Genomic DNA, 44,406 nt, shown 5'->3' on the forward strand with positions numbered 1-44,406 from the left:
TATGGAGGGGTAAGCGACGAGTGTAATAGACAGCGTGGCAGAGTAATCCACCACCGACAGTCAGGGTTTTTTTTTTTTTAAAGACAAAAGCCGGAAAAAGACTCCCGGAGATGTCTCGTGGGCCGGGGGATTTTTAAAAGACAAAAACCCCCCCCCCGCCGATGCCGCCGCGATCGAGGCGGCGATGCGCGAGACGGGCACGCTCCATTTACGCGCCCGCACCGCCACCGAACTTTCCGGCGGCGAGCGCGCGCGCGTGCTGCTCGCCCGCGCGCTGGCGGTGGGGGCGAACGCGCTGATCGTGGACGAACCGCTCGCCTCGCTCGATCCCGGCCATCAGCTCGAAGTGATGGCGCTGCTCGCCGCGCGGGCAAAGGCGGGGGCGCTGGTGGTGGTTATCCTCCACGACCTCGCCATCGCCGCGCGTTTCTGCGATCGCCTCCTGCTGCTCGACGGCGGCCGGCTGGTGGCGGACGGCGCGCCCGATGCCGTGCTGACCGACACGGCGCTGGCCCGCGTCTATGGCATCATCGCGCATCGCGGCACGGTGGCGGGCGCGCCGTTGATCGTGCCGCTGCATCGCAGCCATTGACGCCGCCCCGGCGCCCGCACTAACGGGGCCGCTGCGACAGGTTCCCCGGCGACGGGGATGAAAAGGGAACGGGAAAACCCCGGCTGCCCCTGCAACTGTAAGCGGCGAGCCGACGCGCCACATGCCATTGGGGTTTCGATCCTGAGAAGGCGGCGCGGAGGAGTTCCGACAGGGCATTGCCTTGCCGGGGTTCCTCACCGGCATTGACCCGCGAGCCAGGAGACCTGCCTGACGCAGTCGTCCTTCGTCCGGCCAGGGTGCGCCGAGCGGACGGGTAAGACCCCGAGCGACGACATCGCCGACCCGCGTTCCGCGCGGGGGTGAGGTCGTGCGCCTTTCCCCTGTCGCGGCGTGCGGGCCTTCGACTGTCACAGGGGGTTCCATTGATCAAATACGCATTGCCGCTCGTTCTGCTCGCCGCCACGCCGGCGTTCGCCGCCGCCGATCTTGCGGAGGGCGCGCCTGCGCCCGACGCCGCCGCCACGCCCGAGTCGGACGCCATCGTCGTCACCGCCGCCCGCGCGCCGATCGACCGTGATCGCATCGCCTCCTCCATCACCGTGCTGGACAAGGCGGCGATCGACCGCAACCAGGATATCGGCGTGTCGGAGCTGCTCCTCCGCACGCCCGGCATCAGCCTGTCGCGCAACGGCGGCTACGGCACCAACACCTCGCTGCGCATCCGCGGCGCCGAGGCGGACCAGACCGTCGTGGTGATCGACGGGGTGAAGCTGAACGATCCGTCGTCGCCCGGCGGCGGCTACAACTTCGCCAACCTGCTCACCGCCGACGCCACCCGGATCGAGGTGCTGCGCGGACCGCAGTCGATCCTGTGGGGCAGCCAGGCGATCGGCGGCGTCGTCAACATCGTGACGCCGCTGGCGGAACGCGCACTGGAGGGCAGCGTCGATCTGGAAACCGGCTCGCGCGAGACGGTGAGCGGTCGCGCCGCGCTGGGCGGCCGCACCGGGCCGCTGGCATGGCGGGTGGGCGCACAGGCGTTCACCACCGACGGCATCTCGGCGATCGCCCCGACCGCGAACGGCGGCGGGCGCGAGAAGGACGGCTATACCAACCAGACGGTACAGGGCCGCGCCGTGCTCGATCTGGCCAGCAACGTGAGCGCGGACGTGCGCGGCTATTACTCCCACGGCCGCACCGAGATCGATTCGACCACCGCCGATACCCGCGACTATTCGCTCAACCGCGAGTTCGTCGGCTATGCCGGGCTGAACGTCGACCTGTTCGACGGCAAGCTGCACAACCGCTTCGGCTATGGCTACACCGATACCGACCGCGATAATTACAGCCCAACCCGCGCCCGCCAGCTTACCTTCGACGCGGCCGGCCGCAACGAGCGGCTGGAATATCAGGGCAACCTCACGCTCGGCCAGCGGCTGAACGCGGTGTTCGGCGTGGAGAACGAGCGGTCGCGCTTCCGCTCCGTCTCGCCGCCCGCCGCGCTGACCGCGCGCGTGCCCGATCCGGCGCGCGGGCGCGCGGAGATCACCGGCGTGTACGGCCAGCTCAACGCCGAGATCGTGACCGGGCTGACGCTGACCGGCGGCATCCGCCACGACGACCACAGTCGCTTCGGCGGGCGCACGCTGTTCGCCGGCGGGGGCGCATGGGTGCTGCCCACCGGCACCGTGCTGCGCGCCAGCTATGCCGAGGGGTTCAAGGCGCCGACTTTGTATCAGCTGTCCTCCGAGTTCGGCAATCAGGCGCTGGCGCCGGAGGAAGCCAAGGGCTGGGAGGCCGGCGGCGAACAACGCTTCATGGATGGCGCGCTGGCCTTCGGCGCCACCTACTTCGAGCGGCGGACGATCAACCAGATCATCTACAACAGCTGTGCCGCCAACTCAGCCCTCCCGCTCTGTTTTCAGCCGGGATCGACCACCCGCCGCGCCGGCTACTACCAGAACGTCGCCCGCGCCTTCGCCCAGGGCATTGAGGCGACCGCCCAAGCGCAGGTGGGCAGCCGCTTGCTGATCGACGGCAACTACAGCTGGACGGAAGCGGAGGATCGCTCGGCCGGCGCGAACTTCGGCCGCTGGCTGCCGCGTCGCCCGCGCCACGCCGCCAATGCGTCGGCCACCTACACGCTGCCCGGCGGACCTTCGCTGGGGGTGGCGGCACGCTGGTCCGGCCACACGTTCGACAATGCCGCCAACAGCGTGCGCCTCGATGACTACACGCTGGTCGACGTGCGCGCCGAGCTGCCGCTGTCCGATGCGGTGCGGCTGTTCGCCCGCGTCGAGAATGTGTTCGACGAGCAGTACCAGACCGCCTTCCGCTACGGCACGCTCGGCCGCAGCGTCTATGCCGGCCTGCGCGGCCGCTTCTGATGGAGACCGGGATGACACACACCCTCACCACCCGCCGCGCCTCGACGCTGTGGATCATGCTGCTGACGCTGGCGAGCGCGGCGACGACGCTGGCGTTCGCCTGCGCCACCCCCTTCCCCGCACTCGCTGCACTCGCCGCCGCGCATATGCGGCGGGCGGACGGCGTGTGGCTGGCGCTGGCGGCGGGGGCCTGTTCGCAGGTGATCGGCTTCGGCCTGCTCGGCTATCCGCACGATCCCGCCACCGTCGCGCGCGGCGTGGCGATCGGGGTGGCGGCGGTGGCCGGCGCGCTGGCGGCCCATGCGGCGGTGGCACGCGCGCCCGCCTCCCCGGCACTGCGGCTGGCGGTCGGCTTCGGCGCGGCGTTCGTCGCGTTCAAGGCGGCGCTGCTGCTCGCGTCGCTAGCGGTGAGCGGCCTCGGCGGTGGGATGGAGGCGGGTATCCTCGCGCGGCAGATCGTTCGGAACGGCGCGATCCTGCTCGGGCTGCTGACGCTGTACCATGGCGTGATCGACCTCGGCGTGGCGGCCCCGCGCACCGCCCCGCGCCGGGTGGTCGCCTGATGCTCCGCCCCGTCGAGGAGGGCGCGGCGGTGGTCGCGTGCAGCACCTGCCGCGCCAGCGCCGGCGCCCGCGAGGATGACGAGGGGGTGCGCGGCGGTGCCCGCCTCGTCGCCGCGCTTCATGCCGTGAAGGCAAGCGACCCGATCTACGGAACGGTGGCCGTGCAGGAGATGCCGTGCCTGTTCGCCTGCACCGATTTCTGCACGGTGCACCTGCGCGCGCCGGGCAAGATCGGCTACGTGCTCGGCCGCTTCACCCCGGACGAGGATGCCGCCCGCGCGATCCTGGATCACGCCGTCCTCTATGCCGCCAGCGAGATCGGACAGGTGCCGTTCCGCCAGTGGCCGGCGGGGGTGAAGGGGCATTTCATCACCCGCACGCCACCCGCCGGCTTCGTCGTGGAATGAGCGCCTTCGCCTCCCCCGCCGCCTTTGCCGCCGCGCTCATCCGGCTTCGCGCGCCCGATGCGGCGGCGCGGGCGGCGGCGGCGGCGCGGCAGGATACGCTGACCAAACCCCCCGGCTCGCTGGGCCGGCTGGAGGAGGTGGCGATCTTCATGGCCGGCTGGCAGGGGCGCGATACCCCCCGGCTGGAACAGGCGCGGGTGGCGGTGTTCGCCGGCAATCACGGCGTGGCGGCACGCGGTGTCAGCGCCTTTCCTTCCGCCGTCACCGCCCAGATGGTGACGAACTACCGGCGCGGCGGCGCCGCGATCAACGCGCTGGCCGAGGCCGCCGGGCTGGAGCTGGCGGTGGTGCCGATCGACCTCGATCGCCCGACGCACGATTTCACCACCGGCCCGGCGATGGACGAGGCCGATTGCCTCGCCGCGCTGAACGCCGGGGCGGCGGTGGTCGTGCCGGGGCTGGATCTGCTCGCGCTCGGCGAGATGGGCATCGGCAATTCCACCGCCGCCGCAGCACTCTGCGCCGCCAGCCTGGGCGGGACGGCGGCGGACTGGGTCGGCCCCGGCACAGGCGTGCGCGGCGCGGCCCTGTCCACGAAAGCCGGCGTGATCGATACGGCGCTGGCGCTGCACTGGCCGGCCGCCACCGCCCCGTTCGAGATCCTGCGCCGGCTGGGCGGGCGCGAGATCGTGGCGATCGCCGGCGCGGTGGTCGCGGCGCGGCAGGCGGGCGTGCCGGTGCTGCTGGACGGTTTCATCTGCGGCGCCGCCATCGCGCCGATCGCCGCCTTCCACCCCGCGATCGTCGATCACTGCCTCGCCGCGCACTGCTCGGCCGAGCCGGGCCACGCCCGCCTGCTCGACCGGCTGGGCCTGCAACCCCTGCTGTCGCTGGACATGCGGCTGGGCGAGGGCAGCGGCGCGGCGGTGGCCGCCGGCCTCGTCCGCGCCAGCCTGACGGCGCACGCGCGGATGTCGACCTTCACCGACGCCGGGGTTTCGAGCAGGTGAGCGGGCCGGTCGTCGTGCACCTGATGCGTCACGGCGAACCGGCGATGACCGGCCGGCTGCTGGGCCGCACCGATGCACCCGCCACCGCCGTCGGCATCGAGGCATGCCGCCGGGCCGCCGCCGGGCTTATGGTGGAAGCGATCGTCTCGTCCGATCTCGTGCGCGCGGCAGCCTGCGCCGGGGCGATCGCGGCCCCGCTCGGCCTGTCGCCGCGTTATGATCCCCGCTGGCGCGAGCTCGATTTCGGCACGTGGGACGGGATGGCACCGGGTGGGATCGACCCGGACGCGCTCGCCCGGTTCCACGCCGACCCCGATGCCGCGCCGCCACCTGAAGGCGAACGCTGGTCCGCGCTGACGGCGCGGGTCGCCGATGCGCTGGCGGCGATCGACCGGCCGGCTCTGGTCGTCACCCACGCCGGCGCGATGCGCGCGGCGCTGGCGGCGACGTGCGGGTTCGACGTGCATCAGGCGTGGGCCTTCGCCCTGCCCTATGCCGCGTGCCTCTCGCTGACGCTGTGGCCGGGTACACCCCCGATGGCGCAGATCACCGGCCTCGCGTCACCCGGTTTCGCTGCATGAGGCGGCTGATCGTCGCGATCGGTTTCCTCACGCGCCTGCCCGTGCCGATCGTCGTGGCGGACGCGGACGACTTCGCCGGGGCGATCCGCTGCTATCCGCTGGTCGGGCTGCTCGTGGGTGCGGGCGTGGCGTCGGCGGGCTGGCTCGGGACGATGATCGATCCGTGGGCAGGCGCGCTGGCGGCACTGGCGGCATGGGTGGCGATCACCGGCGCGCTGCATCTCGATGGCCTGGCCGATCTGGCCGACGGGCTGGGCGCCGCGCATGGCGACCGCACGCGGCTGCTGGCGGTGATGGCCGATCCGCATGTCGGCAGTTTCGGCGTGGTGGCGCTGGTGCTGCAACTGCTCGCCAAGCTGGTGCTGCTCCACGCCGTCGCCCCGATCGGCTGGGTGCCGCTGATGCTGGTGCCGTTCGCCGCGCGCATCGGCCCGCTGGCCTGGGCGCGCTGGCTGCCGCCGTTGAAACCCGGCGGCCTCGGCGCGAGCGTGGCGGCAGCCGTACGCCGGCGCGACCTGACTGGCTGGGCGCTGCTGCTCGCCGCCGGGGCGGTCGCAGCGCCAGCGCTGCTGGCGACACCGCTGCTGATCGGCGCGATCGGCCTGTGGCTGCGGCGCCGGCTCGGCGGCATCACGGGCGACGCGCATGGCGCGGGGATCGAACTGGTGGAGACGGGGCTGTTGGTAGCGCTGGCCACCTCGGCCGCATAAGCCCCGTCGTCAGTTCGGGCGCGGCGTCCGGATCGGCAGCAACCGCCCGACGAGGGCATCGGTGCAGCCCGCATCGGTGAAGCGGCAACTGAGGGTGCCGTTCCCCACCGGCCTGCCGGCCCCGGGGCAACGCGAGCTCGACTTCACGAAGAAGCGCGTCCGTTTGCCGGTCAGCCGGGCAGCCCCCGTGCCGCACGGCTTGTAGAAATGACCGACTTCGTTTTTCAGGGCTGCCTCCCTGAAATAAGTCACTTCATAGTCGGAAGATGCAGCTGCCTGCCCGACGGCAGGAATACCAAGACACACCATGGTGAGAAGTATCGACCTCATCCGCATGAACGTCACTCCACAACGACTCGAGGAAATCATCAAGTCGGCCGATGATAACGCGACATCCGTCTCCTGGAACATGCTTCGGGTAATCTGATCCGGATTACGGTTTCCCTCCCCGGATTTTTGACAGGCCATGTCAGCACTGGACGAGGCTGACCCGGTCGTCCGAGGTTATGCCATCCAGCCCCACAGCGCCGCCAACCCCCACAACATCAAACACGCCCGCCGCTGCACCCACAACGCGCGGCGGATATCGCGCGGCCCGGCGTCGCTGCGGCCCGCCCCGATCCACGGCTTCGCCAGCGTCACGCCGTCATACACCAGCGGACCGGCCACCCGCAGGCCAAGCGTGCCGGCCATCGCCGCCTCGGTCCAGCCGGCGTTGGGGGAGGCGTGGTGGCGGGCGTCACGCCACATTATCCGCCAGCCGCCGCCGCCGGCCACGCACAGGATCACCCCGCCCAACCGCGCCGGCAGCAGGTTCACCGCGTCGTCCAGCCGCGCGGCGGCCCAGCCAAACGCGCGCCAGCGCGGCTCGCGGTGGCCGATCAGGCTGTCAGCGGTGTTGATGCCCTTGTACGCCCACAGCCCCGGCAGCCCGAGCAGCAGCAGCCAGAACAACGGTGCCACGATGCCGTCGCAGAAGCTCTCGGCGAGGCTTTCGATCGCGGCGCGCGATACGCCCGCCTCATCCAGCCCGGCGGTGTCCCGGCCCACGATCATGCCCACCGCCCGGCGCGCGGCGGGAAGGTCGCCCGCCTCCAGCGCCGCAGCCACGGGGCGGACGTGATCGTCGAGGCTGCGCTGCGCCAGCCCGGGGGCGGCGAGCAACGAGACGCCCAGCCAGCCGAAACCCGCAGGCAACAGCCGGCGAACGAACACCTCCGCCATCCATGCCACCGCCGCCCCCGCGCCTGCCACCAGCACGATCGTGGCGATCCCGGCCAGCCGGCGGCGGCGGTCGCTGGACGCGGGCCGGTTCCACGCCGCCTCGCACGCGCCGATCAGGCGAGCGAATCCGCCGACCGGGTGACCGATGCGCGCGTAGAGCCACGTCGGCCAGCCGAACGCCGCATCCAGCACCAGCGCGATCAGGGCGACGGGTTCAGCGATGGCCGAGCGCCTCGTTTAGCCGCGACAGCGCCGCCGCATCACCGGGCAGGCCGAAGCGCAGCCAGCGCGGGTTGTACTCGAACGGGCGGGTGAGGATGCCGACGCGGGCCAGCCGATCGAACAGCACCGCCGCCGCGTCGGTTTCGACCAGCCGGAACAGCGGGCAGCCCCCGAGCGGTGTCAGGGCGTGTGAGGCCAGCACCCGGTCCAGCGCGGCAGCGGCCCCGGCCACGCCTTCGCGCATCCCGTCGATCCACCAGCTATCCCGATAGGCGGCGGTGCCGACAGCGATAGCGGTGGCCGATACCGGCCAGCTCCCCAGCAACGCCCGCATCCGCGCCACCAGCGTCGGCGCACCGCACGCGAACCCCAGCCGCACCCCCGCCAGCCCGAAATATTTGCCGAACGAGCGGAACACCAGCACCGGATCGTCCGCCCGCAGGTGCGGCAGCAGGCTCGCCTCCGGCGTCGCCTCGATGAATGCCTCGTCCACCACCAGCACGCCGCCGCGCGTACCCAGCCGGCGGGCCAGCGCCAGCAATCGCTCGAGGGGCAGCAGCCGGCCATCGGGGTTGTTCGGGTTCGCCAGCAGCAGCGTGCCGCCCTGCCCCGCCGCCTCGTCGATAGCCTCGACGGAGATTGCCATCGCGCGCGCCAGTGCCTCGCCATGCGTGCGGTAGCCGGGGGCGATATAACGGAACGGTGCGGGCAGGCCGAGGTGGCCGAGCAGGCGCAGGCCGATCTCGGTGCCGGGCAGCACCGCCACCGACGCATCCGGCACGCCGAACGCCGCCGCCGCCGCCCGCTCCAGCCCGGCCAGCGCCGTCACCGAAGGCAGCGCGCGCAGATCGACCGGCGGGACTGCGCCGTCCCATGCGAACGGGTTGATCCCGGTGGACAGGTCCAGCCACGGGCGCGGCGCATCGGGGAAGGCGGTAGCCGCCTCGTCCAGCCGGCCGCCGTGAAATGTCAGGGAATGCAACGCGAAGGCCTCGACGGGGGATCGGTGCGCCTCCATCAGCAATCGCGACGCGACAGGCAAGGATTATGGCGATGGCCGGCACATTGGAACGACCCGATCGCATGCTGCTGGTGCTGGGCGGCGCACGATCGGGCAAGAGCCGTCATGCCCAGCACATCGCTGAGGGTTGCGGCGGCGCACTCGTGTTCATCGCCACCGCGCAGGCGTTCGACACCGAGATGGAGGATCGCATCGCCCGCCACCGCAGCGACCGCGATGCACGCTGGCGCACGGTGGAGGCGCCGCTCGATCTGGCCGGGGCGATCGCGGCGGCGGATGCGGAGGATACGGTGATGCTGGTCGACTGCCTGACGCTCTGGGCCTCAAACCTGCTGCTGGGCACGGCGGATGCCGAGGCGGCCACTGAGGCGCTGGTGGCGGCGATGGCCGCGTCGCGGGGGCGGATCATCCTCGTCAGCAACGAGGTGGGGCTGGGCATCGTGCCGGACAATGCGCTGGCCCGCCGGTTCCGCGACCTGGCCGGCACGATCAACCAGCGTGTCGCGGCGGCGGCCGATCGCGTCCACTTCATCGCCGCCGGCCTGCCGCTGATCCTGAAATAGGCGCGCGTCTCAGCCCGCCGGATCGATCCACGCCAGCGTCACGCCCTCGGCCACCTGCGCGCCCGCCGCCACGGTCAGCTCGGCGATCACGCCGTCGAACGGGGCGAGCAACGCCTGCTCCATCTTCATCGCCTCCAGCACCAGCAGCTTCTGCCCCCTGATCACCGTTTCACCCGCCGCGACATCGACGGAGACGATCCGCCCCGGCATCGGCGACAGGATCAGCCCGTCGCCCGCCGCCGCCCCGCCGCCGGCATGAGCCGCCACCGGCGCGCCGAAGGCCCATGCCTCGCCGTTCAGGAACAGCACGGTCCCGCCGTCCAGCCGCGCCACGACCGGGGCCGGCCCGCCGGGGACCAGCGCCACGACATGCACCGTGCCGGCGACCTCCACCGCAATCCGCCGTTCGGCCGGGGCATCTAGGCGAAAGCCCGTCAGCGCCGCCCACGGATCGGTCGGCGCGTTCGGCAACAGCGCGTGCGCCGCCGCCTGGAGGATGGCGTCGGACGGATCGGCGCCGGGCACCAGCCGCTCGGCGTGGCGCTCGATGAAGCCGGTATCGATCCGGCCGGCGACGAAATCGGGATCGGCGGCGGCGCGGGCGAGGAAGCCGGCGTTGGTCCTCACCGGCCATACCTGCACCGCCCCCGCCGCCTGCGCCAGCCGGCGCGCCGCCCCGGCGCGGGTGGGCGCGTGGACGATCAGCTTGGCGATCATCGGGTCGTAATGCGGCGTCACCGCGCCGCCCTCCTCCACGCCGCTGTCGATGCGGATGCCGGACGGGAAGCGCAGCCGGTGCAGCGGGCCAGTGGAGGGCAGGAAACCGCTCGCCGGGTTTTCGGCATAGAGCCGCGCCTCCATCGCCCAGCCGTCGATCGCCAGATCGCCCTGCGCGCACGGCAACGGCTCGCCGGATGCGACGCGCAACTGCCACTCGACCAGATCCTGCCCGGTGATCGCCTCGGTCACCGGATGCTCCACCTGCAACCGCGTGTTCATCTCCATGAACCAGATGCGGTCGGCGCGCAGGCCTTCGCTGGCGTCGGCGATGAACTCGATCGTGCCGGCGCCGACATAGTCCACCGCCCGCGCCGCCTTCACCGCCGCCGCGCAGATCGCGGCGCGGGTGGACGCGTCCATGCCGGGGGCGGGCGCTTCCTCGATCACCTTCTGGTGGCGGCGCTGGAGCGAACAGTCGCGCTCGAACAGGTGGACGACGTTGCCGTGGGTGTCGCCGAATACCTGCACCTCGATATGGCGCGGGCTGAGAATATATTTCTCGATCAGCACCCGGTCGTCGCCGAACGAGGCGGCCGCCTCTCGCCGGCACGAGCCGAGCGCCTCGGCGAAATCGGCCGCGCCTTCCACGCGGCGCATCCCCTTGCCGCCGCCGCCGGCCACCGCCTTGATGAGCACGGGATAGCCGATCGCATCGGCCTCCGCCTGCAACCGCTCCGGCGACTGGTCCTCGCCCAGATAGCCGGGAGTGACGGGCACGCCGGCCGCGATCATCCGTGCCTTGGCCGCATCCTTCAGCCCCATCGCACGGATCGCGGCGGGCGGCGCGCCGACCCACACCAGCCCGGCCCCCTGCACCGCCTCGGCGAACCCGGCATTCTCGGAGAGGAAGCCGTAGCCGGGGTGGATCGCCCGCGCGTCCGTCCGCCGCGCCGCCGCGAGGATCTTCTCCGCCACCAGATAGCTTTCGCCCGCCGGCGCCGGGCCGATACACACCGCCTCGTCCGCCTCCGTCACGAACGGCATCGCCGCGTCCACATCGGAATGCACCGCGATCGTACGGACGCCCAGCGCCTGCGCGGTGCGGTTGATGCGGCGGGCGATCTCGCCGCGATTGGCGATGAGGAGGGAGCGGATCATGGTGCTACTTCCAAAATTCGCGTAATATGTAGTGGTGATTTATGCCCGTAAGGGTCTAGAATTGCTCTGCTGGAAAAGCTCCAGACTGCCCAGTGTCCATAGGGCTTCCACTCGATCGACTTTGTCTTATCAATCGGGCCTTGGGGATATAAAGCCAGACAGTTCAATAGGGCATCATGTTTAAGATTCATGAGTTCAAACTCAGGACCGATCGAATATATCTTCCCAATTATCGCTCTATCAAAGTTCAAAATCGCGTCTTGCAATATACCTATCGAAGTACTCGCATTTATTGATCGCGCTTTTGATGACTTTCTATTGTCTTTGATGTATGCGGCGACTTCATCATAAGTTCTGCTGCATAATGTCGCGACTGCCGCTTGGCCGCACCCTTTTTCTCCCGGTTGAGCAATTGTACGCAAAACCACCCCCTCACATCCGGAACAGGCCGAACTGCGCGCGTTCCGGAATGGGCGCGTTCAGCGTGGCGGAGAGGGCGAGGCCCAGCACGTCGCGGGTCTGTGCCGGGTCGATGATACCGTCGTCCCACAGGCGGGCGGTGGCGAAATAGGGGTTTCCCTCCGCCTCGTAGCGCGCGCGCACGGGCGCCTTGAACGCCTCGGCCTCCTCCGGCGTCCACGTTTCGGCATCGCGGTGGACGGTCGCCAGGACGCTCGCCGCCTGCTCCCCGCCCATCACGCTGATCCGCGCGTTCGGCCAGCTGAACAGGAAGCGGGGGGAATAGGCCCGACCGCACATGCCATAATTGCCCGCGCCGAAGCTGCCGCCGACCAGCACCGTGATCTTGGGTACGCTCGCCGTCGCCACCGCCGTCACCAGCTTGGCGCCATGCTTGGCGATGCCTTCCGCCTCATATTTGCCGCCGACCATGAAGCCGGAGATGTTCTGGAGGAACAGCAAAGGCACGCGCCGCTGGCATGCCAGCTCGATGAAGTGCGCGCCCTTCTGCGCGCTTTCGGAAAACAGCACGCCGTTGTTGGCGAGGATCGCCACCGGCATCCCCCAGATCCGCGCGAAGCCGCAGACCAAAGTGGTGCCGTACAGCGCCTTGAACTCGTGGAACGAGGAGCCGTCGACGATCCGGGCGATCACCTCGTGCACGTCATAGGGCGCGCGCACGTCGGTGGGCACGATGCCGTACAGCCCGGCCGGGTCCAGCTTCGGCGGCACCGGCTCGGCGATTTCGATATCCAGTGCCTTGGGCCGGTTCAGCGTCGCGACGATATCGCGGACGATCAGCAGCGCATGTTCGTCGTTCTCGGCGACATGATCGACCACGCCGGACTTGCGCCCGTGCGTATCGGCCCCGCCCAGCTCCTCGGCGGAGATCACCTCGCCGGTGGCGGCCTTCACCAGCGGCGGGCCGGCGAGGAAGATGGTGCCCTGCCCGCGCACGATCACCGTTTCGTCCGACATGGCCGGCACATAGGCGCCACCCGCGGTGCAACTGCCCATCACACAGGCGATCTGCGGGATCCCCTCGGCCGACATCTGCGCCTGATTGAAGAAGATGCGGCCGAAGTGATCGCGGTCGGGGAACACCTCGGCCTGATGCGGCAGGTTCGCGCCGCCGCTGTCCACCAGATAGAGGCACGGCAGACGGTTCTGTTGCGCGATCTCTTGCGCACGCAGGTGCTTCTTCACCGTCAATGGGAAGTATGCGCCGCCCTTCACCGTCGGGTCGTTCGCCACGATCATGCATTCGCGGCCGGAAACGCGGCCGATGCCGGTGATGACGCCCGCGCCCGGTGCGCCTTCCGGATCGCGCGCGTCGCCGTACATGCCGTTGGCCGCCAGCGCCGCGATTTCGAGGAACGGGGAACCGGGATCGAGCAGGCGGTAGACGCGATCACGCGGCAGCAGCTTGCCCCGCGCGACATGCCGTTCACGCGAGGCGGCCGAACCACCCAGCGCCGCCGTCGCCACCCGCGCGTTCAACTCCGAGACCAGCGCGCGATTGTGCGCGTCGTTCACCCGGAACGGCTCGGCCGCGGCGTCGGCGAGGGTCGTCAGCACGGTCATTGGCCGATCAGCTCCCGCCCGATCAGCATCCGCCGGATTTCGTTGGTGCCCGCGCCGATGTCGAGCAGCTTGGCATCGCGCAGGAAGCGTTCGACCGGCCAGTCCTTCGTGTAGCCGGCCCCACCCAGCGCCTGGATCGCCTCCAGCGCCACCTTCACCGCATTTTCGGAGGCGAGCAGGATCGCGCCCGCCGCATCGAACCGCGTCGTCTTGCCCGCATCGCAGGCGCGCGCGACCGCATAGACGTAAGCCCGCGCGGAGTTGAGCGCGACGTACATGTCCGCCACCTTGGCCTGCATCAGCTGGAACGAGCCGATCGCCACACCGAACTGCTTGCGTTCGCGCAGGTAGGGCAACACCACGTCGAGGCAGGCCTGCATGATGCCGAGCTGGATGCCGGCCAGTACCGTGCGCTCGTAATCGAGGCCGGACATCAGGATGCCGACACCGCCGTTGAGCGGCCCCATGATGTTGTCGTCCGGCACTACGCAGTCGTCGAACACCAGCTCGGCGGTGGGCGATCCGCGCATCCCCATCTTGTCGATCTTCTGGCCGATAGAGAAGCCGGCCATCCCCTTCTCGATCAGGAAGGTGGTGAGGCCGCGCGACCCCTCGCCGGTGCGGGCATATACCACCAGCGTGTCGGCATAGGGGGCGTTGGTGATCCAGAACTTCGTGCCGTTCAGCACGTAATCGCCGCCGCGCTTCTCGGCCCGCAGCTTCATGCCCACCACGTCGGAGCCGGCGCCCGCCTCCGACATGGCGAGGCTGCCGACATGCTCGCCGGAGATCAGCTTCGGCAGATAGCGCCGCTTCTGCCCGTCGCTGCCCCAGCGGCGGATCTGGTTGACGCACAGGTTGCTGTGCGCGCCATAGCTGAGGCCCACGGACGCGGACGCGCGGGCGATCTCCTCCTGCGCGACGACATGTTCGAGATAGCCGAGGCCGAGGCCGCCCCACTCCTCCTCCACGGTGATGCCGTGCAGACCGAGCGCGCCCATCTCCGGCCACAGGTCGCGCGGGAACCAGTCCTCCGCGTCGATCCTGGCGGCGAGCGGCGCGATACGATCGGCGGCGAAGCGCGCGGTCGTCTCGCGGATCGTTTCCGCCATTTCGCCCAGCGCGAAGTCGAACATGCACCCTCTCCCGGCCTGTCAGGCATATGGCATAGCCTGTCCGCCGCTGCGGGGAAAATTGAAATCACCGTCGGCATATCATAGGCCGTGTCTATGATGGACCGCTATCTGCTGCGCTATTTCCTCGCCGTGATCGACGCCGGCAACTTCTCGCGGGCGGCGGCGCAGTGCAACGTTTCGCAGCCCACGCTCTCGGTCGGCATCGCCAAGCTGGAGCGGCAGGCCGGGCAACCGCTGTTCCACCGCACCAACCGGCGGGTGGAACTGACCGCCGCCGGCGCCCGGTTCGCCACCCACGCCCGCCGGATCGAGGCGGAGTTCGCGCTGGCCGAGCATGTCGTGCGCGAGGCGGTGCCGCGCACCACGCTGCGGCTGGGCGTGCTGGTGACGATCCCCGCCGGCTGGATCGAAACCTTCGTCACGCGCCTCGGCGACACGCCGGGACGCCTGCCGATCGAGATCGTCGAGGGGCGCGAGCGCGACTTGATCGAGCAGCTGTCGCGCGGGCGGATCGACGTGGCGCTCACGCTGGTCCGCGCCGAGAGCGACCGCTTCGCCGCCGAGCCCTTGTTCGAGGAGGGCTATGCGCTGGCGCTGCCCGCGAGCCACCCCCTTGCCGGCCGCCACACGATCGCGGCGGGCGAGCTTGCGGACAACGTGATGATCGTGCGCCGCCAGTGCGAGCTGCTGTCCGATACCAGCCGCCACTTCACCGCGCGCGGCGTGCGCCCCTTCTTCGCCGCCCGCACGCTCAGCGACGAGCGCGCGATCGGTTATGTCCGCAGTGGCCTTGGCGTGACGGTGATGCCGGCGTGCTTTCGCGATCCCGGAATCGTGCGGCCGAGGCTGGCCGACTTCGCCTTCACCCGCACGATCGGCCTGCTCTACGGCGCGCACGTGGACCGCACGGCGCTGCGCGGGGGCGCCACGCTCACTGCACTGGCGGATGAGGTGCGGGCGGCGCGACGCGGCGGCTGATCTGTTCGGCGACGCCGGTGGATCGCCAGCAGCGGGGGAGAGGCCGTCGGTCAGTTCCGCTCGTAGGCGACGATCGCAAGCTGTCGCCGTGTCCGCTCGGCCCTGACCTCATCCGCGTCCGGCAGGGGCGACCGGCCGCCATCGTTGACAAGCCGCACGAAGAACTCGTGGCCGCCGGGCACCGTAAGGGTGTCGATCGAAAGCGAGACGATCCCGAGCACCCGGAGATCGTAGAGGATCGCCTCGAACGAAGCCGGCGTGAAGCACCAGCAGTGCGTATCGCGGTAGGGCGCGTCCGGATCGAGCGCGATTTCCGCCGCGATGCGATGGGCCTCGCTCAGATGCTCGACCAATCGGACGCCATCGACAGCATCCAGCCGCCCCCAGCCCGAGCGATCGACGCCGTCGATGGGGTTCAGCGCATACAGCGCGATGTGCGAGAACACCTGCGCCGCCGTCGGCCGAGTCCGTTGCGACCACCAGGCCTCGAGCAGTTCGCCCGTCTGGCTGTTGGCGCGGAAATAATCGAAGCTCATCCAGCACCAACGTAGCGTAGCCGGCCGCCTTGGGGACGATCGGGTTGAACCACGGGCCGATCTCGATCCCGGTCTGACCGACCGCGATACCCGTTCTCAGTTGTTCGATCCTGTCCATCATCTCTGTGCGACCGCACTGTTACCCGGTGAGCCGCGACCAGCACATCACGCACGTCGGGGAAAGGCCGCGCCGATCTCCCCTCGGTTGCCAGCGCGATCGAGCGCCGCCACGCAAAGCGCCGCCAGCCGTGCCGGATCGTTGCCGGTAGCGAAGCTGTGGGAGTGGCTGTCGATTTCGGTCACCCCGCCCCGACCGCCGCCGCGCAGGCCCGCGAAGGCCGGGCCGCGCCAGGCCTCGGCAAAGGCCAGCGCGGTGGCGTCGCGCGTCGCCAGCACGATCTCCACCGGCCGGCCTCCGCTCGTCAGCGCCCCGCCCATCGCGGTCGCCAGTGCCGGGGGCGCCTGCCGCCGGCTGATCGCGGCCACCCCGCGCAACGCGGCACGATAGTCGATCCCGCCGGTCAGCAGCCGCTTCCATGCATCGAGGCTGGTCAGCCTGTCGAGATAGCGGCGGCGGATGGCGGCGGCGGGCGGCAGGGGGTTGGCCTCGGGATGCTCGTGCGCGCCCGGCCCGGCCGCCGCATCGATCGTCCACGGGTTCGCCAAAATCAGGCCGTCGATCCCGGCGGCGGCGTGGTGCAGCGCCAGCGCGGTCGCGCCATCGCACAGGCCGAAGCCGAGCATGCGGGTGAGGCCGGGGCATTCGCTGCGGAACGCCGCCGACGCCGCCGCGATATCCGGGCCGCTATCGGCAAAGCCCGGATCCGTGCCGTCGCTGTCGCCGACGCCGCGCCGCTCGAACCGGAAGACGGGAAAACCGGCGGCGGCAACGGCGGCGGCGAGCCGGGCGAGGCCGCGATGGGCGCCGATCCGCGTCTGCGTACCGCCGGTAACGATCAGCAGGCCGGTCGTCGGCGGGATAGCGTCGGGGGCGCCAGGGGCATCGTCCAGCGTCGCGGCCAGCGTCGCGCCCTCGCAGGAAAAGGTCGTCAGCCGCCGCATCGGGTCACCCACTCGGCAAGATCGCTGGCCAGCATGGCGGCGAAGGCGGCGTCCGGAGTTGGCTCGGCCTTGCGCCACGGGGCGACGCCGGGCCCGGTGAACGGCATCTCGCGCAGTTCACACGGCACCGCCGCCACCGTGGCGGCGCGCATCGCCGCCACCAGCGCCCGGTCGATCGCGTAGCCGATCAGGTCCACGGTCGCCGCCGCCGGATCGGGCGGCCCCCGCCCCGCCTCGCGGTCGCCGATCGCCTGCGCGCGCTCCATCTGGCGAAGCAGCGTCGCGCCCCCGGCCGGCGCGACGCGAAGACGCGAGGCTGCCGTCGCTGCATCGTCAAGCAGCGCGCCGCCGCGCAGCGACAGGATATGCGGTCGCCCGATCACCTCCGCGGCGGCCGCAACCGCCGCGCGCCAGTCCTCCCACCCGACCATATCGAGCGAGATGGCGCTTTCGCCGGTGCCGGGCAGGTCGATCAGCCATGTTCCGATACCGTGTGCGGCGAGGTCGATCACCATCGCGGTCAGCGTGGCGCGAGTGAAATTATTCTCCTCGAACAGCGGCGGCACGATCATCACGCGCGGGCCGGCGGCGGGGCCGCGCACCGCCATCCACTCTTCGCCGCCGCGCCAGCGATAAGGCTCGAACCGCAGGCTCATCGTGCCGCCCGCCAGCGTGCGATCCGCGCCCGCGCCGCGCCGGCCAGCCCGGCCACGCTGCGCGGATCGTGCAGCGTCAGGCGGTAGAGCGGGCGCTTCTCGTCCATCCAGTCCGCCTTGTACGCATCGTCGCCGGTGCCGAAATCGATCAGCGCGGGGCAGTCCCGCTCGATCACATGGCGGAACATCACCTCGCTCAGCACGGTGCCGGGGGAACGCGCACGCTCGGTCTCGACATAGGCGAGCTTGTGGATCGTCGCCGTGCCGTGCTCCACCGTCCACATCTGCGCGGCGACCGGACGCCCCTCGCGCGTGGCGACAGCCAGCCGCAGGCAACCGGCCGCGCCCTCCCGCTCGGCCATCTCGCGCAGGAATGCTGGGGAGCCTTCGTTGGGCTTCCAGCTCCCGGCATATACCGCCTCATAGGCCGCCCAGGCTGCCGCATCGAAGCCGTCGTGGATGGCGATCTCGAGGCCCGCGTCGCGTGCCTTCCGGCGGGCGGTGTTGCGCAGGCGCGAGGGGCGGCGCGCCCAGTAGGTGGCGAAATCCTCGCCCGCCACATGCGCCACCCAGTTGGCGCTGCTCTCCTGCCGATCCACCCACCAGCCGGCCGCCGCGAACGCCGTCTCCATCGCATCGACCGCGTCGGCCGGCAGCGGCGCCAGCACGATCCGTCCGAACCTGCCGCGCAGCCCCCCGGCGATCGCGCGCAGTAACCGCGCCCGGTCCGTCGCATCGCCGCCCTGCCACACCGGCGCGAACGACAGGGTGTACCAGCTGGCGAAGGCGGCGGCCCGCCCCCGCCCCTCGTCCGCCAGAAACAGCCAGGCGGTCGCCCCGTCCGTCCGCGCCCGCGCGATCCACGCGGCACCGGGGGCCAGCCCGTGGCGGGCGTGTGCGCGCAGCCACTCGATCCGGTCGTAGAGCGACGCCTGCGTCACGCGATCCAGCGCGTGCGCGGCATCCGCCTCGACCGCGTCGAGATCGTCGAACAGCCGGAAATCGATCACGCGCCGCGCCGCGCGATCCGGCGCGCCCTGGAGATCGCGCGCCAGGCGAGCGACTTGGCGGTGTTGCCCGCCGGATAGCGGCCCGGAGGCGCGGGGTTCAGCCCGGCGCGGCGCAGCAAGGCGTTCATCCCCCGAGCATCGGCCTCGCGGTAACTCCATTCGGATCGCCATGTGATCGAGAAGGAAACCGACGGCACAGCGCCGTTCTTCACCCAGTGCGGCGCCTTTACCGGCACGTACACCGCCTCGCCGGGCGACAGCGCGAAGGCCGTGCCCCTGCCCGCGACCGCCTCGTCATAAGGCAGGTTGCGGTGGCCGCCGAGGTGGAACGCCTCGTGCAGCGGGCCGGACACCACCGCCTCGTCGGCGGCGGGGAACATCGTCATCACCTTGTCGCCACGGATCTGGAGCAGAATGTTGTGCTCGGGATCGAAGTGGAACGGCGTGACGGCACCCGGCGACGAGACGAAGATGAACGCCTCCCGCTTCAGCATGGCCCCCGTCGCGGCACCGACCACGGGGGCCAGCTCGTCCAGCGCCTGCTCCATCAGCGCGCGATACTCGGCGTCCTGCTCGACGAACTTCAGCACCATCCACGCGCCGCATTGTTCGATCGAGCGGATCGTGTCGGTGACGGACAGGCCGTTGTGCGCGACATCCGCCGGATCCACGCCGATCGGCAGATCGGCGATGTTCTGTTCAACGTCCTGCGGTCGCATCCGCTGCGCCAGCCGCGCCAGCGCCTCCAGCTCGAACAGGGGATGACCGACGAGGCGGTGGCGGACCACGCCCGGCTTCTCGGGGTACAGCGTGGCGAAATCGCGCAGGGCGGCGGGGTCGAAACAGTCGCTCACCGCCCCAGCCTCCGCCGCGCCCACGCCCAGCCGTCCTCAAGCCCGCGCGCCAGGGCGAAGGTGACGCGGCCGCGCAGCCCGCCGAGCGGCACCGTGACCCGTACGATCGTGCGCCGCCCACCCCACAGGCTGTCGATCATCGGGTGGTTCTCCGCCGCACAGCTATCCATCCACGCGATGTCGGCGCGGTCGAGCAAACGCAGGTTCTCGATCTGGATCAGCACGCCGGGGGAGAAGCGGGCATGGTCCTCGTCGAAAGCGATCTTGAACGAGAACGACCCCGGCGCGGTCAGGAAATTGACGAGCATCGCGATCGGCCGCCCGTCCAGATCCATCCGCAGCATCTCCAGCCGGCCGGCGGACCAGGCGCCGGCCAGCATCTCGCAGAAGAAGCCGGCCGTCTCCGGGGTGCTGCCCAGCGCCGATCCGGCCCGCCCCTTCCAGCCGGATGCCTCCAGCGCGAGGAAATCGTCGCACCAGTCCGATACCTCGCCCGCGTCGGCCAGCCGGCGGGTGGTGAGCGTGCCCTGTTCGGCGAGGCGCGCGGCGAGGCGCTTCAGCTCCTTGCGCTTCTTCTTGCGGACATGCGTCTCGAGATAGGCCTCGGGGTCCAGCCCGGCATCGAGCTGCGCGCGCACGACGCGGTGGACCGTATCGCAGCGCCGCCCCAGCGTGGCCGCCGCCGTCGCCAGCCCGCGATGCACCGGCCCGTCCTCGACCAGCCCGTTGATATGGAGCAAACCGCCCGCCCAGCGCGCATCGTCCAGCACGGCCAGCACCGCCGCCCAGAACGCGCGCTCGCGCCCGGCGCGCACCAGCGGCGTGCCGAGGAAGCTGTGGTGGTGCAGCCAGTTGACCACATGCCGCAACGGCAGCCGGCCGTAACGCGGATCGATCACCACCGGCAGCAGGCCGGTCAGCCGGTCGCCCTCCCACACCTCGATCAATCGGCGGAAGGCGGGCGGGCAAAGGTGGCGGACACCGGCCATCACGAACCAGCGTTCGGCAAAGGCGTTCGGTTCGGCGGCGGCGGCGGCCAGATCGTCCCACGCCGCACCCAGCCGGTCCCCTGCGCCCTCCACCGGTTCGATCAGAACGATGGGCGCATCGGGTACGGCGGACACGCGAACGGCCCGGCGCGAGTCTCCGTCTGCTACCCGTTGCGTGGCGCCTGTGCGCTGCATCTTTCGCCCCGTCTGCCCGTCTGGTCCTTACAGCCTAAGCGTTACGGGTTAACAAGCGCCAACCGCAGTGTCGCAGCGCACTCCCGGCTCGCGCCCGATGGCGGCTGGCGCAACGACGCTTCATCCTTCATGCACGTCTGCCCGCTAGGCCGGCCTCGAACGCGCCGGCCGGCGGGCGCGCGAACGAAGGCGGCATATGGCGGACGAGGCGGGGGCGAACAGCACAGGGCGAGGCGGCTTCGGCGCGCGGGTGCGTGATGCGGTGCTGTGGCGCTCGGGCAGCCAGATCGTCGCCCAGCTGGTGATGTGGTCCGCCACCTTCTTCGTCATCCGCCTGCTGGCGCCGGCCGACTACGGCGTGTTCGCGATGACGCAGAGCATCCTCGTGATGTTCAGCCTGCTCAACGGCTATGGTTTCGCCAGCGCGCTGATCCAGGCGGACGAGATCGACGATCGCCAGATCCGCCAGGTGTTCGGCCTGCTGCTGCTGCTGAACGGCGGGGTGGCGCTGCTGCAACTGCTGCTCGCCCCGCTGGCCGCCGACTACTACAATCAGCCGATCATCACGAACATGCTGCGGGTGCAGGCGCTGCTGTATCTCTCCACCCCGTTCGTGGCGCTGCCGACCGCGCTCCTCAGCCGCGCGATGGATTTTCGCAAGCAGGCCAAGGTCAACTTCCTCTCGGCGCTGGCCGGCGCGGTGACGGCGCTGTCGCTGGCGCTGCTGGGCTTCGGCGTATGGACGCTGGTGATCGCGCCGCTGGTGCTGTTCTGGACGCGCGCGATCGGCATGACGGTGGCCGCAAGGCTGCTGGTGCTGCCCAGCTTCCGCTTCAAGGGCGCCGGCGCTACCGTGCGCTTCGGCGGGGCGATGACGCTGAGCCAATTGCTGTGGTTCGTGCAGACGCAGGCCGACGTGTTCATCGGCGGGCGCGTGCTCGATCCGCACCTGCTCGGCCTCTACACCACCTCGCTGTTCCTGGCGCAGATCCTGGCGAGCAAGTTCATCCCGCCGCTGAACGAGGTGGCGTTCACCGCCTACGCCCGCCTCCAGCACGATCGCGCCGCCATCGCCAGCTCGTTCGAGACGGCGATGCGGATCATCATGCTGGTCGCGCTGCCCTTCTACGCCGGCCTCGCCATCACCGCCGAGCCGCTGGTCCACGCCGTGCTGGGCGAGAAATGGATGGAGGCGGTGCCGATCGTGCGGGTGCTGGCGCTGGCGATGCCGTTCGTGACGATGCAGATCCTGTTCGCCCCCGCCGCCACCGCGCTGGGGCGGCCGCGCGTGCAGGTGTATGCGGCAGCCGCTGGCGCGGTGGTGATGCCGCTCGCCTTCCTGATGGCGGTGCGGCAGGGGCCGGTCGGCATGGCGTGGGCGTGGGTGGCCGCGTTCCCGCTGGTGCTGCTCTATACCGCCGCCATCGCCATGCCGATCATCGGCGTGACGGTGCGCGCGCTGGCCCGCGCCATCGCCCCCGGCCTGATCGCCTCGGCATTGATGGCGGTGGTGGTGATGCTGGCGGATCGCACGCTGGCGTTCGATTCCCCGCTTGCCCGGCTTGGTGCGCTGGTGGCGATCGGCGGTGTCAGCTATACCGCCGTCGTCCTCGTGATCGCGCGGTCCACCATCGCCGATATCCGCTGGCTCGTCCTGCGGCGCGGCCAGCCCGAGCCGGCCTGAGCGACGGCCAGCCGGCGGCGCCGATTGACGGCGCGCGGGTTACGCGGCAGCACCCTCCCCGGCGCATCGGCAGCCGAAGAAGAACAGGGGAGAGAACGGTGAGGACTTTACTCGGCAGCGCGGCCGTGGCTTGCGGACTGATGCTCGGCGCGGCCGCACCGGCCCAGCAGCCCACCGTCGGCGTATTCGGCCAGAAATATCCGGTCAGCGACTTCAACCGTTCGATCGCCTATTACACCAAATACTTCCCTTTGCAGAAGGGCAAGCTCTACAACGACACCGAGATGGCGCTGGCCTCGACCGAACCGACGTCGACGCAGCGACCGATCACGCTGTGGCTCGATCCATGCGCCGGCCCCGGCGGACAAGCGGCGGCGGCCAGGAGCATCGAGGCGACCGATACGGTGCATCGCAAGCTGGCGACCTGCACGTCCCGTTTCCGGGCCGGCTCGGCGTGGCTGTTCATCATGGTGCCGGATGCGGCGAAATCGGCCGCGCTGCTTCGCGCCGACGGGCATGAGGCGGTGCTCAAGCGGGTGCCCGCCACCGGCCCCGGCTACCTCCTGTTCCTCACCGAGGATCCGGACGGCAACATCGTCGAGGCGGTCCAGGCGGTCACGCGATAGGCGGCATCGGACGACGGCGTCAGCGCCCGGCGGCGGCCAGAATGTCGTCGGGGCGGCACGCCGTCACGCCCTCGCGCGCGAACAGCGCGAACACGCCGTCCCACCATGCCCAGAACGCCTTCAGGTCGGCGGCGTCGCGCACGTAGGGCGTATGCCCCGGCTCCACCGAAGGGGTGTGGAACGAGAGGCTGAACAGCCGGGTGCCATCCGCCAGCAACCGGCGGATCACCGCCAGCGCCTCGACCAGCGGCACGCCCTCGGGCGTCAGCGCGGCGCGGTTGCGCAGGCCGGTGCGGGCCAGCGGGCCGCGCAGCCAGCCATGCCGATGCAACCCGCGCCAGTGGCGCAACGGGCCGGTGTCGGCGGCGGTCAGCGGCACTTCCAGCAGCCTTTCATCGATCCACCACGGCCAGATCGGGTGACGTGAGAAATCGGGGCCGGTCTCGGCGCTGTAATCGAACAGCGCCCGTACCGACACGTCCATGCGATAGCCCGCCTCGGCCAGCAGCCCCGCCGTCGCCGGGCCGATGCCGTAGCGACCGGCGCGGTACACGGTGGGCCTTACGCCGGTCGCCGCCTCGATCGCATCGGTCAGCGCGTGCAGTTTGGCGCGCTGGAGTGGGACGGGCAGGTTGCCGGTAAAGCTGTTGGCCGGGGTCACCTCCTCGTCGAACGGCGGATTGACCCAGGGATGCAACTGCGTGCCGACGTCGCATTCGCCCGCCGCCACCATCGCCCGCACCACGGCGGCGCTCTCGGGCGTGGAGACGACGGGATAATCGACGACGTAGGTCGGCACGACACCGGCGTCGTTGAAGCGCCGCGTCGCTGCCGGCAGGGTCGCCACGGCGCGGGTGGAAACGTGCTCGCGGCGCAACGGCGCCCGCCAGTCGAACTCCTCCTCCGCATCGCCGATCAACACGAAGCGGCGACCGAATTCGGGTGCCAGCGCGGCTCGCGCCGCCGGCGGCGGCGGCAGATCGATCCGCGCCTGCACGGCGCGCCTGATATCGCTTGCGATCATCTCTTCGCCCGGCAGACGTTCGGAACCCGCTCGCTATCACCCGTATTACGGCGCGACAATGCAAAGAAACCGGCCGCCCGGGCGAAACATTCAGGACGCGGGGCCGTCGGCCGACCCCGCGTTCACGCTTACTCGCCCTCGACCGTCTCGGGCACGCCGGCTTCCGCCTTCGGCTTGCGGCCACGCCGCTTGGGCGCCGCATCCCCGGCCGGGGCAACCGCATCGTCCGCCTTCGGCTTGCGGCCGCGCTTGGCCGAGGCGGCTTCGGCCACTTCCTCGACGGCCGGCTCGGCGACCGGCGCCGGCTCGACATTCTTGCGGCCCAGCCCGATGCTGTGCGCCAGCGAGCGACGCTTCTCCGCATAGTTCGGCGCGACCATCGGGTAATCCGACGGCAGGTTCCACTTGCGGCGGTATTCGTCGGGCGACATGTCGTAATTGGTACGAAGATAGCGCTTCAGCATCTTCAGCTTCTTGCCGTCCTCGAGACAGACGATGTGATCCGGCTTCACGCTGGCGCGGATCGACACGGCCGGTTCCTGCTTTTCGGCCACCGGCTCCGGTGCCTGGCCCAACCCCTTCAACGCTGCATGCACGCTCTGGATCAGCCCGGCGAGTTCTTCGGTCGCGACATTGTTATGGGCGACATGTGCACCGACGATATCGGCCGTCAGGGTGATGAGGTCGGCGTCTTGTTCGTTCATATTTTCCTCCAGAATAGCGGCACTTTAGCGACGCCCATCGAAACATACAAATGCTGATCCGGTGTCTTCTTCGCAATGAGGCAGGACATTCTTTGTTCCGTCGTCCTGTATGGGAACAATCATGACCACGCCGGCCTCTCCCCGCAAACAACCCCCGAAGCTCCAATCAAGGCCATCCGCATTTACTAGCCGAGTGGCGCAGATCGACCAGCAAATGATAATTGAACAGTAGTGGATCATTAAAACATGGCCGCGCCGGTGCGTGGTGACATAGCTTGCACCGGACGATGTTGACAGATGCCTAAAGCCGGTCGGCCGACGCGGAAAAGCCGAATATCGTCGAGGCGGCCGGCGGCGATCACCATAACGTCGCCGCCCCTGCTCGTGCCCCCCTTCGCCAGCCGGCGGCGCAGTTGCGGAAGCCGCGCGCCTCTTGCATGGAAGCGGTCGAACAGCGGCGAAGGTGATGCATGGCGCGGATCGGCATATTGGGCGCAGGCGGGCGGATGGGCCAGGCGATCGCGCGGGCGGTGGCCGAGACCGGCGCGACGCTGGCCGGCGGCACCGATCGCCCCGCCCTCGTCGGCGAGGTGGGCGGCATCCCCTTTACCGATGCCGCCACGCTCGCCGCCGGCAGCGACGTGCTGATCGACTTTTCTACCCCGGCGGCGCTGGCCGGCCACCTCGACATCGCCGCCGCCGCCGGCATCCCCATCGTGATCGGCACCACCGGCCTCGGCGCGGACGACCATGCGCGGATCGACGCGGCGGCGCAGGTCGGCGCGGTGTTGCAGGCGGCGAACATGTCGCTCGGCGTCAACCTGCTGGCGCATCTGGTGCGCGAGACGGCGCGGCGGCTGGGCAGCGACTGGGATATCGAGATCGTCGAGATGCACCACCGCCACAAGGTGGACGCGCCCTCCGGCACCGCGCTGCTGCTGGGCGAGGCGGCGGCGGACGGGCGCGGGGTGGCGCTGGCCGACGCCTCGGTGCGCAGCCGCGACGGCATCACCGGCGCGCGGCCCGAGGGCACGATCGGTTTCGCCACGCTGCGCGGCGGATCGGTGGCGGGCGATCATCAGGTGATCTTCGCCGCCGAGGGGGAGCGGCTGGAACTGGGCCACCGCGCCGAAAGCCGCGCGATCTTCGCCACGGGCGCGGTCAAGGCGGCGCTGTGGCTCGCCGGTCGCCCCGCCGGGCGCTATGCCATCACCGACGTGCTGGGCCTGCGGTGAAGAAGGCCGACGCGTTCGAATTCTATCGCCGGCTGGCCGAGGACGATCCGGCGCCGGAAACCGAGCTCGACTATCAGAACCCCTACACGCTGCTGGTGGCCGTGGCGCTGTCCGCGCAGGCGACCGACGTGAGCGTCAACAAGGCGACGAAGGCGCTGTTCGAGGACGTTCGGACACCCGGGGCGATGGTGGCGCTCGGCGAGGCCGAACTGAAGCATCATATCCGCACGATCGGCCTGTTCAACACCAAGGCGAAGAACGTCATCGCCCTCTCGGAGAAACTGATCGCCGAGCATGGCGGCGAAGTACCGGCCGACCGCGACGCGCTGGAGGCGCTGCCCGGTGTCGGCCGCAAGACCGCCAACGTGGTAATGAACGTGGCGTTCGGCGCCGAGACGATCGCGGTCGACACGCACATCTTCCGCGTCGGCAACCGCACCGGGCTGGCGCGCGGCAAGACACCTCTGGCGGTGGAACTGAAGCTGGAGAAGATCACCCCCGCCCCCTTCCGCCGCCACGCGCACCACTGGCTGATCCTGCACGGCCGCTACATCTGCAAGGCGCGCCGCCCCGAATGCTGGCGCTGCCCGGTGGCGGACCTGTGCGCCTACAAGCCCAAGACCCCGGCACCCCCGCCGCCGGCAGCGAAAGCGGCGACGGCGCGTTGATCCGGCAACAGACCGGAGAGACATGATGCGCCCTTTGCCCCTGCTCGCCGCCGCCCTGCTGGCAGCACTCGCCACCGCCCCCGCCGACGCCGGCCGCAAGCGCGACGACCTGAGCGACCTCACCCCCATTCCCGGCGCGAAGCCGGAAAGCTGCATCCCGCTGGCGGGCCTGCGCGAAAGCCGGGTGAGGAACGACAGCACGATCGATTTCTACGGATCGGGCAAGCGCATCTGGCGCAGCACGCTGCCCTACAGTTGCCCGCAACTCGGCTTCGAGCGGGCGTTCAGCTACGCGACGTCGCTCAGCCAGCTCTGCTCGTCCGATATCATCACCGTCCTGAACCGGGCGGGCGGCGGCCTCGTCCGGGGCGCGGGCTGCGGCCTTGGTCCGTTCCAGCCGATGCAGAAGGCGCGGTAAGCGGAAGCAGGCAGGCCCGCCGCCCCCTGACGGGGCGGCGGGCCTGATGGCGTGGTGGGCGCAGCAGGGATTGAACCTGCGACCCCACCCGTGTGAAGGGTGTGCTCTACCGCTGAGCTATGCGCCCACGCTCTCGCCTGCCGAATGCCCGCAACGGGCCTTCGTGGAAAGGATGGCCGCCTCGGCGACCGCCCTTGGACGGCGCGATTAGGCGGTCGCAGCGGGCTTGTCCAGCCCCAACGCGATCCGCGCCGATCACGCCGTACCGATCAGTTGACCGAGTCCTTCAGCCCCTTGCCGGCCTTGAACTTGGGCTGGCTCGATGCCTTGATCTTCATCGGTTCCCCCGTGCGCGGATTGCGCCCGGTCGACGCCTTGCGCTTGCTGACCGAAAAGGTGCCGAAACCGACCAGTCGTACCTCGTCGCCATTCTTGAGCGCGTTGCCGATCGTATCGAACACTGCCTCGACCGACTTCACGGCGTCGGCCCTCGTCAGGCCGGTCGCCTCGACCACCTGCGCGATAAGCTCCTGTTTATTCATGCCCGAGGTGCCCCCCTACCCTGTTGTGCGCTGCCCACGCATGCGGGAGTCGCCCCCGCGATGGCTCATCTAAGTACGGGCCGGCCATCGCTGTCAAAAGGAAAGCGGCGGATGCCCCCACCCGCCGCGATCAATCAAATTATGTGGTGCCGCCGCCTCGCGCTCAATGGTGGATCGGCGCACCCGGCAAAGGAGACTCGCCGCCGGCCAGATGCGGCGGCTGCGTGGCCAGATCGTCCGCCTCGGTCCAGTCAATCGGCACGATCGGCCCGGCCAGCGCCAGCGCCAGCACCTCGTCAACATGCGCCACGGGGATGATCGTCAGCCCCTCGCGGATGTTGGCCGGGATTTCGGCCAGGTCCTTCTCGTTCTCCTTGGGGATGATGACGCTGGTGATGCCGCCGCGCAGCGCCGCCAGCAGCTTCTCCTTGAGGCCGCCGATCGGCAGCACGCGACCCCGCAGCGTCACCTCGCCCGTCATGGCGAACTCGCGCCGCACCGGGATGCCGGTGAGGGTGGAGATGATCGCGGTGACGATGCCGATACCCGCCGACGGCCCGTCCTTGGGCACCGCGCCCTCGGGCAAATGGATGTGGATGTCCTTGCGCATGAACAGGCGCGGGCTGATACCATATTGCGGGCTGCGCGCGCGCACGAAGGAGAAGCCGGCCTCGACCGATTCCTTCATCACGTCGCCCAGCTTGCCGGTCGTGCGAATCGCGCCCTTGCCGGGCACCGTTACCGCCTCGATCGTCAGCAGTTCGCCGCCCACCTCGGTCCAGGCGAGGCCGGTGACGGCGCCGATCTGGTCCTCCTCCTCGCCGATGCCGAAGCGGAACTTGCGCACCCCGGCATAGTCGGCCAGATTGTCGGCGGCGATCGTCACCGTCTCCATCTTGCCTTCGAGGATGCGGCGCAGCGCCTTGCGCGCCAGCTTGGCGATCTCGCGCTCCAGCGTCCGCACGCCCGCCTCGCGGGTGTAGTAGCGGATCAGGTCGCGCAGCCCCTCGTCGGTCAGCACGAACTCGCTGTTCTTGAGGCCATGCGCATCGATCTGCTTCTGCAACAGATGCGACTTGGCGATCTCGACCTTTTCGTCCTCGGTGTAGCCCTCCAGCCGGATGATCTCCATCCGGTCCAGCAGCGGCTGCGGGAGGTTCAGCGAGTTGGCCGTCGTCACGAACATGATGTCCGAAAGATCGATGTCGATCTCCAGATAATGATCCTGGAACTTACCATTCTGCTCCGGGTCCAGCACCTCCAGAAGCGCCGAGGCCGGATCGCCACGGAAATCCTGGCCCAGCTTGTCGATCTCGTCGAGCAGGAACAGCGGGTTGCTCGCACCGGCCTTCTTGAGGTTGGTCACGATCTTGCCCGGCAGCGAGCCGATATAGGTGCGGCGATGCCCGCGGATCTCCGCCTCGTCGCGCACGCCGCCCAGCGACTGGCGGATGAACTCCCGCCCCGTCGCCTTGGCGATCGAGCGGCCGAGCGAGGTCTTGCCCACGCCGGGCGGGCCGACGAGGCACAGGATCGGCCCCTTCAGCTTGTTCGTCCGCGCCTGCACGGCCAGATATTCGACGATCCGGTCCTTGACCTTCTCCAGCCCGTAATGGTCCTCGTCAAGCACCGCCTGCGCGGCCGCGATGTCCTTCTTCAGCTTGCTCTTCTTGCCCCACGGCAGGCCAAGCAGCACGTCGAGATAGTTGCGCACGACCGTCGCCTCGGCGCTCATCGGCGCCATCGTCCGCAGCTTCTTCAGCTCGGCGGTCGCCTTCGCGCGCGCCTCCTTGGACAGCTTCAGCTTGGCGATCTTCGAGGCCAGCTCGGCCACCTCGTCGCCGGCCTCGCCTTCCTCGGCATTGCCCAGCTCGCGCTGGATCGCCTTTAGCTGCTCGTTGAGATAATATTCGCGCTGGGTCTTCTCCATCTGCCGCTTCACGCGGCTGCGGATCTTCTTCTCGACCTGCAGGACACCCAGTTCACCTTCCATGAAGGCGAAGGTCATCTCCAGCCGCTTGGCCGGATCGCTTTCCACCAGCAGCGCCTGCTTGTCGGAAACCTTGATGTTGATGTTCGCCGCAACCGCGTCGGCAAGGCGGGAGGCATCGTCGATCTGGCCCAGCTGGGTCGCCGTCTCGGCCGGCATCTTCTTGTTGAGGCGCGCGTAATTCTCGAATTGTTCGAGCACGGAGCGCATCAGTGCGGCGGTCTCCTCGCCCTCCGATACGGTATCCTCGACCAGCGCGACGGTGGCGGAAAGGTGCGCGCCATCCCCGTCGAGCGTCTCCAGCGTCGCGCGCTGGCGGCCTTCCACCAGCACCCGCACGGTGCCGTCCGGCAGCTTGAGCAATTGCAGCACGGTCGCGACGACGCCGAGATCGTACAGCGCGTCGCGGTCGGGATCGTCCTCCGCCGGGTCGAGCTGGGCGACGAGGAAGATCGACTTGTCCGCCGCCATCGCCGTCTCCAGCGCCGCGACCGATTTGTCGCGACCGACGAACAGCGGAACGATCATCTGCGGGAACACAACGATATCGCGCAGCGGCAGGACGGGAAGGGTATCGGTCATCATCACTCCGGTGCGCCGTTTCTGGTTACGCGGTGGGCGCACTGCCCCGATATGGGCGCGGTTTTCGCGCTAATCAATGCGCTGCCCGCCCCGGCGGCGATTGCCGCACCGCCCTTCCCCGGATACGATCGCGACGGGGGAAGGGGAGAGCGATGGGGAACGCAGGCAAGGTCGCGCGGCTGCTGGGGGGCATCGCGCTGCTGGCGATATCGCCGGGGGCGAAGGCCGCCTGGCTGGAGGCGCGCACCAACAATTTTGTCGTGCTGGCCGACGTCAAGGACGCCGAGATCCGCAGTCTCGCCAGCCGGCTCGAACGTTACGATCAGGGCCTGCGGCGGATGCGCGGCATGCCGCCGGTCACCGGTCCGCGCTCCAATCCGGTCACCGTCTATGTCGTGCCCGGCATCACGGATGTGCAACGGCTTTGCAACGGCGGCAGGAAGAAACCCGGCTGCAACAATATCGCGGGCTGGTACATGGGCCGCGCCGAGGGATCGGTCGCGTTCACCCCGCGCCGGTCGGGTCAGGGATCCGTACTCGATCTCAATGCCCAGACGGTACTGTTCCACGAATATGCCCACCATTTCATGCTCGAAAACTGGGCGGCCGCCTATCCGGCGTGGTTCATCGAGGGGTTCGCCGAGTTCAACGGCACGGCCACTTTCGAGAAAGACGGCGCACTCGGCTTCGGCCAGCCCGCCTATCACCGCTTCTACGGGCTGGTGTCCGGCAAGCCCCTGCCGCTGGCGACGATGCTGGCGGCGGATCGGCCGCTGCGCACCGCGCAACAACGCGAGGCGCTTTACGGTCGCGGCTGGCTGCTCACCCATTATCTGACGCTCAGCGGGGCGCGGAAGGGCCAGCTCGATGCGTACCTCACCGCGATCAATCAGGGGATGCGCGGCCAGAAAGCCGCCGAGACGGCGTTCGGCGACATCGCCACGCTCGACCATGAACTCGATACCTACCTGAATCGTCGGTCACTCAGCTACATCCGGATCGATCCGGCCGCGCTGACGCCGGTCACCATGGTCGTCCGCCCGCTCTCCGCCGGCGAAGGCGCGATGATGCCGGTGCGGATGCGATCGGACCGGGGAGTCGATAACGAGGAGGCGCGCCTGTTGCTGGCGGAGGCCCGCCGCGTCGCCGCCGCCTTCCCGGCGGATGCCGGCGTGCAGGCAGCGCTGGCCGAGGCGGAATATGACGCCGGCAATGACGACCTGGCCGAAGCAGCGGCCGACCGCGCACTGGCGGCGGACGCCAGGATGCGCGAGGCAATGGTCTACAAGGGACGCGCGCAGGTCCGCCGGCTTGAGCGTACCGGCATCAGGGACCCGAAGGCGTGGATCGCCGCACGTCGATGGTATCTGAAGGCCAACAGCCTCGATCATGACGATGCCGCGGCGCTGATGCTGTTCTATACCAGCTTTCTGGCGGAAGGGCGCCCGCCGACCGCCAATGCCGTCGCGGCGCTCCAGCAGGCGTTCATGCTTGTGCCGCAGGACGAATCGCTACGATGGATGCTGGTGCGGCGCTACGCCGAGGAAGGCAGGCTGAAGGAGGCACGGGAGACGCTGGCGCCCCTCGCCTACGATCCGCACGCGGCGGCAGACAATCCCTTCGCCACCGTCCTCGCAGCGATCGACACCAGGGACGTCGCCGCAGTCCGTGCCGCGATCCGGGCTGTGGAAAACCAGCCGCCGGAGAGCGAGACGTCCGGCGCACCCCCCGCCCGGCCGAACTGAGCGGCCCGGCGGGAGGCTGTCGGATCAGGCGGCGTCGCCCGCCTTTTCCTTCTTGGCGAACACGCGCACCGGCTCCTTGCGGCCCTCGACCACGTCCTTGTCGACGACGATCTCGTTCACCCCGTCCATGCCGGGCAGGTCGAACATCGTATCGAGCAGGATGCCTTCGAGGATCGAGCGCAGGCCGCGCGCGCCGGTCTTCCGTTCGATCGCCCGCTTGGCGACCGCCACCAGCGCCTCGTCGGTGAAGCCCAGCTTCACGCCCTCCATCTCGAACAGCTTCTGATACTGCTTCACCAGCGCGTTTTTGGGCTGCGACAGGATCTTCACCAGCGCGACCTCGTCGAGATCCTCCAGCGTGGCGATCACCGGCAGACGGCCGACGAACTCGGGGATCAGGCCGAACTTGAGCAGATCCTCCGGCTCGCACTGGCGCAGCACCTCACCGGTGCGGCGCTCGTCCGGCCCGGCGACGAACGCGCCGAAGCCGATCGACTTGCCCTGCAGACGATCGGCGATGATCTTCTCCAACCCGGAGAAGGCGCCGCCCGCGATGAACAGGATGTTCGTCGTATCGACCTGGAGGAACTCCTGCTGGGGATGCTTGCGCCCGCCCTGCGGCGGCACGCTGGCGGTGGTGCCCTCCATCAGCTTGAGCAGCGCCTGCTGCACGCCCTCGCCGGACACGTCGCGCGTGATCGAGGGATTGTCCGCCTTGCGGCTGATCTTGTCGATCTCGTCGATGTACACGATGCCGCGCTGCGCCCGCTCGACGTTGTAGTCGCTCGCCTGCAGCAGCTTCAGGATGATGTTCTCCACATCCTCACCGACATAGCCCGCCTCGGTGAGCGTGGTCGCGTCGGCCATGGTGAACGGCACGTCGAGGATGCGCGCCAGCGTCTGCGCCAGCAGCGTCTTACCGCAGCCGGTGGGGCCGACGAGCAGGATGTTCGACTTCGCCAGCTCGACGTCGGCGCCCTTGGCGCCGTGGTTCAGCCGCTTGTAATGGTTGTGCACCGCCACCGACAGCACGCGCTTGGCCTTGAACTGGCCGATGACGTAATCGTCGAGGACGTTGCAGATCTCTTGCGGCGTGGGCACGCCACCGTCCTTCTTGCTGACCAGCGCCGACTTCGTCTCCTCGCGGATGATGTCGTTGCACAGCTCCACGCACTCGTCGCAGATGAACACGGTCGGGCCGGCGATGAGCTTGCGTACCTCATGCTGCGACTTGCCGCAGAACGAGCAGTACAGGGTGCTCTTGGAATCGCCGCCGCTCAGTTTCGTCATTCGCTCACTCCAGGGCCGGACGGGCCGGGCTACGATTACCGTCATGGCGCCGTCCCGGCAATCCGCCGGGCAGCGGGAGGCCGACGCCAAGCCGCCCTCCGTTCCGGCAATATGTCTATCACCTCGCGGTTAAACAAGCCATTCACGCCGGCAGGCCCGCCCGCCCCCCGGCCGCGCCCCGGATTGTAAAGGAAAGTTTACCAAGTCTGCGTAACCCCGGCGCATCGGCCCGCACGGCCATCGACCCAGGGGAATCGAGATGACCAACACCAGGACCATGCGCCACGGGAGCCTGCTCCTCGCCGCGTTGCTGACCGCCGGCACCGCCCCGGCGCAGACCGCGAACAGCCATTTCTACGCCGGCGTCACGGGCGGCACGCTGGGGATCGGGCCGGAAGTCGGCTACCGTGTGAGCGACAGCTTCGGGGTGCGCGGCAACGCCACCTTCCTGAACCTGTCGCACAGCTTCGACTCGGGCAATCTCGACTATCGCGGCAAGGCCAAGTTGAAGTCCGGCGGCGTGATGCTGGATGCCTATCCGTTCGCCAACGGCTTCCGCATCTCGGCCGGCGCCCGGCTCAACGGCAACAACGGGCGGGTGCGTGCGCAGTCCTCCCGCTCGGTCACCATCGGCAACACCACCTATACGCCCGCGCAGATCGGCACGATCCGGGGCGATGCGGAAACCAAGAACGTCGCCCCTGCACTCACGCTTGGCTGGGCGGGGCAGAACGCGCAGGGCTTCGTCTTCGGGGTGGAGGGCGGTGCGCTGTTCCAGGGAAAGGTGCGGGTACGAAATTTCCGGGCGAGCACCAATCTCATCAGCGCCGCCGATCTGGAGCGCGAGCGCCGCGACCTTCAGGACGATGTGGACGACTACAAGGTCTATCCGATCCTCCAGCTGACGGCAGGCTACCGCTTCTGATCGCCGGCGAGACGCCATGAAGAAGGGGGCGGGTGCATTCAGCCCCCGCCCCCTTCCTGTTCATCCGTCCCCGAAGGGAAGAAACGTCCGGCTCAGGCCTTGTCGTCGGCGGCCGCCGGGCGCTTCTCCATCACCTCGTCGATCAGGCCGAACTCCTTGGCCTCGTCCGCCTCGAGGAACTTGTCGCGGTCCATCGCCCGCTCGATCTCCTCGATCGTCTTGCCGGTGTATTTCGCGTAGAGCGTGTTCAGGCGATGACGCATGCGAAGGATTTCCTTCGCCTGAATCTCGATATCGGCTGCCATGCCCTGCGCGCCCCCCGATGGCTGGTGGATCATGATGCGGCTGTTCGTCAGCGCCACACGCATCCCCGGTTCGCCGGCCGCGAGCAAGAAGCTACCCATCGAGGCGGCCTGACCGATGCACACGGTGCCCACGCGCGGGCGGATGTACTGCAGGGTATCGTGGATCGCGAGACCCGCCGTCACCACGCCGCCCGGCGAGTTGATGTACATGAAGATGTCCTTCTTCGGATTCTCGGACTCGAGAAACAGAAGCTGGGCGGTGATGACGGAGGCCATATGGTCCTCCACGCCGCCGGTCACGAAGATGATCCGCTCGCGCAGCAGCCGCGAATAGATGTCGAAGCTGCGCTCGCCACGGGTCGACTGCTCGATGACGATCGGCACCATGCCGCCGGTCATCGGGTCATAACGCATGCCCGGAGGGGTGAACTGGCCGGTCTCGAACGGATTGTGCATGAAAATCTCTGGTCCTTATGCCCTCGGTGCCGGCAACATCGGCCTTGGCGCCGAACAGTTCAAGTGCCGCCGGTCCGGCTGGCCCCGGGGGCGGGCAGCGACAGATACGCCAGCCGCCGCACCTCGCGCCGCCCGCGCACCACCGTATCCAGAATCAGCCCGCAGAACAGGCAGAGGAAGGCAAGGATCACCAGCCCGGTGGAAAGCAGCGCGGTCGGCAGGCGCGGCACCAGCCCGGTGTGGGCATAGGTGACGACCAGCGGGATCGCGAGCACGAGCGCGACCCACGCCAGCAGCGCGCCCGCACCGCCGAAGAACAGCACCGGCCGCTCGATACGGAACAGCATCGCGATCGTCTTCAGGATGCGCCAGCCGTCGCGATAGGTGGAAAGCTTGGAGGCGGAGCCTTCGGGCCGCGCGCCATAGGCCGTCACCACCTCGCCCACCGGCATCCGCAGTTCCAGCGCGTGCACGCTGATCTCGGTCTCGATCTCGAACCCCTGGCTCAGCACCGGGAAGCTTTTCACGAAGCGGCGAGAAAAGATGCGGTATCCCGACAGGATATCGCTGAAACTGCGGCCGAACAGCCGCGCGAGGATGCCGGTGAGCAGCGCATTGCCCAGCCGGTGCCCGCGCCTGTACGCCGCCTGCACCTCGGAGGCGCGCGCGCCCACCACCATGTCCAGATTGTCCGCGATCAGCATGGCGACCATGCCCGGCGCGGCGGCGGCGTCGTAGGTCGCGTCGCCATCGGCCATCACATAGACGTCGGCCTCGACGTCGGCGAACATCCGCCGCACGACGTGGCCCTTGCCCTGCATCCGCTCGGTCCGCACGATCGCGCCGGCGGCACGCGCCACCTCGACCGTCCGGTCGCTGCTTTTGTTGTCGTACACGTAGATGGCGGCAGCGGGCAGCGCCGCGCGGAACCCGGCGACGGTCGCGCCGATCGCCGCTTCCTCGTTGTAGCAGGGCAGGATCACCGCGACGCGGGATCGTGAAACCGGATCGATCATCCGCCCGCCCTATGGGACAAAGGTGAACATGTCTTTAGACGCCGCCCGCGTGCGGGCCGACCGAGGGGCGCGGACCGGCCGCGCCCCTCGGGTCCGTCACTCGTCCGAGGCGGCCTTCTTCTTCGCGGCCTTCTTCGGCTTGGCCTCGCCCTCGGCCGGTGCCTCGGCCGCCGGCTCGTCGCCCTCGGTCTTCTTCGCCGCTGCCTTCCTGGTCTTCTTCGGCGCGGCTTCGGCGGCGGGCGCCTCGTCCGTCACGGCCGGCGCGTCATCGTCATGGTCGCAATCCGGGCCATGGACGTGGCCGGCGTGATCGTGGCCGGCGTGGTCATGATCGTCATGCCCATGATCGCAGTCCGGGCCGTGAACATGGCCGTTGCCGATCGTGTCGGCGTCCTCCTCGATCGCGGCCTGCAATTCCTCGCGGGTCACGCTGCGATCGCTGATCTCGGCCTTCTCGAACAGCCAGTCGACCACCTTGTCTTCGTACAGCGGGGCGCGCAGCTGGGCAGCCGCCATCGGGTCCTGCTGGACGTACTGCATGAAGCGCTCACGGTCCTTCGGGCCGTACTGCTGGGCGGCCTGCATGATGAGCCGCTGCATCTCCTGCTGGCTCACCTCCACGCCGTTCTGCTGGCCAATCTCGGACAGCAGCAGGCCCAGCCGGACGCGGCGCTCTGCGATCGCGCGATAGTCGGCGCGGTCCTTCTCCATCTCGGCGCGGGCGGCCTCCTGGTCGTCCTCGTGGGTCGCCTCATGCTCCAGCTGCTGCCAGATCTGGGCGAACTCGGCCTCCACCATCGACGGCGGCACCTCGAAGTCGTGCGACTCGGCCAGCTGGTCGAGCAGCTTGCGCTTCATGTGGGTGCGGGTGAGGCCGTGCAGCTCCTGCTCGATCTGGCCCTTCAGCAGCTCGCGCAGCTGATCGATGCCTTCCAGCCCCAGCGTCTTGGCGAAGTCGTCGTCGGCCACGGTGTCCTTCGACACCTTCACCGCCGTCACCGTCACGTCGAAGGTGGCATCCTTGCCGGCCAGCGACTTCTCGCCGTAATCGGCCGGGAAGGTCACGTTCAGCGTGCGGCTCTCGCCGACCGTCGCGCCTTCCAGCTGCGCCTCGAAACCGGGGATCAGGCGGCCACCGCCCAGTTCGACAGACATGCCCTCGCCAGTGCCGCCATCGAACGCGACGCCATCCACCTTGCCGACGAAATCGACGACGACGGTATCGCCCTCGATCGCCGGATGGCCCTCGGCCGCGTCGTCCCAGCTCTTCTGCTGCGTCGCGATGCGCTGCACGGCGGAGTCGATCTCGTCGTCACCGGCCTCCACGCGCAGCCGCTCCAGCGTCAGCCCGTCGATCGCGGGGGCCGGCAGTTGCGGCAGCACTTCCAGCGACACCTTGATCTCGGCGTCCTTGCCCGGCTCGTAGCCGTCGCCCAACTCCACGGTCGGCTGGATCGCGGGGCGCAGCTGCTGCTCGGCCATCAGCGCCTGCACGCCTTCCTGCACCGCCTTCTGCAAGGCCTCCTGCTCGATCGCCGGGCCGTGCATCTTGCGCACGATGTTGGCGGGCACCTTGCCGGGGCGGAAGCCGGGCATCTTCACCTGCGGGGCGACGGCCTTGATCTCGGCATCGACGCGCGCGCTGATGTCCTTGCCCGGGATGGTCAGCGTATAGGCCCGCTTCAGGCCTTCGTTCAGCGTCTCGACAGTCTGCATGGCCATCAACCTCTATCCTCGAATCTCTCAAGGCAGCCCCGCTCTGGCGGCGGCGCTGGTGCGGGCGAAGGGACTCGAACCCCCACATCTTGCGATCCCAGAACCTAAATCTGGCGCGTCTACCAGTTCCGCCACGCCCGCAGGGTCGCCGATCGGCGGGGTCTATAGCAGGCGGTGGCGGGAGAGCAAGGCGGCGGATGGCAGCGATCACCGGCAGCGGTCGGATCGGCCCCAATCGCGGATGGCACCGCGCCGCAACGCCATGCGGACCGCCCCCTGACGGGACGCCGCCGTATCTACCGACGTCGTCGCCGGGGCATGACCGATGGAGCCAGCGTCCGCCCCGCCGCGTTGAGCGGGCGAAAGGAACCCCTCATGGCCACCAATCCCGATCCGCATCCCGACTCCGTGCCTGCCGGCCCGGCCGAAGCCCCCGACCAGATCACCCCGATCGAGGAACCGGGTCGCGAAAGCGTCGAGGATCCGTCACCCGACAGTCCGGGGTCGCCCGGCGGGACGGGTGGCACCGGCGGCACCAGCCACGAAAACGATACGCCCTGACGTGAGCCGGGAAGGCGCTCAGCCGAGCGCCTTCTTCAGCAGGTCGTTGATCGCGGCCGGATTGCCCTTGCCGGCCATCGCCTTCATCGTCTGGCCGACGAAGAAGCCGAACAGCTTGTCCTTGCCGCCGCGATATTCCGCCACCTTGTCGGCGTTCCTCGCCATCACGTCGGCGATCACGGCCTCGATCGCGCCGGTGTCGCTGGTCTGACGCAGGCCACGCTCATCGACGATCCTGCCCGGCGCATCGCCGGTTTCAAGCATGATCTCGAACACCTGTTTGGCGAGGCTGCCCGACAACGTACCGTCCGCCACCAGCGCCAGCAGCGCGGCGCCATTCGCAGTCGTCACCGGGCTATCCCCGATCGACACGCCGAGTCGGTTGAGTGCACCGAAAAGGTCGGAAGTCAGCCAGTTGGAGGCGGTCTTTGCCACCTCGGCTTCGCTCTTACCCTGCGCCACCGCGGTTTCGCCGAGCAACGCCTCGAACCAGCGCGCCGTCTCGACATCGGCGGTGATGACCGCCGCCTGATAGGGGGACAGCCCCAGTGCCGTCTCGTAGCGTGTCCGCTTGGCATCGGGCAGTTCGGGCAGGCTCGCCTCGCACTCGCTCAGGAACGCGTCGGAGAGTTCCAGGGGGAGCAGATCGGGATCGGGGAAGTAGCGATAATCGTGCGCGTCTTCCTTCGACCGCATCGAGCGGGTTTCGGTCCGGTCGGGGTCGAACAGACGGGTTTCCTGCACGATCGTCCCGCCGCCCTCGATCACGTCGACCTGACGGTTGGCCTCATATTCGATCGTGGCCATCACGAAGCGCACCGAATTGACGTTCTTCGTCTCGGTCCGCGTTCCGAACGGCTCGCCGGCCTTGCGGACGGAGACGTTCACGTCCGCCCGCATCGAGCCTTCTTCCATGTTGCCGTCACACGATCCGACGTAGCGCAGGATCGAGCGCAGCTTGCGCAGATACGCCCCCGCTTCGGCCGGCGAGCGCATGTCCGGCCGCGAGACGATCTCCATCAGCGCCACGCCGGAGCGATTGAGATCGACGTAGGAGCGCGTCGGATGCTGGTCGTGCATCAGCTTGCCGGCATCCTGCTCGACATGGATGCGCTCGATCCCGATCGTCTTGGGCGCGGCGATGCCGGCCTTCTCGTCGGCTTCCACCATGAGCGAGCCTTCACCCACAAGCGGATGATAAAGCTGCGAAATCTGATAACCCTGCGGCAGATCGGCGTAGAAATAATTCTTGCGATCGAACCGCGACCAGCGATTGATCTCCGCGCCCAGCGCCATGCCGGTACGGACTGCCTGACGGATGCACTCGCCGTTCGGCACGGGCAGCATCCCGGGCATCGCCGCGTCGACCAGCGAGACGTTGGCGTTCGGCTCCGACCCGAACTTGGTCGAGGCGCCGGAGAACAGCTTGGCGTTGGTGGTGATCTGCGCGTGGACCTCAAGCCCGATCACGACCTCCCAGTCGCCGGTCGCGCCCTGGATGCGATATGTGCTCATCCCGTCACCCTCCGCTGCGTTGGTCATGTCGCTCACCACCAGCGATCCGGCCGTGCGGTGAAGCCGGCGCGCTGCTCGATCGCGAGGCCGGCGTCGAGCACGCCCTGCTCGTCGAGCGGGCGGCCGATGATCTGGAGGCCGAGCGGCAGGCCCTCGGCGCTCAGCCCGCCCGGCACGGACATCGCCGGTAGCCCGGCAAGGCTGGCAGGAACGGTGAATACATCGTTGAGATACATAGACAATGGATCGGCGTTCTTCTCCCCCAGCGCGAAGGCTGCGGAAGGCGCGGTCGGCGTCAGCAGAAGGTCGCACGTCTCGAACGCGCGCTCGAAGTCGCGGGCGATCAGCGCGCGCACCTTCTGCGCCTTGGTATAATAAGCGTCGTAGTAGCCGGCCGACAGCACGTAGGTACCGATCAGGATGCGCCGCTTCACCTCCGCGCCGAAACCGGCGGCGCGGGTGGCGGCATACATGTCCTGCAATCCCGCCCCATCGGGCAGGTCGCGCAGGCCGTAGCGCACGCCGTCGTAGCGCGCGAGGTTGGACGACGCCTCGGCCGGCGCGATGATATAATAGGTCGGCAGCGCTTGGCGCGTGTGCGGCAACGAGACCTCGACGATCTCGGCGCCGGCATCGCGGGCGAAGTCGATCCCCCGCTGCCACAGCGCCTCGATCTCTGCCGGCATTCCTTCGACCCGATACTCCCTGGGGATACCGACACGCTTGCCCTTGAGATCGCCGGAAAGATTATCCTCCCAGCGCGGCACCGGCACGTCCAGCGAGGTCGCATCCTTCGGATCGAAGCCTGCCATCTGCTCCAGCAGGATCGCGCAGTCGCGCACGTCGCGCGCCATCGATCCGGCCTGATCCAGCGACGAGGCGAAGGCGACGATGCCGAAGCGCGAGCAGCGCCCGTAGGTGGGCTTTATGCCCGACGTACCGGTGAAGGCGGCGGGCTGGCGGATCGAGCCGCCGGTATCGGTGCCGGTCGCCCCCGGCACCATGCGCGCGGCGATCGCCGCCGAGGATCCGCCGGACGAACCGCCCGGTGCCAGCGCCACCGTATCCCCGCCGCGCCGCCACGGCGAGATCACGTTGCCGAACGCGCTCGTCTCGTTCGAGGAGCCCATCGCGAACTGATCGAGGTTCAGTTTGCCCAGCATCCCCGCGCCCGCGCCGAACAGCTTGCTCGTCACGGTCGATTCATAGGGCGGCACGAAGCCTTCGAGCATGTGGCTCGCCGCCGTGGTCTGCACCCCGGCAGTGCAGAACAGATCCTTGATGCCCAGCGGCACGCCGGACAGCGGCCGCAGTTCGCCGGCCGAACGGGCGCGGTCCGCCTCGTCCGCCGCTGCGATCGCATGGTCGGGCGTCTCGGTGATGAAGGCGTTCAGGTCCCGGCCCGCCGCCACCGCCGCGATGAACGCATCGGCGGCCTCGCGGGCAGAAAAGTCACCGGCGCGAAAGCCGTCGCGCAGGGCGGCGATGCCGAGGTTGGTCAGGTCGCTCACGATCGGATCACCTTATTCGATGACTTTGGGCACGGCGAAGAAGCCATGCTCGGCCTGGGGCGCGTTCTTCAGCACGTCGTCGCGGCGGTTGCCGTCGGTCACCACGTCGTCGCGCAGGCGCAGGCTGTTCGGGATCACCGCCGTCATCGGCGCGATCCCGTCGGTATCCACCGCCGACAGTTGCTCGACCCAGCCGAGGATGTTGTTGAGTTCGGGCACGATCGCTGCGGCCTCGGCATCGGTGACGGCGATGCGCGCGAGACTGGCGATCTTGCGGACGGTGGGGAGATCGACGGACATGGCCGGCGGCTAGCACCCGCCCGCCCCCGCTTCAAGCCGTGGCGGGCGGGATGCGTTGGACGCACCCGGCTTTGCCCGCTACGCACTTGCCGGAACATCCAGTGATGCTGCACTGCACAAACCAGGTTGGGGATCCCGTGGCACGCAAGTTTCTGTACGTCATCGCGGGGCTTATCATGCTTGTGCTGGCAGCCGCGATCGGCTGGAACCTGTTTCAGGATCGGATCATGCGCGCGGCCTTCGTGCCCTCCGCGCCGTTCGCCCCGCCGATGGCGGCGGGCACACCCGATTACGCCACCGCCGCCGGGTGGCTCTCCCGCCCAGACCTCCCGCGCGATCCGTCCCGCTGGACACCGCCCGGTTTCAGCGCCGCCACCGATCCGAAGGTGGCCGTGTTCTACGTGGCGCCCACCGCCTATCTGAAACGCGGGACGTGGAATGCTGCGATAGACGACAACGAGACCAACGACCGGCTGGCGCTGTTCGCCTCCTCGCAGGCAAGCGCGTTCAACGGCGTCGGTGCGATCTGGGCGCCGCGCTATCGTCAGGCCGCGCTCGGCGCGTTCCTCACGACGGGGGCTGACCCGACCGCCGCGATCGACTTCGCCTATGGCGACGTGGCGCGCGCCTTCACCGCCTTCCTCGCGCAGATCCCGGCGGACCGGCCGATCGTGCTGGTCGGCCACAGCCAGGGATCGCTGCACCTCATCCGCCTGCTGCACGAGCAGGTGGCGGGCAAGCCGGTCGCCCGGCGGATCGTTGCGGCGTATCTGGTGGGCTGGCCTGTCTCGATCACCGCCGATCTCCCCGCGCTGGGCCTGCCTGCCTGCACCGGGCCGGGGCAGGCCAACTGCATCCTGTCGTGGCAAAGCTTTGCCGAGCCGGCCGATCCACGCCAGATCATGGCGGTGTACGACACCACCACGGGACTGACAGGCGCGGCGCGGAAGGGAACGCCGATGCTGTGCGTCAACCCGATCACCGGCGCCCCCGGCACGGCGGCGCTCGCCTCGGCCAATCTGGGCGCGCTGGTGCCCAAGGCCGGATTGAGCGACGCATCGATCGTGCCCGCCAAGGTGCCGGCAAGCTGCGCGCCCGACGGCTTCCTGCACGTCGGCCCGCCGCCGGAGGGCTATGGCGGCTACGTGCTGCCCGGCAACAACTATCACGTGTTCGACTATCCGATGTTCTGGGCCAACGTGCGCGCCGACGTGGAGGCGCGCACCGCCCGCTTCCTCGGCCAGTGACGGCCGCGCGATGATCCGGACCGAGATGCTCCCGGCCGGGGCCAGCGATTTCCGCGATCGCTTCCCGGAGGGCGGTCGGCTGGCGGGGCTGGATGTGGGCACGAAGACGATCGGCCTCGCCCTGTGCGACGCGATGTGGACGATCGCCTCCCCCGCCGAGACGATCGTGCGCAAGAAGTTCGCCGTCGATTTTGCGCTGCTGCGGCAGTTCGTCGTCAGGCACTCGGTACGCGGGCTGGTGGTGGGCCTCCCGCTCAGCCTGGATGGCAGCGACAGCCCGCGTACCCAGTCCGTTCGCGCGTTCGTCCGCAATCTGGAGCCGCTGGGCCTGCCGGTGCTGCTGTGGGACGAACGCTGGTCCACCGCCGCGGTGACTCGTACGCTGCTCACCGCCGACGCCTCCCGCGCGCGTCGGGCCGAAGTGGTGGACAAGATGGCCGCCGGCTACATCCTGCAGGGTGCGATCGATGCGATGACGATGGGATAGCCGGCGTCGGCGATCTCCCGCCGGGCCGGGAGATCGGGCAGTCTTTCCGGCCGCCGGTGCCATGCATGTTCTCCCGCTCCACGCGCCTCTACCAGCGGCATCGGCCCGGGCGTCGGCGGTTACTCGGCGAAGGCGTCATTATGCTTTCTGCCCGGCGGCCGGTACGCGCGCTTTTCCGTGACTTATTGTTGCCATCCGCACAGTGGCGGCTGTCCGGACGCGCGCGACCGCTGGCATTACCGCATCATTAAAACGTAAGCCGCATGTGCGGTTACAAGAAGCGAGGCGGATGAAAGACCTTATCAACGAGGGAATCCTCGTCCTGAACGAACCTGCGGACGCCCCCGCGCAGCGCACGCTGGTGGTGGTGGGGGTGCCCCGCAGCGGCACCTCGATGGTCGCGGCGTGCCTGCGGGGTGCGGGCGTGTTCCTGGGCGACCGGGTGAACGAGAGCGTGCTGGAGGACAAGGATCTGGCGGCCGCGCTCGATCGCGCCGACCTGGCGGAAATCCAGCGGCTGGTGGATGACCGGAACGCGCGTTTCGACATATGGGGGTTCAAACGCCCCAAGGCGCTCATCAGCGTGCCCAAGCTAATGGAAACGCTGCGCAACCCGCGGATCATCGCCACCTTCCGCGATCCGCTGGCGATCGCGATGCGCAACCAGATCTCCACGCACAAGCCGATCGGCGAGGCGCTGGTCGTGGCCGCCAAATCGACCGTCAACGTGCTGCGCGACATCGAGGCACTGGCGGTGCCGCAGCTCCTCGTCAGCTATGAGAAAGCGGTGGCGGACCCGGCCCGGTTCGTTGCGGCGCTCTGCCGGTTCTGCGGCATCTCGTTCGAGGAGCACGGCGCGGCGATGATCGCCCGTATCGCCAACGGGGCGGAGGGCTATCTCCGCTCGTCGCGCATCCACCGTGCCGGCGCATTCGAGATCGCGGCCGACGGGACGTTGACCGGTTGGTTCGAGACGTCCGAGAGCAGCGCCAGGCTAGAACTCCTCGTCGCAGGCGTTCCGGTCGCGGTGGAGATCGTCACCGAGACGATCGACAGCCGTGCGCTCGACAACCTGCAGGTGACGAAATGGGGAGTATCGGCGCACCTTCCACCCTCGCTCGCCGCGCGTCCGCAGGACATCGCGCTTCGCTGCGCGGGCACCGACTTCCTACTGGAGTCCGCCCCTTCCGGCGACGCCTGACGCTCGGCCGAAGGCCCGCCAGTGCCGGCGGGGCGTCCTGCCCCGCCACGCTTGTCCCGCCCCGTCACCCTCGCTACACC

General features: G+C 69.2%; 42 protein-coding genes, 2 tRNA genes, 1 pseudogene and 1 riboswitch. Of the genes and pseudogenes, 20 read left to right on the plus strand and 25 right to left on the minus strand.

All coding sequences use genetic code 11. From position 1 onward, the window contains the following. Positions 1–154 precede the first annotated feature (154 nt). The 7 genes and pseudogenes from FOY91_RS08315 to cobS all read left to right on the plus strand — a co-directional run. Positions 155–592, plus strand: a pseudogene (locus FOY91_RS08315) (ATP-binding cassette domain-containing protein); the annotation flags it as partial. A gap of 21 nt (positions 593–613) precedes the next feature. Continuing rightward, a riboswitch (cobalamin riboswitch) is annotated at positions 614–838 on the plus strand. A 137-nt stretch (positions 839–975) separates the two neighbouring features. Further along, positions 976–2,940 carry a TonB-dependent receptor plug domain-containing protein gene (locus FOY91_RS08320; RefSeq protein WP_145150004.1) on the plus strand — a complete coding sequence of 655 codons (1,965 nt, stop codon included), beginning with the start codon at positions 976–978 and terminating at the stop codon, positions 2,938–2,940. 11 nt (positions 2,941–2,951) lie between these two features. Further along, on the plus strand, positions 2,952–3,503 hold the full coding sequence (locus FOY91_RS08325; RefSeq protein ID WP_145150006.1) for a hypothetical protein: 552 nt from the start codon (positions 2,952–2,954) through the stop codon (positions 3,501–3,503). Then, entirely contained in the window at positions 3,503–3,910 is a 408-nt protein-coding gene (locus FOY91_RS08330; protein ID WP_145150008.1) for a DUF1636 domain-containing protein, read from the plus strand. The genes FOY91_RS08325 and FOY91_RS08330 overlap by 1 nt, the downstream gene beginning before the upstream one ends. Beyond that, positions 3,907–4,920, plus strand: coding sequence for a nicotinate-nucleotide--dimethylbenzimidazole phosphoribosyltransferase (gene cobT, locus FOY91_RS08335; protein WP_145150010.1), 1,014 nt, complete (start codon positions 3,907–3,909; stop codon positions 4,918–4,920). The genes FOY91_RS08330 and cobT overlap by 4 nt, the downstream gene beginning before the upstream one ends. A gap of 23 nt (positions 4,921–4,943) precedes the next feature. Continuing rightward, entirely contained in the window at positions 4,944–5,501 is a 558-nt protein-coding gene (locus tag FOY91_RS08340) for a histidine phosphatase family protein (protein ID WP_420822871.1), read from the plus strand. Further along, positions 5,498–6,211: an adenosylcobinamide-GDP ribazoletransferase gene (gene cobS, locus FOY91_RS08345; RefSeq protein ID WP_145150013.1), complete on the plus strand. Its 714-nt coding sequence runs from the start codon at positions 5,498–5,500 to the stop codon at positions 6,209–6,211. The genes FOY91_RS08340 and cobS overlap by 4 nt, the downstream gene beginning before the upstream one ends. Before the next feature lie 9 nt (positions 6,212–6,220). On the opposite strand, the gene FOY91_RS08350 is transcribed toward cobS, so the two are convergent. From FOY91_RS08350 to FOY91_RS08360, 3 genes are all read right to left on the minus strand, one after another. After that, on the minus strand, positions 6,221–6,622 hold the full coding sequence (locus FOY91_RS08350) for a hypothetical protein (RefSeq protein ID WP_145150015.1): 402 nt from the start codon (positions 6,620–6,622) through the stop codon (positions 6,221–6,223). A 93-nt stretch (positions 6,623–6,715) separates the two neighbouring features. Beyond that, positions 6,716–7,657 carry an adenosylcobinamide-phosphate synthase CbiB gene (cbiB, locus tag FOY91_RS08355; protein WP_145150017.1) on the minus strand — a complete coding sequence of 314 codons (942 nt, stop codon included), beginning with the start codon at positions 7,655–7,657 and terminating at the stop codon, positions 6,716–6,718. Continuing rightward, positions 7,650–8,639 carry an aminotransferase class I/II-fold pyridoxal phosphate-dependent enzyme gene (locus tag FOY91_RS08360; protein WP_420822869.1) on the minus strand — a complete coding sequence of 330 codons (990 nt, stop codon included), beginning with the start codon at positions 8,637–8,639 and terminating at the stop codon, positions 7,650–7,652. The genes cbiB and FOY91_RS08360 overlap by 8 nt, the downstream gene beginning before the upstream one ends. Before the next feature lie 71 nt (positions 8,640–8,710). Between FOY91_RS08360 and cobU the strand changes: the two genes are divergently transcribed. Continuing rightward, positions 8,711–9,241: a bifunctional adenosylcobinamide kinase/adenosylcobinamide-phosphate guanylyltransferase gene (gene cobU / locus FOY91_RS08365; RefSeq protein WP_420822870.1), complete on the plus strand. Its 531-nt coding sequence runs from the start codon at positions 8,711–8,713 to the stop codon at positions 9,239–9,241. Positions 9,242–9,250: 9 nt separating this feature from the next. Here the strand turns inward: cobU and FOY91_RS08370 are convergent, their stop codons facing one another. The 3 genes from FOY91_RS08370 to FOY91_RS08380 form a co-directional block, all read right to left on the minus strand. Further along, complete coding sequence (locus tag FOY91_RS08370; RefSeq protein ID WP_145150023.1) at positions 9,251–11,119, minus strand: ATP-binding protein; 1,869 nt, start codon at positions 11,117–11,119, stop codon at positions 9,251–9,253. A 432-nt stretch (positions 11,120–11,551) separates the two neighbouring features. After that, on the minus strand, positions 11,552–13,162 hold the full coding sequence (locus FOY91_RS08375) for a carboxyl transferase domain-containing protein (RefSeq protein ID WP_145150025.1): 1,611 nt from the start codon (positions 13,160–13,162) through the stop codon (positions 11,552–11,554). Beyond that, on the minus strand, positions 13,159–14,298 hold the full coding sequence (locus FOY91_RS08380) for an isovaleryl-CoA dehydrogenase (RefSeq protein WP_145150027.1): 1,140 nt from the start codon (positions 14,296–14,298) through the stop codon (positions 13,159–13,161). Before FOY91_RS08380 ends, FOY91_RS08375 begins: the two co-directional genes overlap by 4 nt. 93 nt (positions 14,299–14,391) lie before the next feature. Between FOY91_RS08380 and FOY91_RS08385 the strand changes: the two genes are divergently transcribed. Further along, positions 14,392–15,276 carry a LysR family transcriptional regulator gene (locus FOY91_RS08385; protein WP_145150029.1) on the plus strand — a complete coding sequence of 295 codons (885 nt, stop codon included), beginning with the start codon at positions 14,392–14,394 and terminating at the stop codon, positions 15,274–15,276. Between the two features lie 50 nt (positions 15,277–15,326). Here FOY91_RS08385 and FOY91_RS08390 read toward each other — a convergent pair whose 3' ends face one another. From FOY91_RS08390 to FOY91_RS08415, 6 genes are all read right to left on the minus strand, one after another. Further along, entirely contained in the window at positions 15,327–15,812 is a 486-nt protein-coding gene (locus FOY91_RS08390; protein ID WP_145150032.1) for a hypothetical protein, read from the minus strand. 165 nt (positions 15,813–15,977) lie between these two features. Then, entirely contained in the window at positions 15,978–16,874 is an 897-nt protein-coding gene (locus tag FOY91_RS08395; RefSeq protein ID WP_145150033.1) for a hydrolase 1, exosortase A system-associated, read from the minus strand. Continuing rightward, entirely contained in the window at positions 16,862–17,530 is a 669-nt protein-coding gene (locus FOY91_RS08400) for an alpha/beta hydrolase family protein (protein ID WP_145150035.1), read from the minus strand. Before FOY91_RS08400 ends, FOY91_RS08395 begins: the two co-directional genes overlap by 13 nt. Beyond that, on the minus strand, positions 17,527–18,540 hold the full coding sequence (locus FOY91_RS08405) for a GNAT family N-acetyltransferase (protein ID WP_162527177.1): 1,014 nt from the start codon (positions 18,538–18,540) through the stop codon (positions 17,527–17,529). The genes FOY91_RS08400 and FOY91_RS08405 overlap by 4 nt, the downstream gene beginning before the upstream one ends. Then, complete coding sequence (locus FOY91_RS08410; RefSeq protein WP_145150039.1) at positions 18,537–19,394, minus strand: cupin-like domain-containing protein; 858 nt, start codon at positions 19,392–19,394, stop codon at positions 18,537–18,539. Before FOY91_RS08410 ends, FOY91_RS08405 begins: the two co-directional genes overlap by 4 nt. Next, positions 19,391–20,518: a GNAT family N-acetyltransferase gene (locus tag FOY91_RS08415; RefSeq protein WP_162527178.1), complete on the minus strand. Its 1,128-nt coding sequence runs from the start codon at positions 20,516–20,518 to the stop codon at positions 19,391–19,393. The genes FOY91_RS08410 and FOY91_RS08415 overlap by 4 nt, the downstream gene beginning before the upstream one ends. Positions 20,519–20,774: 256 nt before the next feature. Between FOY91_RS08415 and FOY91_RS08420 the strand changes: the two genes are divergently transcribed. Then, the gene (locus tag FOY91_RS08420) at positions 20,775–22,262 is read left to right on the plus strand and encodes a lipopolysaccharide biosynthesis protein (protein WP_145150042.1); all 1,488 of its coding nucleotides are present in this window, start codon (positions 20,775–20,777) and stop codon (positions 22,260–22,262) included. Positions 22,263–22,360: 98 nt separating this feature from the next. After that, positions 22,361–22,888 (plus strand): VOC family protein, encoded by a 528-nt coding sequence (locus FOY91_RS08425; RefSeq protein WP_145150044.1) that lies wholly within the window; start codon positions 22,361–22,363, stop codon positions 22,886–22,888. A gap of 19 nt (positions 22,889–22,907) precedes the next feature. On the opposite strand, the gene FOY91_RS08430 is transcribed toward FOY91_RS08425, so the two are convergent. Then, positions 22,908–23,912, minus strand: coding sequence for a polysaccharide deacetylase family protein (locus FOY91_RS08430; protein WP_238995306.1), 1,005 nt, complete (start codon positions 23,910–23,912; stop codon positions 22,908–22,910). A 128-nt stretch (positions 23,913–24,040) separates the two neighbouring features. Continuing rightward, the gene (locus FOY91_RS08435; RefSeq protein ID WP_145150046.1) at positions 24,041–24,616 is read right to left on the minus strand and encodes a Ros/MucR family transcriptional regulator; all 576 of its coding nucleotides are present in this window, start codon (positions 24,614–24,616) and stop codon (positions 24,041–24,043) included. 470 nt (positions 24,617–25,086) lie between these two features. Here FOY91_RS08435 and dapB point away from each other — a divergent pair, with 470 nt between their 5' ends. Genes dapB through FOY91_RS08450 form a run of 3 tightly spaced genes read left to right on the plus strand, consistent with a single transcriptional unit; the run spans position 25,087 to position 26,937 of the window. Then, positions 25,087–25,851 carry a 4-hydroxy-tetrahydrodipicolinate reductase gene (gene dapB / locus FOY91_RS08440; protein WP_145150048.1) on the plus strand — a complete coding sequence of 255 codons (765 nt, stop codon included), beginning with the start codon at positions 25,087–25,089 and terminating at the stop codon, positions 25,849–25,851. Next, positions 25,848–26,519 carry an endonuclease III gene (nth, locus tag FOY91_RS08445; RefSeq protein WP_145150050.1) on the plus strand — a complete coding sequence of 224 codons (672 nt, stop codon included), beginning with the start codon at positions 25,848–25,850 and terminating at the stop codon, positions 26,517–26,519. The genes dapB and nth overlap by 4 nt, the downstream gene beginning before the upstream one ends. Positions 26,520–26,544: 25 nt before the next feature. After that, the gene (locus FOY91_RS08450) at positions 26,545–26,937 is read left to right on the plus strand and encodes a hypothetical protein (protein ID WP_145150052.1); all 393 of its coding nucleotides are present in this window, start codon (positions 26,545–26,547) and stop codon (positions 26,935–26,937) included. Between the two features lie 52 nt (positions 26,938–26,989). On the opposite strand, the gene FOY91_RS08455 is transcribed toward FOY91_RS08450, so the two are convergent. From FOY91_RS08455 to lon, 3 genes are all read right to left on the minus strand, one after another. Then, positions 26,990–27,064: transfer RNA gene (locus FOY91_RS08455), tRNA-Val, on the minus strand. 142 nt (positions 27,065–27,206) lie between these two features. Continuing rightward, the gene (locus FOY91_RS08460) at positions 27,207–27,479 is read right to left on the minus strand and encodes an HU family DNA-binding protein (protein ID WP_145150055.1); all 273 of its coding nucleotides are present in this window, start codon (positions 27,477–27,479) and stop codon (positions 27,207–27,209) included. Between the two features lie 163 nt (positions 27,480–27,642). Beyond that, positions 27,643–30,051 (minus strand): endopeptidase La, encoded by a 2,409-nt coding sequence (lon, locus tag FOY91_RS08465; protein ID WP_145150057.1) that lies wholly within the window; start codon positions 30,049–30,051, stop codon positions 27,643–27,645. Positions 30,052–30,203: 152 nt separating this feature from the next. Between lon and FOY91_RS08470 the strand changes: the two genes are divergently transcribed. Beyond that, positions 30,204–31,796 (plus strand): tetratricopeptide repeat protein, encoded by a 1,593-nt coding sequence (locus FOY91_RS08470; protein WP_145150060.1) that lies wholly within the window; start codon positions 30,204–30,206, stop codon positions 31,794–31,796. 24 nt (positions 31,797–31,820) lie between these two features. Here FOY91_RS08470 and clpX read toward each other — a convergent pair whose 3' ends face one another. After that, positions 31,821–33,086, minus strand: coding sequence for an ATP-dependent Clp protease ATP-binding subunit ClpX (clpX, locus tag FOY91_RS08475; RefSeq protein WP_145150062.1), 1,266 nt, complete (start codon positions 33,084–33,086; stop codon positions 31,821–31,823). A 259-nt stretch (positions 33,087–33,345) separates the two neighbouring features. Here clpX and FOY91_RS08480 point away from each other — a divergent pair, with 259 nt between their 5' ends. Further along, the gene (locus FOY91_RS08480) at positions 33,346–34,011 is read left to right on the plus strand and encodes a hypothetical protein (protein WP_145150064.1); all 666 of its coding nucleotides are present in this window, start codon (positions 33,346–33,348) and stop codon (positions 34,009–34,011) included. 92 nt (positions 34,012–34,103) lie between these two features. Here FOY91_RS08480 and FOY91_RS08485 read toward each other — a convergent pair whose 3' ends face one another. From FOY91_RS08485 to FOY91_RS08500, 4 genes are all read right to left on the minus strand, one after another. Beyond that, on the minus strand, positions 34,104–34,772 hold the full coding sequence (locus FOY91_RS08485; protein WP_145150066.1) for an ATP-dependent Clp protease proteolytic subunit: 669 nt from the start codon (positions 34,770–34,772) through the stop codon (positions 34,104–34,106). Positions 34,773–34,831: 59 nt separating this feature from the next. Further along, the gene (locus FOY91_RS08490) at positions 34,832–35,788 is read right to left on the minus strand and encodes a glycosyltransferase family 2 protein (protein ID WP_145150068.1); all 957 of its coding nucleotides are present in this window, start codon (positions 35,786–35,788) and stop codon (positions 34,832–34,834) included. A 96-nt stretch (positions 35,789–35,884) separates the two neighbouring features. Then, the gene (gene tig, locus FOY91_RS08495; protein WP_145150080.1) at positions 35,885–37,504 is read right to left on the minus strand and encodes a trigger factor; all 1,620 of its coding nucleotides are present in this window, start codon (positions 37,502–37,504) and stop codon (positions 35,885–35,887) included. Between the two features lie 56 nt (positions 37,505–37,560). Next, positions 37,561–37,645, minus strand: a tRNA-Leu gene (locus FOY91_RS08500). Positions 37,646–37,879: 234 nt separating this feature from the next. On the opposite strand from FOY91_RS08500, the gene FOY91_RS08505 reads away from it, so the two are divergent. After that, positions 37,880–38,065 carry a hypothetical protein gene (locus tag FOY91_RS08505; protein ID WP_145150069.1) on the plus strand — a complete coding sequence of 62 codons (186 nt, stop codon included), beginning with the start codon at positions 37,880–37,882 and terminating at the stop codon, positions 38,063–38,065. An 18-nt stretch (positions 38,066–38,083) separates the two neighbouring features. On the opposite strand, the gene gatB is transcribed toward FOY91_RS08505, so the two are convergent. The 3 genes from gatB to gatC are packed head-to-tail and all read right to left on the minus strand — an operon-like array spanning position 38,084 to position 41,391. Continuing rightward, a complete protein-coding gene (gene gatB / locus FOY91_RS08510; protein ID WP_145150082.1) occupies positions 38,084–39,580 on the minus strand; it encodes an Asp-tRNA(Asn)/Glu-tRNA(Gln) amidotransferase subunit GatB in 1,497 nt (498 codons plus the stop codon). A gap of 32 nt (positions 39,581–39,612) precedes the next feature. After that, complete coding sequence (gene gatA / locus FOY91_RS08515) at positions 39,613–41,091, minus strand: Asp-tRNA(Asn)/Glu-tRNA(Gln) amidotransferase subunit GatA (RefSeq protein WP_145150071.1); 1,479 nt, start codon at positions 41,089–41,091, stop codon at positions 39,613–39,615. Positions 41,092–41,103: 12 nt separating this feature from the next. Then, positions 41,104–41,391: an Asp-tRNA(Asn)/Glu-tRNA(Gln) amidotransferase subunit GatC gene (gene gatC, locus FOY91_RS08520; protein ID WP_145150073.1), complete on the minus strand. Its 288-nt coding sequence runs from the start codon at positions 41,389–41,391 to the stop codon at positions 41,104–41,106. A gap of 137 nt (positions 41,392–41,528) precedes the next feature. On the opposite strand from gatC, the gene FOY91_RS08525 reads away from it, so the two are divergent. The 3 genes from FOY91_RS08525 to FOY91_RS08535 all read left to right on the plus strand — a co-directional run bounded on the left by FOY91_RS08525 (position 41,529) and on the right by FOY91_RS08535 (position 44,326). After that, positions 41,529–42,638, plus strand: coding sequence for a DUF3089 domain-containing protein (locus tag FOY91_RS08525; protein ID WP_238995307.1), 1,110 nt, complete (start codon positions 41,529–41,531; stop codon positions 42,636–42,638). Positions 42,639–42,663: 25 nt separating this feature from the next. Then, positions 42,664–43,125 (plus strand): Holliday junction resolvase RuvX, encoded by a 462-nt coding sequence (ruvX, locus tag FOY91_RS08530; RefSeq protein WP_145150084.1) that lies wholly within the window; start codon positions 42,664–42,666, stop codon positions 43,123–43,125. Between the two features lie 289 nt (positions 43,126–43,414). After that, entirely contained in the window at positions 43,415–44,326 is a 912-nt protein-coding gene (locus FOY91_RS08535; protein WP_145150076.1) for a sulfotransferase, read from the plus strand. Positions 44,327–44,406: the final 80 nt, after the last annotated feature.

Source organism: Alterirhizorhabdus solaris (assembly GCF_007785815.1).
GTDB classification, from domain to species: Bacteria; Pseudomonadota; Alphaproteobacteria; order Sphingomonadales; family Sphingomonadaceae; genus Alterirhizorhabdus; species Alterirhizorhabdus solaris.

Coding starts and splice junctions, on each gene's coding strand:
- ruvX (WP_145150084.1), top strand. CDS start 42,664: ATGCTCCCGGCCGGGGCCAGCGATTTCCGCGATCGCTTCCCGGAGGGC.
- FOY91_RS08420 (WP_145150042.1), top strand. CDS start 20,775: ATGGCGGACGAGGCGGGGGCGAACAGCACAGGGCGAGGCGGCTTCGGC.
- cobT (WP_145150010.1), top strand. CDS start 3,907: ATGAGCGCCTTCGCCTCCCCCGCCGCCTTTGCCGCCGCGCTCATCCGG.
- FOY91_RS08390 (WP_145150032.1), bottom strand. CDS start 15,812: ATGAGCTTCGATTATTTCCGCGCCAACAGCCAGACGGGCGAACTGCTC.
- FOY91_RS08535 (WP_145150076.1), top strand. CDS start 43,415: ATGAAAGACCTTATCAACGAGGGAATCCTCGTCCTGAACGAACCTGCG.
- FOY91_RS08350 (WP_145150015.1), bottom strand. CDS start 6,622: ATGTTCCAGGAGACGGATGTCGCGTTATCATCGGCCGACTTGATGATT.
- tig (WP_145150080.1), bottom strand. CDS start 37,504: ATGCAGACTGTCGAGACGCTGAACGAAGGCCTGAAGCGGGCCTATACG.
- FOY91_RS08325 (WP_145150006.1), top strand. CDS start 2,952: ATGACACACACCCTCACCACCCGCCGCGCCTCGACGCTGTGGATCATG.
- dapB (WP_145150048.1), top strand. CDS start 25,087: ATGGCGCGGATCGGCATATTGGGCGCAGGCGGGCGGATGGGCCAGGCG.
- FOY91_RS08375 (WP_145150025.1), bottom strand. CDS start 13,162: ATGACCGTGCTGACGACCCTCGCCGACGCCGCGGCCGAGCCGTTCCGG.
- FOY91_RS08430 (WP_238995306.1), bottom strand. CDS start 23,912: ATGATCGCAAGCGATATCAGGCGCGCCGTGCAGGCGCGGATCGATCTG.
- FOY91_RS08330 (WP_145150008.1), top strand. CDS start 3,503: ATGCTCCGCCCCGTCGAGGAGGGCGCGGCGGTGGTCGCGTGCAGCACC.
- FOY91_RS08385 (WP_145150029.1), top strand. CDS start 14,392: ATGATGGACCGCTATCTGCTGCGCTATTTCCTCGCCGTGATCGACGCC.
- gatB (WP_145150082.1), bottom strand. CDS start 39,580: ATGAGCACATATCGCATCCAGGGCGCGACCGGCGACTGGGAGGTCGTG.
- gatC (WP_145150073.1), bottom strand. CDS start 41,391: ATGTCCGTCGATCTCCCCACCGTCCGCAAGATCGCCAGTCTCGCGCGC.
- lon (WP_145150057.1), bottom strand. CDS start 30,051: ATGACCGATACCCTTCCCGTCCTGCCGCTGCGCGATATCGTTGTGTTC.
- FOY91_RS08490 (WP_145150068.1), bottom strand. CDS start 35,788: ATGATCGATCCGGTTTCACGATCCCGCGTCGCGGTGATCCTGCCCTGC.
- FOY91_RS08400 (WP_145150035.1), bottom strand. CDS start 17,530: ATGAGCCTGCGGTTCGAGCCTTATCGCTGGCGCGGCGGCGAAGAGTGG.
- cobU (WP_420822870.1), top strand. CDS start 8,711: ATGGCCGGCACATTGGAACGACCCGATCGCATGCTGCTGGTGCTGGGC.
- FOY91_RS08460 (WP_145150055.1), bottom strand. CDS start 27,479: ATGAATAAACAGGAGCTTATCGCGCAGGTGGTCGAGGCGACCGGCCTG.
- FOY91_RS08370 (WP_145150023.1), bottom strand. CDS start 11,119: ATGATCCGCTCCCTCCTCATCGCCAATCGCGGCGAGATCGCCCGCCGC.
- FOY91_RS08480 (WP_145150064.1), top strand. CDS start 33,346: ATGACCAACACCAGGACCATGCGCCACGGGAGCCTGCTCCTCGCCGCG.
- clpX (WP_145150062.1), bottom strand. CDS start 33,086: ATGACGAAACTGAGCGGCGGCGATTCCAAGAGCACCCTGTACTGCTCG.
- FOY91_RS08505 (WP_145150069.1), top strand. CDS start 37,880: ATGGCCACCAATCCCGATCCGCATCCCGACTCCGTGCCTGCCGGCCCG.
- FOY91_RS08470 (WP_145150060.1), top strand. CDS start 30,204: ATGGGGAACGCAGGCAAGGTCGCGCGGCTGCTGGGGGGCATCGCGCTG.
- cobS (WP_145150013.1), top strand. CDS start 5,498: ATGAGGCGGCTGATCGTCGCGATCGGTTTCCTCACGCGCCTGCCCGTG.
- FOY91_RS08485 (WP_145150066.1), bottom strand. CDS start 34,772: ATGCACAATCCGTTCGAGACCGGCCAGTTCACCCCTCCGGGCATGCGT.
- FOY91_RS08380 (WP_145150027.1), bottom strand. CDS start 14,298: ATGTTCGACTTCGCGCTGGGCGAAATGGCGGAAACGATCCGCGAGACG.
- FOY91_RS08450 (WP_145150052.1), top strand. CDS start 26,545: ATGCGCCCTTTGCCCCTGCTCGCCGCCGCCCTGCTGGCAGCACTCGCC.
- FOY91_RS08340 (WP_420822871.1), top strand. CDS start 4,944: ATGCGTCACGGCGAACCGGCGATGACCGGCCGGCTGCTGGGCCGCACC.
- FOY91_RS08435 (WP_145150046.1), bottom strand. CDS start 24,616: ATGAACGAACAAGACGCCGACCTCATCACCCTGACGGCCGATATCGTC.
- FOY91_RS08395 (WP_145150033.1), bottom strand. CDS start 16,874: ATGCGGCGGCTGACGACCTTTTCCTGCGAGGGCGCGACGCTGGCCGCG.